Here is a 55597-nt window from a genome sequence, read left to right on the forward strand (position 1 = left end):
AAGACCAAGCTCGGCGCGCACCGGGCAGCGCTGCACCGGCTGTCGCTGCTCGAAACCGCCGCTTCCGAGCTGGCCAACTACGACTCCGAAGTGGAGCTGTTTTCCGCTCTCGGCGTGGCCTAGGCCACGCCGATTGCCGAAGCCTGGGTGCCCCCGCCGGGCGGCTTGGCTGGCGGGCTGAACGGGGGATAGCCGGTGATCACCCCGATCCAGTCGATAAAGGCGTCGGCGTCCTCATTGGCGCCATGCCCGGCATCCCAGTAAAACGCGGTATCGACATCATCGCCCAGCTTTTGCGCGGCGGCAGTGAGATTGCCGACTACGGTAAGGGCGGTGTCGGTATCCTTGGCGCCCACGCGGTACCACCAGAACTTGGCGCGGGTTGGGTTGGCTTCGCGCAGGAACGGCATCGGGTTCATCTGGATGACCTTGCCCGGCATATCGAGCGCGCGTTCGGCATTGGGGTCACCCATCGCCTCGCGGAGGCTAAAGGCGGTGAAGTGGCGCGCCTCGGTTTGATCGATCCCGAACAGGTTGTTTTCGGGGGTGGAGAGATCGAGCGCGTCAAAGGCCGGCACGCCCTTGCGGCGGGCGCCGACATGCTCGAGGAACTCTTCCCAGGTGAAATCAGCCTTGCCGCCCGACCAAGCGATGTTGGGATTGGCGGCGAGGTAGCTTTCCCGGTCCGTAGGCGAGAGACCGGCGAGATAAGCCGTGGCCGCCGGGGCCAAGTAAGTCTGCACCAGGTAATCGCCATAGGTACGCGTGGTGAGCGGCCCGAAATCGCCCAAACCTTGCAGCCCGAGCGAGGCCTGGTAACCCTCGAACAAGCCCGCCAGCGCACTCGACAGCTTGCTGTCCACCAGCGACCCCGAGGGCAGGGGATTTTGACCCCAGTTCCACTCATAGGCCATATCGGCATGTTCAAGATCGGTGATGGGGCACCAGGCGCCTGAGGCAAACATCACGTCGCTCCCCTCGGCGGCCCCCAGTTCCGCCAGCGCATCGGCATAAATGGCGTTATCGCCCGAAGCGCCGAGCAGCGCGGAAAGCGCCCCGCCGGCGCTGACGCCCGAGGACACCATCAATTTGGTGTTGCCCGGCACCCGGCCGGCATTGGCGCTGATATAGCGCGCCGCGGCCTTGAGATCGACAATGGGGGCGGGCGCGACGCCGATGTAATCGCCATTGCTGTTGGTCAGGGTGCGCCCACGCGCGCCCGGCTCCACCACCACATAGCCGGCGGCAAGTGCCAGCTTGGCATTGCTGACGCGTTGGCCGCGGTCGAGCATGGCATTGCCACCGCTTTCCACCTGCGCGCCGCCGGGAGTACCACCCGGAATGCCGCCTGGTGCCGCGCCGGGAGGCAGGCCCATGGGCGGGCTGTCATCGATGCCATTAGCATTGGCCACCGAGGAGGGCATGTAGCCACCCACGCTGTTGGCAAAGAGGATCGGCGCCTGGGACGCATCCACCGCCTGCCCATCAATGCGGATCGGCACCGAGACATTGAGGCATTGATAGGTAACGTCCACGGGCCGGGCCACATAGGGAATGGCCTTGTAGAAATGGTACACCACCTCGCGGTCGCCCGCGGCGGTGGTGATCGTGGTCGTCAGCTCGGTGAACGCCTCGGGATCGAACTGCAGGTTCGCATCCCCCTCCTGCGCCCAGGAGCGGCCGGAAAGGGCCGCCATGCTCACCGCCAGCCCGGCTCCAAGCCCAAGCTTCATCGCCTCTCTGCGCTGCATTTCCTGTCTCCAGCATAGGGTGGTGGAGAAGTAGATTCCTGCTGGGCCTGGCTCGCCAGTTAAGGTTCGGCAATCCAGATTACGATGCAGACAGCTTGGTAAGGCAACGGCGTGGGCGCTAGTTCAGCAGGTGCAGTTCGGCCGCTGCGGCATTGGCCTCGTCCATGGAGGCGTCCAGCGTTGCCTTGAGAATGCGCAGTTCAGCCTTCAAACGCGGCGACAGGTTCAGCCCCTGCCATTCGCTCAGCTTCTGCTGCCATTCGGCAACTTCGACGATCAGCTTGCGCGCGCGCTCCGCGGTTTCGGGATTGGTCTGCACCGCGGCTCGCTCGGCATTTTCGGCCAGCTCAACCAGTTCGACGGTGCTGATGACCCATTCCGGCAAGGCAGTACGAACGGTCTCGATCTGCGAGACGACCTGGTCGTCAGCTGGATAATGCTGCATGGGGAGTGTTCCTGCCGGAAGCGGCACGAATGCGTGCACTACGGGCTTTAGGTTCAACCCTCGGGGACCGCAATGGTTGCCCCTGCGTGACAATACCGCACAATTAGGGAACTTCAGCGGCACTTGCCCGCCACAAAGCTGGCGCGGGCAGGTGCAATCTGATCAAACCATCAGGGAACGGAGGCGACATGCCATTTAGCGACCACAGCCACCCCCTTTGGGAGGTGAACAACCTCAAACGTGCCCTGCATGCCGCGGGCGTCGCTTTGTGGTCCTGGAATGTCACCAGCGACGCCTTCGCCATGGATGAGCAAGCCTTTGTCCTGTGGGGGCTGCCGCCCACCAGCAAGGTGAGCTTTGAGGATCTGTCCTCGCGCATCCATCCGGCAGATCGCGATCGCGTCCGCGCCGCCTTCACCGCGACAAGGGCGATGGTCGGCGCCTATGAAATCGACTTCCGCATCTTGCTGGGCCAGGAGATCCGCTGGGTCTCGGCCCGTGGCCTCGGCAATGACGAAGGCATGCATGGCGACTTCATGTCGGGTGTGTTTCTCGATGTAACCGGGCGCAAGCAGGCCGAGGAGGGCCATGAGTTGCTGGCCGGCGAGATGAGCCACCGGGTCAAGAACCTGCTTGCCATTGCGGCGGGGCTTACGCATCTGACTTCGCGCTCCACCACTACCGTGGCCGATATGGCGCGCGAGCTCACCCAGCGCTTGTCTGCCCTCGGGCGCGCCCATGACGTGGTCCGCCCGCTGCCGGGCAACCAGGGCCGGGCTGCCCTGCTGGGCGATCTGATCGCGGTGCTGCTGGCGCCCTATGACGATTCCGGCGCCTTTAGCGGGCGCATTCGCGTCGCAGTGCCGCGCATGGGCATCGGCGAACAATCCGCCACCACCCTGGCGCTGGTGGTGCATGAGCTGGCCACCAATTCCCTCAAATACGGCGCCCTTTCGGTTGAAGCCGGCATGCTCGACATTTCGGGCAGCTCCACTGACAAGGAAGTCACCCTTGCCTGGACCGAGCGCGGCGGCCCACCCGTCAGCCCGCCCAGCCGCGAAGGCTATGGCAGCCAGCTGATCCGGCGCAGTGTTGCGGGCCAGCTTGGCGGCGCCATTCATATCGACTGGTCCGAGGAAGGCATCATCGTGACCATCACCCTGGACGCCGAACGCCTGGCGAGCTGACCGCCCCACCCGGGGCTCGTCGCCCCGGTTCACCCGTCCGATCTGGCGGCTGGCGGACTAGCGCCTTGCCATGGCCCTAGAAATCAAAGATCTCGCCTAAAAAGCCCTCGCGCTTTTTCTTGGGGCGGTAGCCGCGGTCATCGTCGCTATAACGCTGCTGCTGCTCGCGACGGTCATCATCGCCATAGCGGTGCTGCTGGCCGCGCGGCGCGTCATAGGGCTGCTGCGGCGTTGGCACCACGGGTTGTGGCGCTGCGCGCTCGATGATCTTGTCGAGTTCACCGCGATCAAGCCACACACCCCGGCATTGCGGGCAATAATCGATCTCGATCCCCTGGCGTTCGCTCATCACCAGTTCGGTGTTATCGATGGGGCACTTCATGGGCGTCTCCTGCGCGCTAAACCCCTCAGATGGGGAGCGCGTCCCCGACTTGCCAGAGACTATCTTGCCGAGGAGCGCACGTGTCGCAGCCAAGCCGTCCCCGGACCTGCCGAAATGCTGGAGGCCTCGCCCTGGAGTTGAACCAAGGATGTGAGGAGTTGCAATCCCCCGCGTGTCGCTCCGCCACGAGGCCAGCAACCTGCATAGCAAGCGCCAAATTACGGCCAAGTAAATGCGCAGGGTAAACTAGCGGTTGTTGGCGGGTCCGAGCCTCTCCATCCGGGTGCGCCCGTCCTCCATTGCCCCGGTTCACGCTGCTGGGTAGGACGGGGGTGTCGAACAATTGCAGCGACCCCATTCCTCTTGTTCCCTCAGCACAATAGCGGCGCTGCGGGCTGGCTCCTGGGCGCGACCCAGCCTAGAAAGGCTGCGTGCCGCTCCGCGCGGCGCCCAAGAACAACAAGGAAGAGCCATGACTATCGAACGCAAGCATGTCGGCCCCCGCATGAGCCTGGTTGCCATCCACGGCAATACGGTTTTCCTCGCCGGCATCACCGCCGACAAACGCGGCGGCACTTCGGTCGCCGAGCAGACCACCGAGATCCTCGAGCGCATCGACGCGCTGCTGGCCGATGCCGGCACCAGCAAGGAACAGGTCTACAAGGCCACGATCTGGCTGCGCGACATTGCGGCCTTCGATGAAATGAACGCAGTGTGGGACAAGTGGGTCGTGGCTGGCCACACCCCGGTGCGCGCCACGGTGGAAGCGCGCCTTGCTGCTCCCGACGTGCTGGTGGAAATCCAGGTGGAAGCCGCCAAGGCCTAAGGCGGCCCGTTTTTCAGCTCTCGTGCGCCATCGGGTGCGCGAGAGCCATGCTCCTTAGCGCTCGAACGCGCCAATGAAGCGCTCGCGCGAGCGCTCCAGATGGTGGCGCATCGCCGCTTCCGCAGCCTTGGCATCGCCGGCGGTCAGCGCATCGATGATCCCTTGGTGCTCCTCGAGAGCGTCGCTGGTGGCGCGTGCATGGTAGAACAATCGGAACAGATGCACATGGGTGTGCAGATTGGTCAGCGTTTCATGCACCAGCTCATTGCCGCTGCCCTGGGCGATGGCATCGTGGAAATCGCTATCGAGCCGCGCAAAGCGCCGATAAGCCTCCGCCGGCGGATCCTGTTCGGTTTCGCGCATCTCCTCGGCCAGCTTGTTCAATCCGGCCCGCGCTTCCGCGCTCATCGCCTTGGCCGCGCGTCCCGCGGCGAACGGCTCCAGCAACAAGCGCAATTCATACAGCTGCTCGAGCCGGGCACGATCGAGCTGCTCGGCGGCGCTGTAGCCCACGAGATGGGTCTTGACCACCAGCCCCTGCGCCTCGAGCCGCGATAGTGCCTCGCGGATCGGGGTTTGCGACACGCCCAGTTCACGCGCCATCCGGTCAACCGATACCCGCCCGCCTGGCGGAATCTGGCGCGACATCAGCTGCCCGTAAATGGCGTTGTAAACCTCGTCCCCCAGCCGGGTGGGCCGCTTGAGCGGGGTTGGGGCCTTGCCCATGTCGTCGGTCGAGCTCACATCCGCGTCCTTTGGCTGTGGTGGCGCGGCAAACCCCTAGCACCGAGCGCCCAGGTCTTCAAACCGGCAATAACGCAGCCCGTCCCTGCGCAGGGAACAGGCGTTCGGACGCCGCGTTCTCCCTCGACAACAAGGAGTTAAGTCCATGAGCCAGCACCCAGACGCCAAGCCTGACGAGCCCGACCACAAGCCCGGTAAGGATGCGCCCTCCACCATGCCGCCCGCCGGTCCCCATGCGCGCCCAGACCTGATCGACAACGAAAAAACCCCCGGCACCGGCTCATTGCCCGATCCGCAGGGTAGCGAAGCCGATGTAGGCAGCGACTAGGGGGTGAGCCCCTAGTCTGAACTCACGATATAGTCGTCGGGCACCTGGAACATCGCCTTGAGCACCGTGCGCGGCCCGTCGCTTGGGTAAAGCCCGCTATCATCCTGCACCACATGGTAAAGTTTTGGGTCGCGTAGCGCGCTGGCTTCCACCTGGGTGGTCGCCAATGGCTCGCGCAGGGTAATCGCTGCCGCCTCCGCATGCGAGGCCACCACCCGGGCATCGCCCGAGGAGCGCGCCCGCACCACAACTTCGCCCTGGGGGACGGCGCGACCCCAATTGGGGTCGCCTTCCCTTGCCACCGGCAACAGACGATAAACGTGAAGTTGCACTGTTCGAGCCTCCGGTTCTTGTGCCGAATTAACTGTCCTGGACCCCAGTTGTTCCCTGCGCGGGGGCGAGGTGCAGGTCATAAACGGCACTCCAGGGCTGGAGCGTATCGCCACTCACAGTGCCCTCGACCCAGAGATGGGGATGGGAGAGATCGACCCCGCTGACGGGATCGGAGCCTAGATTGGCGCTCAACACCAGCGTCGAGCCATCGCCCAGGGTCCAACTCACGCGCACCGCCTTGTCGCCCAGGATTTGGTAGCGCCCGGCATAGCCTTGCATGCCGCGAAGCCGGGGCACGATTTCCTCGCGCCGCAACGCCAGCAGGGTTCGATAAAGCGACAAATGGCTGGTGGGCCCGGCCTCGTCGGTCTCTTCCCAATCGAGCTTGCAGGCCCGGAACGTTGCCTCGGCCATCGGGTCGGGCGGCAGCCGGTCGGGCTCGCTGTCCCCGATCATATGGCGCATTTCTTCGCGGCGGCCCTTGCGGATGGCCTCGGCCAGATCCTCGCCCACATCGGTAAAGAACAGGAAGGGGCGCTTGCTGTCCCATTCCTCGCCCATGAACACCATCGGGATCTGGGGCGACAACAGATAGATCGTGGCCAGCACCCGCGTCACCGCTGCCGGCACCAGCTGGCCAATCCGCTCGCCAAAGGGGCGATTGCCGATCTGGTCATGGTTCTGGATAAAGGCGACAAAGGCGGTGCTGGGCAAAAAGGCGCTGGGCTCGCCCTTGGGCTCGCCTTCATGCGGAGTTATCTCGCCCTGATAGGCATAGCCTTCCGCGAGCGAGCGGCCGAGCAGGTCGGTGCGCCCTTCATAATTTTCGTAATACCAGAACTTTTCGCCCGTCGCCGCGACATGGAGGCAATGATGCACGTCGTCATTCCATTGTGCATCATAGAGCCACGGTCCCCCATGCCAGCCGCGCTTGAACCAGCCGGCCTGGTTCTTGGAATTCTCCTGCACCAGATGGATATAGCGCCCGTCGGTGGCGGCCCGGGTCTGCTCGGCCAGGTCCTGCAGCATATGCTTGGGGCCGGTATCCTGGATCGCATGCACCGCATCGAACCGCAGGCCATCGAAGCGATATTCGTTGATCCAGAAGCGGGCATTGGCAAAGACGATGTCGCGCACCGTATGGGCGCCTTCATCATCGTAATTAAGGGCGGCGCCCCAGGGGGTCTTGTGCTTTTCGGTCATCACCGGGGCATAGGCGGGCAGGTAATTCCCCTTGGGCCCGAAATGGTTGTAGATGACGTCGGCAAACATCATCAGGCCGCGTTCATGGGCGGCATCCACCAGGGCCTTGAGATCATCGGGGTGGCCATAGCTGGCATCGGGCGCGAACAGCATCGCCCCGTCATAGCCCCAGTTCCAATCGCCCTTGAATTCGGCCAGCGGCAGCAGCTGGATCGCTGTCACGCCCAGCTCCACCAGATAATCGAGCTTGTCGATTGCCGCCCGGAAGGTGCCTTGCTCGGTGAAGGTGCCGATATGGAGCTGGTAAAAGACGGCTTCTTCCCAAGGGCGGCCGCGCCATCCAAGGTCGCGCCATTCATAGGAAAGCGGATCGAGCACTTCGCTGGGCCCGTCCACATCCTGGGGCTGGTAGCGCGATGCCGGGTCGGGCACTTCGAGCGCGCCGTCGATGGCAAACATGTAGCGTGTGCCGGGGCCCACGCCGGGCACTTCGAGCTCGAACCAGCCGCGCTCGCTCGCCATCATAGGCAGGGTTTTCCCGCCGATCAGCCTGAGCTCGACGCGTTGCGCCTGGGGTGCCCACAGCCGGAAGCGCACGCCCGATCCGGTGATCTGGGTGCCGAACTTCATTTCCTGTTCGCGGCGGATGGTCTTGTGGGCGGGGACGGCCATTTGGTTCATCGGGAATCCTCTTTTGCCAGCAACGTCTGAGGAGCCCAATTGGCTGATGTCACTCACCTAGATTGATCCTCCGCTTCATCGCGCGTTTCGAGCTTGACGGTCAGCACTACCGGACCCTGGCTGCCATCGCGGATCTGCACGGAAAGCTCGGTGGTTTGGGAGTCGCGAAACGCGTCGCGCACCATGTCGGACAGGGTGCGGCGAGCCATGCCCACCGCCACATCCATGTTTTCCAGTTCGAGCCCGGCATCGTCGCGGAACAGGCCGTCGCTGTCGTGAATATCGAAAAAGAAGCGCGGCATCGCGTTTCACCGTGGTTCTTTGCCGGGCAGGCCGGCATGTGTTGGGATCACGGATCAGGCTCCCGTTTGGCTTGCACTAGATATGGGTCAGCTCCTGCCGCGCTTGCGGGCTCGCCCGAGCAGCCAGGCTGCCGGAGCCGAAAAGGCGAGGCTGCTCCAGGGCAGGGGCCGGCGCTCGGCCGGCGGCTTGGGTGGTTTTTCCAGCTTCTTGCGGTCCCACGGCCAGACCCGCCCCACATGGTCGGCCATATGGGCACCGCGTTCGCCCAGCGGCTTTTCGGGGCCGGTGGTGGAGTCGCGCGCGGTCTGGTGCTCCACTTCCGAGTTGAGCTCGGCCCCGAGGATCACGAGGGTCACCGAAATCCACAGCCAGGTCAAAAGCGCGATCAGGGCCCCAAGCGAGCCGTAGGTGCGGTTGTAGTCGCTGAAATTGGTGACATACCAGGAAAAGGCGATAGAGGTCGCTCCGAGCAACACCACGGCCAGAACGGCGCCCGGGGTGATCCAGCGCCATTTGGCTTCCTCGCGGCTGGGTCCCCAGCGATAAATGGCTGCGATGCTCAGCCAGACCACCAGGAGCATCACGGCATAAGAAGCGACCCGCACCACCCATTCAAACCCGCCGGTAGTCGGCAACAGGGCAATAATGGCGGGCAGGATCACCACCGTCGCCAGCACCATGATCGCTGCCACGGCGCCACCCAGGGTGAACAACAGGGCAATCAGTTGGAGCTTGAGGAAAGGGCGGCGCTCCTGCTCGTGATAAGCAATGTTCATTGCCTCGAACATGGCCTTGACGCCAGCGCTCGCGCTCCAAAGCGCAATGGCGGTGGAGATCACAAGGGTAAAACTGAGGGTGCGGCTGCTTTCCGTGGTGAGACGCGTCAGCTGGTCCCGGATGATTTCGAGCCCGCCCGGGGGCACCAGCCCCACCAGCAGATCGACCTGGTTGGCAACATCGGTGGTGCTGTTGAACAGGCCATAGATCGCGACCACGGAGGTCAGCGTCGGCACCAGCGCCAGCAGCATGTAAAAGGTGACGCCGGCGGAGGTGAGCAGGATCCGGTCATTATTGATGGACCGGAACAGGCGGTAGAGAATGTCTTTCCAGCCTGCGGCTGGGATCTCGGTGGGCGCAGCAGCGTCTCGCCCCCGACCTTGTTGACCGGCGTAAAGCGATGACGTGTCTTGCATTCTTCCCCCCAAAGAGGAAGGCGGTTACCCGCCTTCCCTTGTTTTTCTTTCGGTCAGGTCGTCGACTCTCCGGTCGAGCCCTGGCCAGTCGAGGACTGCCCGGTCGAAGAGGTGGTAGCGGTCCCAGCCACGTTGGAAACGCCTTCCTTGGCCTGCTGGTAGATTTCGCCAGCCTTGCCGGTCGCGGTTTCATAAAGCTCGGTCGCCTTTTCGCGGCCCTGCTCATAAACCTGGCTGGCCTGCTCGCCGGCCATGGCCTTGAGCTGGTCGGCACTTTCACCCAACAGCGCGTCTTCCTGCTCGGTATGGGGCAGGGTGGCGGCAAGGGCGGCACCGGCGGCAAAAGCCAGGGCGCCGGCAACCAGGGGCTGCTCACGGAACTGGTCCATCAGCGTGTGGTTGAGCGAGCCCGCCTGGTGGCGGATCGCCGAACCGGCATGACCGGCCTGGCTGCGGATGGCACTGCCGGCATGGCCTGCCTGGCTGCGCAGCCCGCTGGCGGCACTGCCGGCATGGCTCGCACCCGAGCTCAGCGCGTCGCGGGCATCATGGAGCTTGCGACGAGCCTGGCGCCAGGTATGGGAGGCCCAGCCCGTAGCCGCATCGAGCAGATTGCCCGCTTCGTCACGGAAATGCTGCACCTGCTGGCCGCCGGCATCGGCGAAGCCCTTGAAGCGATTGCCCGCCTCATCCATGAAGTGGCCGGCGCGCTGGCCCGTCTTGTCGGTCAGGGCGCGGAACTTCTTGCCGGAATCGTCGGTGAACTCGCTGTAGTTGCGGCCAGCATCGTCGCTGACGCTGCCCAGCCGCTGCATGCTCGAGCCCGAGATCGTGGCGACGGGATAGTCTTCGTCGTCATAGAACTCTTCCTCGATATAAACGCTTTCGGTGTCGTAGTCCGTGGCGCCATAGCCGCGACGCGCATTGATGCTGTCATCCCAGGCATCGTCGCCATAGGCGCGGGTGGTCGTTGTCCGCTCCGATTTGGACGAACCGCCGGGCTTGGCCATCAGCCAGGCCAGGCTCACGCCCAGCAAGGCCACTGGCAGGGGATTGGCGGTCACGCTGCGCTGCAGCGAGCCGATGAACTCGCCACCGCCGCCTTTGGTGTAAGCCATGAACTCGTCGACCAACTGGCCGGGCGAAAGGCGATCGGCGATCTGGTCGATGCGGTTTTCGACCTGGTTGCGCTGCATGTCGATTTCGCGCTGGAGTTCGGCCGAGCTTTTGTTGTCGTCATCGTAAGCCATTAGAGTCTCTCCTTGACCACATCGGCGTCACGGCCAAGCGAAGAGGCCGTGCGCTCCATTTTGAGGTTGCTGGCCTTGAGGGCATTAAGCCCGCGGTTCACCAGCACATAAGCGATGATGCCGACCACCACGGTGACGATGATCGCCCCGATGGAAGTGGCCATGGTCTCGTCCATGCCCTGCGCCTCGAAGAACGCTGCAATCAGCGACACGAGGAACGAGAGGAACACGCCCAGCGCGCCCAGTGCCAGAACGGCACCGGCGAGGAGGAACACGACCCCGCCCATGGTCTGGGAGAACTTTTCCGAGGCCTCGGCCTTGGCCAGCTGGATTTCCTTGTGGAACAGGTTCGAGATGTCGCCGGCAAGGCCGCCGATCAGCTCGGATAGTGGCCGGCTGTCATTGACGTTAGACATTATCCTTCTCCCCATTCTGGGTGGTCGAACCACCCGTGGAACCCGAGCCGTAGCCGCTGCCCGAGCCTAGGCCCGAACCCGAAGTGCTGCCGCCGGTCGAACCATAGGAACTGCCGGTGCCGGGGGTGGAACCATAGCTGGAGCCGGTGCCCGAACCCGTGCCGCCGGTCGAGCCATAGCTGGAGCCGGTGCTGCCGGTCGAACCGGTGCTGCCGGTGGAGCCATAGCCGCTGCTGCCCGTGCCATAACCGCTCGAACCCGTGCCCGAACCGCTGCCGCCGGTGGCAAAACCGCCCGAGCTGGCATAGCTTGAGGAATTGCCGGTATAGCCGGTTTCACCCGAAGTCTGCCCGCCCGTACCGCTGCGGCGGTTGGCGGAAGCCAGCACAAAGCGGCTGGCCACAAAGCCGGCCAGGGCTGCAACGCCCAGGAAGGCCAGCGGCTGGCGGCGGCCGAAGTCCTGGGCCATGCCCACGAGGTCGTCGACATTCTTGTTCTGGACCGTTTCGGATGCGCGATTAAGGCCATTGGCCAGGTCGCGGACATAGCCCGAAATGGTGCTCTGCTGGTCGTTGTCGAGTTCATCGGCAACCCGCGTCACGGCCGAGGCAATGCCGCTGAGCTGGCCCGCGGCCATGTCCTTTTGCTCGCTGGCAAAGGAGCGGGCCTTTTCCGTCGCGGCGCCAAGCTGTTCCTGCGCCTGGCCCTTGAGGTTGCGCACTTCTTCGGCCGCGCGCTGAGCGACCGCGTCAAGTTCGCTCTTGGCGGTTTCCTTGACCGCAGCAAAATCGTGCTTGGCCTGTTCTTGAGCTGCGCTCAGGTCCTGCTTGGCCTGATCGGGGACGATCCCCGCGGCGCCGCCGGTGCTCGATGTCTGGTCTGCTGAGAATTGACTAGGATCTTGGGGGCTCATCGCTCCGACTCCTTTAGGTTCTAGAGAACGTCGCCTTGGCCGCTCCGTGGCCGACGTCAAGTGAGCACACAATGCCGCGAGCGGACGGAAGTTCCCTTAATTGTCTTGAAATTACAGTAGGTTATTGCAACATGCGCAAGCCGGCAGCCCCGCCGCGTGGGCGGCCTGCCGGCTTGATTTTAGTCCCCTGCTAGGGCTCAGGCGGCCTTGGCGTTGGCTTCGCCGGTGGCGAGCGTCGTCAGCTTCTTGTCGGTCGCTTCTTCTTCGCCCAGCGTGGTCTCGAGCAGCTTGGCCGCGTCGGTCATCCCCAGCTGCTGGGCCCAGGTGCGCAGCGTGCCGTAACGGGCCATTTCATAGTGCTCGACGGCCTGTGCCGCCGCGATCAGGCCGGCATCCAGCGCCTGCGTGCCCTTGAACTCGTCCATGATGGACTTGCCTTCCTCGATGATCCCGAGAATGGCGTCGCAGGTCTTGCCGCGCGCGGGCTTACCGAGCAATTCGAAGATCTGCTCGAGGCGTTCGATATGCACGTCGGTTTCATCGCGGTGCTGTTCGAAGCCGGCAGCAAGTTCGGGCGACTGGGCAGCCTTGGCCATCTTAGGCAGAGTTTTTACAATCTGCTTTTCGGCGTAGTAGATGTCCTTGAGCGTATCGAGAAACAAATCGTTAAGATTCTTTTCTTCAGCCATGTTGATTTCCTCGGTTAATTTGCCTTGTGGCGTTCGGGGACTCAATCGGAACGACCCCCAATTGGTTCCCCCCGAGAACACGGGTTTGCGACAACAGACCAAGGGGTATTTTTCGCCCGCCCGATGGAACCGGATGTGCGGCGGCGCCAAGGGGGCGCGCGGTGGGCAGTTGCGACGTCTCAGGCCGGCGCCGCTGCGTCACCCAGGGCACAATGGGTCGGGCTTTGGCTCCAATCGATTTCCACCGTGGAATGGGCAATGCCATAGGCTTCCAACAGCGCCGCCTTGGTGGCGCGGGTAACGGCAGCCGGGTCGGCTCCGGGAGCAAGGGCGATTTCCAGCGTCGCCAAGGGCTTGCTGGAGGTGATGGACCAGACATGGATATGCCGCACCGCCCCCAGCCCCGGCACGGTCTTGGTCAGAAACGGGCCGATCTCCTCCACCACCACATTGCCGGGCGCTCCTTCCATCAGGATCTGCAGCGAATTGCGCAGCAAGCTCCAGGCGCTGCGCAGGATCAGCAGCGAAACAAGGGAGGACAGGATCGGATCGATCGGCATCCAGCCCGTAAGCCAGATCGCGATGGCAGCAACGATCGCCGCGGCAGAACCCAGCATGTCACCCAGCACATGGAGCGCGGCGCCCCGAATATTGACGTGATCCTTATCCCCGCCCTGGAGCGTGCGGAAAACGAGGAGGTTCACCCCCAGCCCGAGGATCGCCACCACCAGCATCGGCCCCGCCAGCACCGGCTGGGGCGACATCACCCGCTGCACCGCCTCAAACAGGATCCAGCCAGCCAGGGCAAACAGGGTTAGTGCATTGACCAGCCCGGCGACCACTTCGAGCCGCATGAAGCCAAAGGTGTGCGTGGCGTCGGAAGCGCGCCGCCCAAAACGGAACGCGGCCCAGGCCAGCAGCAGGGCCGCCGCATCGGTCAGCATGTGGCCGGCGTCGGCGATCAGCGCCAGCGAGCCCGACAGCCATCCTGCCACCACTTCCACCAGCATGAAGCCAGCCGTCAGCGCAAAGCCGATCAGCACCACGCGTTCATTATTGGCCCCGACCTTAGGGGCGTGGCTGTGCCCGCCACGATCATGGCGATGGCCATGATCGTCGTGCCCATGGCTGTGGGAGGCGTGATCATGATCGTGGTGATCGTGGACATGCCCGGCCACAGTTGCGCCCGCACCGGCCGCCGCCCTGGCATCCCCCTCATGGCCATCTGCGTTCATCCACGTCACCTCATCCTCTATCATATGAATAGCTGTTCATATGTCGGATGCAAGACTCACACGCTGCTGTGATCAAGACCCGGCGTCTCCGCCTTGTTCCTCGCCAACATGCTCGATCATATCGGTCAGCATATGGGCGATGTGATCGTCTTCTGCCTCGTAGAACACCTGCTTGTTACGCCGCGTGCCGCGCACGAGGCGCGCCGAGCGCAGCAAGCGCAGATGGTGACTGACGAGAGAAGGCGACACGCCGAGCGTGTGGGCAATGTCCCCGACGGCGATCGGGCCCGCCAGGCAAGCCAGCATTACCCGCAACCGCGTCGGATCGCCCAGGAGACGATAGGTTTCGGCGATGAGGGTGATCTGGCTGTCGTTCGGGGTGATCATGCAACCTCTTGAGGACTCGGGCAGAGCTAAGGCTGTTCTGTGCAGCTTGCCAAGGCCAAAACCGACCCTGGCCCGGCAGGGACGGGCTCAGATGCCCATCCTAGCGGTAACCGGCGGCCTGCAACTCGAACAGTTCGGCATAGCGCCCGCCTAGCGCCACCAGATCCTCGTGCGAGCCGGATTCCAGGATCGCCCCGTTTTCCAGCACGAGGATACGGTCGGCCATGCGCACGGTTGAAAACCGATGCGAGATGATCACCGCGGTTTTGCCGGCGGCAAGGCTCTTGAAGCGCGCAAACACCTCGGCTTCCGCCTTGGCATCGAGCGCGGCGGTGGGTTCATCGAGAATGATGAGTTCGGCATCGCGCATATAGGCGCGGGCAATGGCGATCTTTTGCCATTCCCCGCCAGACAGGTCGCGGCCCTTGTTGAACAGGCGCCCCAGCGGCTGCTCATAGCCAAGGGGCAGCTTGGCGATCACCCCATCGGCGAGGCTTTGCTCGGCCGCGGCCTTGATCCGGTCCATGTCGTCTTGCAACTCGATGCGCCCCACGCCGATATTTTCGCGCGCGGTAAGGCTATAGCGGATGAAGTCCTGGAAGATCACCCCGATATGGGCGTGGATATCTTCGATCAGCATGTCACGCAGATCCACGCCATCGACGGTGATCCGCCCTTCATCGGGGTCGTAGAGCCGGGTCATCAGCTTGACGATCGTGGTCTTGCCCGCGCCGTTTTCGCCCACCAGCGCCAAGGTTTCCCCGGCGGCAAGGGTAAAGCTCAGATTGCGGATCGCCCAGGTATCCGTATCGGGATAGCGGAACCCGACATTCTCGAACTCCACGCCCCGCCGGATCGGCTGGGGAAAGGGTTTGGGATGGGCTGGCGGCACGATGGTGGGCTCGATCTCGAAAAACGAGAACAGATCGTCGAGATAAAGCGACTGGCCGGCAATGCTGGTGAAGCCCAGCAGGATGCGCTGGAACAAGCCATTGAGGCGCAGGAACGAGCCCGAGAGAAAGGCGAGATCGCCGATGGAAAAAGCCCCGGTGATGGTGCGCCAAACGATATAGCCATAGGCGCCGTAATAGGTGAGGGTGGCGATGGCGGCGAACAACGCACCCCAGCCCGCCCGCTGGATGGCGATGCGCCGGTTCTCGACAAAGATGGTCTGCGCGAGGGTGCGGAACCGGTTGATCAGGAAGCCGCCCAAGCCAAACAGCTTGATCTCCTTGGCAGTTTCGGCGCTGGCCCCGACATGGCGGATATATTCCAGCTCGCGCCGCTCGGGAGTGCGCCCGCGCGAGAGGTAATAGGCGAGGGTATTGAACCGCGTTTCGCCCCAGATCGCCGGCACAAAGGACAGGGGCAGCAGCGCAATAAGCCAGGGCGCATACATAAACAGGCCTGCGCCCAGCGTGATGACGGTGATGATATCCTGGGCCTGCCCGAAGATCTGGCTCAGGAGCGCATTGCGGCCCGCGGCCTGCCGCCGTGCTCGCTCCAGCCGGTCCTGGTATTCCGCCGATTCAAAGTGGCGCAGATCGAGCCTGGCGGCATGGGCCATCAACTCGACGCTGACCGTATTGGAGTGCAATTCTCCCAGCACCGAATCCGCCAGGCCGGTCAGGCGCGACAGCAGGTCCGAGCCGATCACCAGCCCCAATTCGATCAGCAGCAGCACCGCGATCGTGTTGAGCGACCCGCTCGCCCACCATTCCGCCAGGGTTGAGCCAGGCGCTGGCGAGCCGGAAAGCCGCACCACTTCATCGATGATCAGCTTGCCCACATAAAGCATGGCGACCGGCTGCACCGCCGCCACTAGCCGCAATCCAATGCTTGCAGCGGTGAGGAACCGGCTGGTCCGCCAGATCTGCGCCAGGAGCCGCCCGAGATGGCGCAGATTGCGCATGCGTTCGCGAAAGCTGGCGGCTTCCTCGGGAACCGGTGGTAGACGGCGGGAAGCAAATTGGCTCATGGCTTCAGCCTAGCGCGAAGGGGACCGCACGAGCAGCGCAGGTCAGCAGTGCTGGCTTGTTTCATCGCCCCCACTGGGCGCACAATAAGGCCGATCTCAGCCATGGTCAGGATAAGCCTGCAGGGAGGATGGGATGCTCAAGCAGAAAGACTCTTCGGCGATTGTTGCAGTCAGCGATATCGCGCGGGCGCAGCATTTCTATGGCACCATTTTGGGGCTGGAGCTCGAAGGGGGTGACGACGATGTGCTGACCTTTCGTACCGGCGGCACCCGGCTTGTCGTCTACCGCTCCGATTATGCCGGCACCAACCAGGCCAATGCCGTGGTCTGGGGCGTCGGCGACGAGCTTGAGGCGATTACCGCCGATCTTGCTGCCAAAGGTGTGGTGTTCGAACATTATCCGGGCATGGAGCTGCGGGGCGACATCCACCATGCCGGCGATTTCGGCATGGTCTGGTTCAAGGACCCCGACGGCAATATCCTGCACCTCAACACTATGTAGCGGTGCAGCCCCTAGGGCAGCTCGCGCAGGAACCGCGCCAGATCGTCGGTGATATGGTGCACATGCGCGCCGGCGCCACGACCGAGTTCCCAGGCTTCCACCTGGTCATGCACGAAGTCCTCGCCGGCCACCACATGCACGGTGGACATCCCCAGCTCATGGGGCGCCAGCAAATTCTTTTCGAGATCGTCGAACATCACCGCCCGGTTGGGATCGATGTCGTGGGCCTTGAGAAAACCCTCATAGGCCTGCCGGTGCGGCTTGGGCACGAAGGTCATGGCGCGGATGTCGTGCACATGCTCGAACAAATCCCCGCCACCCAGTTGGCGCAGCACCGAGCGGGCATGGCTGACATCGCCATTGGTCAGAATGAACTTGCGCCCGGGCAGGGCGCGAATGGCCTCCACCAGTTCGGGATGGGGGGCGACGGGCGAATAATCGATCGCGTGCACAGTATCGAGGAAATGGTCGGGGTCGACCTTGTGGCCATGCATCAGCCCGTTCAGCGTCGTGCCGAAATCGCGGTAATAGGTTTTCTGCAATGCCCGCGCCGCCTCGAAGTCTAGGCGCGTCAGGTCCATCACGTAATTGGTGATGCGGATATCGATTTGCGCAAACAAATTACAGGTGCGCGGATAAAGGGTGTTGTCGAGATCAAACACCCAATCCTGCACATGCGATAGGCTTGCAATCCGCGGCGGCAAAAGCTCGTTCATAAGCCGTTCATAACACGTTCATCTAAATGAATTCACCACTATCGGGGGAAGAAAAAGGCCGGCGAACCGGCCTTTTTGGCACCTTGGGCTTACTCGTTGGCGGTAACCGCCAGCCCCAGCATCGACAGCAATCCCGCGGGGTTTGCCGCTGCAGCCGTCAACACAAGGAGGGTCGTCGGGCTCGCCGGTTGAACAGCAATTTCAAGGCTCTGCGGGTCATCAAGGAACGCAGAAACCGGCCCGGTCACGAGATCGGCCAGCGCCGGAACGCCGGTACCCGCCAGCATCTGCGGCAGGCTGGCCTTGAGGCCTTCAACCAGCTCAGCCCGCTCAACTCCTTGTTTTGCCGAATACAAATCGAGCGCCTTGTCGGCCAGCGATGCGTCGTCATAAGCGATCGAGGCGCCGACCAGGGTCACGCCCTGCAGCAACTCCATGCCCATCATCATCTGGGCGGCCTGGGCTTCCTTGCTCTCGGGATCATAGCCCTGCGCCTCGGTCGCGGCCTGCGCCTTGCCGAGCTTGTCCATCAGCGCCGGCGTGACGCCGAGCAGGTCGAACCGGAGGTCGAGCGCGCCCACATCGTTGAAATCAAACAGGAACTTATCCACCACCAGATGCCCGTCGGCCATGGCCCAGCTCATGGACTGGCTGACATCGCCCTGCACCTGCGTCAGCCCCAGGGCCTCAATGTCAGCGGCGGCTTCGGGGTCGTCGTCCTTCATGGTCGACAGGTCCAGATCAATGTCATTGATCGCCAGCGTCGAGGTCAAATCCACCAGTGGCCCGGTCCCAGGCTCGGGATTGAAGGTCGAAACCGCTTCCATGGAGGCGACACTCGCCACCCGCGCGCCATCACGGGTCACCGTCATCGGCCCCGTCTTGATCGCTCGCACCAGCTGCAACACGGCATCGGCCGAGATCGTCTCGCCGGCCGGCAGGTAGAAGCCCTCGAGCCGCACATCCTTGAGGGTGAGGTGCCCCACCGGATCGGTGGCAAAGTCGGTGTCGATATCTGGAACCGTAACCGTTTCAGCCATATAGGCGCCGTCGGCCAGCTCGGTAACGCCGCTAAATGTAATGTCGGTCGTCACGGTGTAGGGCGCCGGCTCGCCGGCCGTCCCGCCAACGCCGATGCGAACAGCCTTGGCCACGATGGTGTCGCCTTCAAGCGTTGCCTCGCCAAAGCTCAGCTCATAGCCAAGCGGCTCGTAAATGGCCTCCACCCGATCAACAAAGCTCTGCGCATCCAAGGCCATGGCGGGCTGGAGCATGGCCAGGGTGGCCATCCCGGACAGGGCAAAAAGGTGCTTGTTTCTGGTCGGCGTCATGGCGGCTCCGCTTTTTGGAGTGGGGTGAAGGGTGACTATGCTGGCTGTTGGTGGCAACAGCATGACGCCCCGGAGCGCCTGCTGGTTCCGCCGATCTCAGGTTCCAAGGAAAAGTTTATAGGCCGGGTTGCCCGTTTCTTCCCAGAACGGAAAGCCGATGGCGTTCAGATGGGCTTCAAAGGCAGCCCGGGTTTCGGGCGGCACCTGGATGCCCACCAGCACGCGCCCATAATCGGCACCGTGGTTGCGGTAGTGGAACAGCGAAATGTTCCAGGCTTCAGTCAGCCCCTCAAGGAAGCGCAGCAAGGCGCCGGGGCGTTCGGGAAACTGGAAGCGGTAGATCACCTCGTCGGCCAGATTGGCGACGCGCCCGCCGACCATATGGCGCACATGCAGCTTGGCGACCTCGTTGTCGGTCATGTCGATGACCGAGAGGCCCGCATTGGCGAGGAGCGAGAGTATCTCGGCCTTTTCCGCGTCGCCACGGCTGAGCTTGACGCCCACAAAGATGCGCGCGGCTTCGCCATGGGCATAGCGGTAGTTAAATTCGGTGATGGAGCGCTGGCCGATCAGCCGGATGAAATCGCGATAGCTGCCGGGACGCTCGGGAATGGTGACGGCCAGGAGCGCTTCGGCGCGCTCGCCGATCTCGGCACGTTCGGCCACATAGCGCAGGCGGTCGAAATTGACATTGGCGCCCGAATTGATGGCGATGAGCGGGCCCTTGGGGGCGGTGCCCAGCTCGACCTGGCGCCGCAAGCCGGCCAGCGCCAGGGCGCCGGCGGGCTCGGCAATGGCGCGGGTATCATCGAAAATATCCTTGATCGCAGCGCAGATCTCGTCGGCCGAGACCAGCACGATGTCGTCGAGCAGCTCGCGGCAGAGCCGGAAGGTCTCGTCGCCCACTTGGCGCACAGCAACGCCGTCGGCAAACAGCCCCACCTCGTCGAGCGGCACGGGATGGCCAGCGGCAATGGCCGCCTTCATGCTGGCAGCTTCCTCCGGTTCGACCCCGATGACGCGGATATCGGGGCGCAGGAACTTGACGATGGCGGCAATGCCGGCTGCCAGCCCGCCCCCGCCGATTGGGACATAGATGGCGCCGATCGAGCCGGGCTGCTGGCGCATGAGTTCGAGCCCGATCGTGCCCTGCCCGGCGATCACATCGGGATCGTCGAACGGGTGCACGACGACATAGCCATGGGTTGCGGCCAGCTCGGCGGCATGGGCACGCGCGGCATCGAACCCGTCGCCATGCAGCACCACTTCGCCGCCCAGACGGCGCACCGCGCCGATCTTGATGGTAGGGGTGGTGGTGGGCATCACTACAATGGCGCGGATGCCGAGCCGCGTGGCAGACATCGCAACGCCCTGGGCATGGTTGCCCGCCGAGGCGCAGATGACGCCGCGCACGCGCTCGGCGGCGGTGAGCTGGGCGATGCGGTTATGAGCGCCGCGGATCTTGAAGGAAAACACCGGCTGCAGGTCTTCGCGCTTGAGCAGCACATCGGCCCCCAAGCGCGCCGACAGCAGCGGCAAGCGCTCGAGCGGGGTTTCCTGGGCAACTTCATAAACCGCGGAGGTCAAGATCCGGCGGACATAATCCTGCATGGTGCGCTCCGCTAACGATGGCAATGGGGAACTCGACCTCGCCAGCAGCGATGTCAACAGCCGATCAGTGCATGGCTGAAAATCATCGCGGTCCCAATCAAATGATTGATTGGCGCTTTCAGGTGCGCTAGGACCCCGCTCCCCAGAGTTGAGCGCGATGTCCAGCGAACCCCTTCCCAAACGTTGCAGCGGCGATGACCGTCGGCGCGCCGTAGCGCTGGCGGCGCGCGCAATCATTGTTGAGCGCGGGCTGGGGGGCCTGCGTACGCGCGACATTGCCGCTCGCGTGGGTATCAACATCGCGACCCTGCACTATCACGTGCCCAGCAAGGAAGCCCTTGTTGCCCTCGTCGCCGAGAGCTTGCGAGCCGACTTCCGGGCCCAGGCCGAACGCCGGCCCCGTACCGGCAAGAGTGCCCTGGAGCAGCTGCGCCTGGAATTCGACGACTTCCGCGAAACGGTGGAAGAAACGCCCGAACTTATCATCGTGCTGACCGAAATGATGGAGCGCGCCCGGCGCGATCAAGCGATCGCTGCGATCATGGCGCCCATCCACGACTTCTGGCGTAGCCAGTTCGCCGAGATCTTCGAGCTCGGCATCGCCGATAGCTCGTTCCGCGCCGACCTCGACCCGCTGGCTGCTGCCCTCATCACCACCGGCACCCTTGCCGATTACTGGCGTTTATGGACGCCGCTTCGCACCCCGCTCGAGCACATCTTTGCCGAGCTTGAGCGCGCCTTTGGCGCTCCCACCACTGTCCAAGGAAAGCAAGATCATGTCCACAGCTAATCCCGCGTCGGCGGCCATGCCCGACACGGCCGATCCCCGGCGCTGGCCAGCGCTGTTCGTGCTGTTGATCGCCAACTTCATGAATCTGATCGATGTGACCATCGTCAATGTGGCCCTGCCCAGCATGCGCGAGGGGCTGGGGGCGACCGACAGCCAGATCGAATGGGTGGTTGCCGCCTTTGTGCTGGCTTTCGCCCTAGGCCTGCTGCCGTTCGGGCGGCTGGGCGACATTGTGGGCCGCACCCACATGTTCCTGTGGGGCGTCGGCGCCTTTACTGCCGCTTCAGCGCTTTGCGGCATGGCGCCTAATATCGAATTCCTGATCATCGCCCGCGTGATCCAGGGTCTTGCCGGCGCCATGATGACGCCGCAGGTGCTGGCCATCGCGACGGTGACCTTTCCGCCCCATGAACGAGGACAGGCCTTTTCCCTATTCGGCTTGTCGGCGGGCCTCGCTTCGGTGTGCGGACCCATCCTGGGTGGCTTGCTGATTTCCGCCAATCTGTTCGGTCTGGAATGGCAGCCGATTTTTCTCGTCAACATCCCGGTGGGCATTGCCGCCATTGTTGCAGGCTATCTGCTGATCCCCCGATTGCCAGGCCATGCCGGGCTCAAGAATGACTATGTCGGCATCGTGCTGTTCGGCGCCAGCATCGTGCTGCTGGTGTTTCCCATCATCGAAGGACGTGCCTATGGCTGGCCGGCCTGGTGCTTTGCGATGATTGTGGCTGGGGTGGTCGGGCTCGTCCTCTTTACGCTTTGGACGCGTAACCGGGCGCGCCTCGGCGAGCCACAGCTGCTCAACTTCGACCTCATCACCAACAAGGACTTCATGTTTGGTGCCTTGGTGATCACCGTCTTTGCGTCGGGGATTCCGGGCATGTTCATGGTGATTTCGCTGCTGCTGCAATCGGGCTTCGGTTTTACCCCGCTGCAATCGGGGCTGACCAATACGCCCTTTTCGGTGGGCGTGCTGCTGGCCTCGTTTATTGCCGGGCGGCTGGGTTCGCGCCAGCTGCGCAGCCGGCTCGCCGCCTCGGGCATCCTGCTGTCCTCGGGGATCTTGTGGCTCCACTTCATCATTGCGGCCGCCCGCGACAGCATCGATCAATGGAGCTTCCTCGCCCCACTGCTGATTGCGGGCATCGGGCTGGGCCTGGGCTTTTCGTCCCTCTTCCAGCTGGTGCTGCGCTATGTGCCGCCGCGCGATGCGGGGGCCGGATCGGGGGCGCTGCAGGCCTTTCAGCAAGTGGGTGGTGCCTTGGGCATTGCGCTGGTGGGCGAGATGTTCTTTGGCCGGCTGGGGAGCGAACTGGCCGCCGGCAACATGCCCCAGATCGCCTTTGCCGATGCGGCGAGCTTTGCCCTTTGGTACCAGGTGGCCAGTTTCCTCCTCGTGCTGCTGGCGGTGCCGCTGTTCAAGCGTGGCGGCGGGCAGGGGCAGGGCGCTCCAGCCCCGCAAGTGGTGGTGGAACACTAAAAAAAGGCCGCCCCTCGGGGCGGCCTTCGTGTTTTGGGCAGTGACAACGGCCCGGCTTAGCGCACGATCAGCGTGCCGGCCCCATGCTCGGTGAAGAGTTCGACCAGTACCACATGCGGGGTCTTGCCGTTGAGGATCACCACGCCCTCAACGCCATTGTCGAGCGCTTCGAGGCAGGTTTCGACCTTGGGGATCATGCCGCCCGAAATGGTGCCATCGGCGATCAGCGCCTTGGCTTCGCGCACCGACAGTTCCGGGATCAGCTTGCCATTGGCGTCGAGCACCCCCGGCACGTCGGTCAGGAACAGGAGGCGCTTGGCGCCGAGCGAGCCGGCAATGGCCCCGGCAAAGGTGTCTGCATTGATGTTGTAGGTCATGCCATCGCGCCCGGGAGCGACCGGCGCGATCACCGGGATCATCTCGGAGCGGGCGAGGAGGTCAAGGAGGGTGCGGTCCACTTCCACCGGCTCACCGACAAAACCCAGATCGAGCACGCGCTCGATATGGGACCCGGGATCGCGCACCTTTTTTTCGGCCTTGCGGGCAAAGACCATGTTGCCGTCCTTGCCGCAGAGGCCAATCGCCCATTCGCCTTCGGCATTGATGAGGGCAACGATTTCCTTGTTGATGGAGCCGGCCAGCACCATTTCCACGACGTCCATGGTGCGCTGGTCGGTGACGCGCAGGCCACCTTCGAACTTGGATTCGATGCCGAGATTTTTGAGCATGGACGCAATCTGCGGCCCGCCCCCATGCACCACGATCGGATTGACCTTGGATTGCTTGAGCAGCGCGATGTCGCGCGCGAAGGCCTGGCCGAGGGCCTGGTCGCCCATGGCATGGCCACCATACTTGACCACGACGGTCTTGCCTTCATAGCGCTGCATATAGGGCAGCGCCTGAGCCAGGATCCCCGCATCATGGGAGAACCGGTCGACTGTGTTGTTTTCCTGCGTCATGGACAGACCATTTCTCCCCAAAGCGGGCCAAAAGACGGTTGAGGGTCTAGAGCATGACGCGGCAAAGGAAAAGACGCTATCGGCCATTTGCCAACGCCTCGATGCGCTGAGCCCTTGCGGATTTGCCGCCGCCCGCTACAACACAGGTTATGCAGACACCGAGCCCCGAGATCGCCGAGCTGATTTCCCGCTGTGCCTTGCGCGATCGCGCGGCGTTCCGCAGCCTTTACGAGCGCACCAGCGCGAAACTATTCGGCGTCGTGCTGCGTATCTTGAAGGACCGCTCGGAAGCCGAAGAGGCTATCCAGGAGGTGTATGTAAAGATTTGGCAGCGCGCCGATCGCTATGTTCCTGGCCATACCAGCCCGATCAGCTGGCTCGTGGCCGTGGCGCGCAACCATTCGCTCGATATTTTGCGAGCCCGCCGCCCTGTTGCCGACGACATCGACACGGCGCTCGATATTGCGGACGACGCACCCAACCCCGAGCAGGCGACCGCGGATCGCCAGGTCCGCGGGCAGATCGATAGTTGCCTGCAAACCCTCGAGCCCGACCGGGCCGAAGCGGTTCGCGGCGCCTATCTGGATGGCTTTAGCTATGAGGAGCTGGCCCAGCGGCACAGCATCCCGTTGAACACGATGCGAACCTGGCTGCGGCGCAGTTTGCTCAGATTAAGAGAGTGTCTTTCGGCATGAGCATGGGTGATCAGAGCGGCGGAGATGCCAGCGGGCGACGCGCGCTTGTTGCCGAATATGTGCTCGGGCTGCTCGGGCCGGATGAGCATCGTCGCATGGCAGAGATGATCGCCGATGATCGGACACTGCAGGAAGAAGAGCACTTCTGGACCTCCAGCTTCGCCGCTCTGGATGCCGAGTTCGCCGAAGCGCCGGTGCCGGCGCGATTGCTGGCGCGGATCGAGGGGCGCCTGTTCGGCCAGCCAGAGCCAGCCCGGGGCTGGGGCAGTTTCTGGGATAGTCTGGCGTTCTGGCGCGCTGTGGCGGCCGGAGCGGCGGCGATCGCCGTGTTCGCCATCGGCGCGAACCTGCTGCGCCCCGAACTCAGCGCCGAGGCGCTGACGACCCAATTGGTGGCGGCGCTCGAGGCCGAAGGCAGCGATGTTCGCTTCCTTGCCTTTTACGACGGCGCGGGAACGTTGCGGTTGACTGCTCTTTCCGGGGCAACCGCGGCCGACCAGGACCTCGAACTCTGGGCCATCGAGGATGACAGCGTGATCTCCATGGGCGTTGTGCCCATTGGCGAGGCGATCGAGGTCAAGGTTTCTCCCGAAATCCTCGAGCATTGGGGCGAAGGCTCGAGCCTGGCGCTGACGCTAGAGCCCAAGGGTGGCTCGCCCACCGGGGTGGCCACCGGCCCGATCGTGGCGCAGGGCCAGGTCACTCGCATCTAGCAGAGGCCTCTGCTTAGCTCGGGTGGTTCAAGGGCGCGACCTGGTTCGCGCCCTTTTCTACGTCGTCTCTCAAGCAATACGCGCTGCCGGCGTACGAACCCGAGCGGCAAAAAGTTTCAGCGCTTTTCTCGGTTTCGGTGCTGAAATCGCCGAAACTGCCCACGGCAGGCCTCCGTACCTTCCCATGTCCGAGCCAATAACGGGCAAACAATCACGAGGAAGGAACTCTACAATGAAGCTCTCCACACTTGCTGTTACCGCCATGCTCTCGGTTACCGCCTTTGGCGGCGTCGCCTTTGCCCAGGATAATCCTGAGGTCGGCGGCGCAGCCATGTCTGCCGACAAGAACATCGTCGAGAACGCCAGCAATTCAGCTGATCACACCACCCTGGTTGCTGCCGTAAAGGCCGCCGGCCTCGTGGATACGCTTTCGGGCGAGGGCCCGTTCACCGTTCTGGCCCCGACCAACGAAGCCTTCGAGGCGCTGCCTGAAGGGACTGTCGAAAACCTGCTCAAGCCCGAAAACAAGGAAATGCTCGCGACCATCCTTGCCTGCCACGTGATCCCGGCTAAGGCGCTGTCCACTGACATCGTCTCCATGGTCGAGGAAGATGGCGGCGAGCACGAAGTCGAGACCGTTGGCGGTTGCACGCTGACCCTCGCTGCAGCTGATGGCGGCGTGACCGTTACCGACGAAAACGGCACCGTCGCCAATGTCACCATTGCCGATGTGATCCAGTCCAATGGCGTGATCCACGTGATCGACGCCGTGCTGACGCCCAAGTCGGACATGTAATCAGCGAGGGGCGGCCGCACCCGCCCTAAGCTGAGGGGGTTCGCCTTCGGGCGGACCCTCACCAAATCTTGTGATGCGCAGCCTTCAAGCGCTACCTAGACTGCACCATCAGCGCCGCCGCACAGGCGGTTCTGGTTTTTTGAGGAGCATGCCGTGGCCGTTTCCCGTCGAACCATTTTGCTTGGTGGCAGTGCTGTTGCAGCCCTCGGCGCCTTCTCGATGCTGCGCCCCGCCAACAGCAGCGCCGCTGAAGGCGATTTTCCGTTCAAGCTCACCGACGCCGAATGGCAGGCCAAGCTCGAGCCCGCCGCCTATGATGTGCTGCGCCACGAAGGCACCGAGCGCGCTTTCACCTCCCCGCTCAATGACGAGCATCGCACCGGAATTTTCCACTGCGCCGGTTGCGACGAGGCCTTGTTCGACTCCGCCACCAAGTTCGATAGCGGCACCGGCTGGCCCAGCTTTTACACCTTCATCGAAGGGGGTGTCGGCACTTCAGTGGATGCTTCTTTGTTCATGACCCGAACCGAGGTGCACTGCGCCAATTGTGGCGGCCACCAGGGCCATGTGTTCGAGGATGGTCCCGCCCCGACCGGCTTGCGCTATTGCATCAATGGGGTTGCGATGCGGTTTGTCCCCGCCACGGCGTAGCTCGGTCTTGCAGGGGCAACTGCTTGTCCGATAAGGATCGACGGTCCATCCGATCGGCATCCTCATGAAACTCACAATCCTGCAGACCGGCGAAGTCCCCGACGAACTGCGTTCGCGCTTCGGGCCTTATTCATCGATGTTCCGGCGCATGTTCGAGGAAGCCGGCGCCGATTTTAGCTATGATGTGGTGCCTGTGGGAGCAGGTGCCGCTCCGCCCGACCTCGATAGGGTGGAAGCCATCCTGATTACCGGCTCATCGGCCGGGGTGTATGACGATCTGCCCTGGCTCGATCCGCTGCGCGACTTCATCCGCCGGGCCTATGCGCGGAGCACACCCATGGTCGGGGTCTGCTTTGGTCACCAGATCATGGCCGATGCACTGCGCGGCACGGTGCGCAAATCCGAGAAAGGCTGGGGTATCGGGCGTCACCGCTATGATGTTGTGGCCAAACCCGCCTTCATGGGCGCGGCGCCAGCAAGCTTTGCGATCAGCTGTTCGCACCAGGATCAGGTGATCACGGCCCCCGCCGAAGCCCAGATCCTGCTCGCGTCAGCTTTCACGCCCAATGCCGGCCTGATCTACCGCAACGGGGCCGCGCTTAGCCTGCAGCCTCATCCCGAATTCACCGACGACTACGCTTTGGCTTTGGCTGAACTGCGTCAGGGCGTTGCGGCCGACAATGTCGTTGCGGCCGCGCGTGCATCCTTCACCACGCCATCGGACAGCCGGGCAGTGGCGGGCTATATCGCGAGCTTCCTTGCCAGCCGCTGAGCGGGGGCTCAGCTCTCGAGCAGCATGGCGATTTCGGTGCGCAGTTCGCGCAAGCCATCGCCTTTGGCGCTGGAAGTGAGGATCACCTGCGGGTGAGCCGCCGGGCGCTTGGCGATCGCCGCCTGGGTCGCCGCGATGACCTTTTTGAGCTCTTCCGCCGAAGGCTTGTCGGCTTTGGTGAGGATGATCTGGTAGCTGACGGCCGACTTGTCGAGCTCGTTCATCACCGTCAGGTCATTGTCCTTGGGGCCGTGGCGGCCATCAACCAGCACATAAACCCGGCGCAGCGTCGCCCGCCCGGTCAGATACTGGTGAATGAGCTTGGTCCAGGCGCGCACCTTGTCTTCGGGCGCCTTGGCGTAGCCATAGCCCGGCATATCAACGATGCGCAACTCGGCGCTGGTGCTCTCAAAGATGTTGAGCTCCTGCGTCCGTCCGGGCGTGTTGGACGTGCGGGCGAGCCCCGAAGTGCCGCAAAGGGCATTGATCAGCGAGGATTTGCCCACATTCGACCGCCCGGCAAAGGCGATCTCGACCTTGTCCATGGGCGGCAGGTCGGCGATGCGTACGCAGCCTTTCACGAACACAAAGGGGCGCGCGAAGAGCAGGCGTCCTTTTTCGATGATGTCGGGCGAATAGTCTGGTGCGCTCATGGGGTCTCGTCATTCAAAAGGCAGAGCCCGCCGGTGTGGCTCCGGCGGGCTCTAGCATGGATAGTGGTGTTTGGCGATTACGCCTTGGGCGGCTCGGCGGCCTTGGGCTTGCGCTTGAAGCTGTCGAGGATGTTACCTAGGAGGTTCACCTCGGCGCCGTGCCGCTTCATGATGAACCACTGCTGCGTGATCGAGAGCGTATTATTCCAGGCCCAGTAGATCACGAGACCTGCGGGGAAGGTGCCGAGCATGAAGGTGAAGATCACTGGCATCCAGTTGAAGATCATCGCCTGAGTCGGATCTGGCGGCGGCGGATTGAGCTTCATCTGCACCCACATTGTGATGCCCATGATCACGGGCCATACGCCGAGATGCAGGAAGCCACCGATCAGGGGCAGGGCGGTCGGATCCCAGGGGATCAGGCCGAACAGGGTGAAGATATTGGTGGGATCGGGCGCAGCCAGATCGCGGATCCAGCCAAAGAATGGCGCATGCCGCATTTCAAGGCTAATGAAGATAACGGTGTAAAGGGCGAAGAACACCGGGATCTGGATCAGGATCGGCCAGCATCCAGACAGCGGATTGATCTTTTCCTTCTTGTAGAGCTCCATCATCGCCTGTTGCTGGGCGGGACGGTCGTCCTTGAGGCGCTCCTGGATGGCTTTCATCTCTGGCTGCACGCGTCGCATTGCCGCCATGGAGGCATAGGAACGGCTCGCCAGCGGAAAGAAGATCGCCTTGACGATCACGGTCACCGCGAGGACCGCGAGGCCGAAATTGCCCAGAACACCATGCAGGAAGGTCAGCAGGTGGAACATGGGTTTGGTGATGAAGTGCAGCCAGCCCCAGTCGATCAACAGCTCCAGCCGGTCAAAGCCATATTGCTGCTCGTAGGAGGCAATAACGGCTTCTTCCTTGGCGCCGGCAAAGACATAGGTCTCGTGCGTGGCGCTGCCGCCTGGTGGCACTACAACCGGCGTCGTTTCCACGAAACTGGTCTGGTAATCGTCATAGCCGGCATTGTTCTTCCAGGAGAACAGCGCGTTGATGCTGGCCTGCGGGTTGGGCAGCACGGCGGTTGCCCAATACTTGTCCGAAAAGCCGAGCCAGCCCTGCGTGTTGTCGATCTGGCGGCGCTGATCCTTCTGCAGATCGCTATATTTCAGCGAAACGAGATTGTTCGAGCCAAGGACGCCGTGCGGGCCTTCATGCTGGATGAAGAAGTTCTGCACCTTGGGCGTTCCATACCGAACAACCCGCGAATAGGGGAACAGCGACACCTGGGTGGGGCTGAGATTTTCCACGTTCTGGGTGACGGTGAACAGGTAATGCTCGTCCACCGCAAAGGTGCGCCGGAAAATAAGGCCCGCCCCATTGTCAAAGCGCAGCGTGACCGGCGTTTCGGGCGTCAGAACGGTATTGTCGCCTTCGAGCGTCCATACGCTTTGCGCGGTGGGCAGCGGGACATTGGCGCCGCCAGCGGCCACCCAGCCTTGCTCGATGAAGTAAGCATTGGGTGCGCCGGCCGGAGTCAGCAGCGTGATGATGGGTGAATCCGGCTCAACCGTTTCACGATATTGCTTGAGTTCGAGATCGTCGATCCGCGCGCCGGTCAGGTTGATCGAGCCGAGCAGGTCAGGCGTGTCGATCGTGATGCGCTGCGTTGCCGCGACGGCGGTTTCGCGATCGGGATAAGAAGGGTTGCCATCCGCACCAATGGCGCCAGGTGCAACTGATGTGCCCGCTTCGGTGGTCGCGGGTGTCGCGAGCGCCGCTTCGCTCTGGGCCTGTTCCGCCGCGATCTGCGCCTGCTGCTGGGCGCGCTCCAGCTGCGGCCCTGCCACAAAGAACTGCCAGCCGAACAGCACCACCATGCTCAAGATGATGGCGATGATCACGTTGCGGTTGTCTGTCATGGTCGGGGATTCCGGTGGCCACTGCGGCCCGAAGGGTTGCGCTGGTCTGGTGAGCGCTCCTGGTGCACCCGCCCAATGGCGATGCCGAGGTCCTTGACCAGCTTAATGAAAGGCTCGCTGAGCGCTTCGGGCCTGCCGACCATTACATAATCATGGCCGGGCCGAAAAAAAGGCGCGCATTCGGTCGCAGCCGCACGAAGCCTGCGCTTGATGCGGTTGCGCTGGGGCGAGTTGCCCGTTTTTTTGGTAACTGTAAAGCCGATGCCCGCATCCGGATCCGCCGCGGCAATGGCCTGCAGCGAAAAGGCGGAACGCCCGGCGCGATTGCCCCGGGCGGCCCGCAAAAACTGCGAACGCTTACGCAGCCGACGCAAGGAACTTACGGCTTCATCCACGGCCGTCATCCGGCCAGCGGCACTCAGGCCGTGAGCTTCTTGCGACCGTCGCGGCGACGCTTGTTGATGATCGCGCGACCATCCTTGGTTGCCATGCGGGCGCGGAACCCGTGGCGACGGGCACGCACGAGCTTGCTGGGCTGATATGTACGCTTCATAACATCAAACCGCGCCTGCGCCCGGTTCCTCTTATTGGCTCTGCTTGCGCAAGAAAATGGGGGCACAGGTCAAGCGCGGGGCTCGGACGGTGCCGGTTGGTGGCGTCTATAGGCAAAACGGGGCGGCAAGTCAACGCGCCACCACACCCTTGCGCAAGATCGGCTGGGGAGAGCGGAGCGCTGTTGTTTTCAACCGCGGATCGCCCCATAACGCGCTATCTTTACCTTGGCCAGCGGCAATGGCGGAACTGAGCAAACCTGATCTCTGCATCATTGGCGCCGGATCGCTGGGCGTGGAACTGGCGTGTCGCGCCCGCCGCTATGGCGCGAGCGTAGTGCTGGTGGATCGCGGTCACCCCGAGGCGGGCGATGGAGTGGCCCAGACAGCGGCCTTAGCTGCCCTGGCCGGTATCGCTGCGCGCGCCCACAGCTGGCGAACTGGCCCTGCGGTCGGTCTTGCCGGCGATCCGCCCAAGATCAACCACCGCACGGTTAGCGAGCAGGTGAGTCGCGTCGTGGCGGAACTAGCCCCCGAGCGCTCGACCGAGCGTTTGCAGGCGCTTGGCATTGTTATCCGCACCGGTGCCCCGGCATTTGCAGACAAGCAAACGCTGGTTGTCGGCCAGACCACCATCCGGGCCGACCACTTCATTCTTGCAACGGGGGCCACCCCGAAGATTCCGGCGATTCCCGGGCTGGAGGATGTGCCGTTTTTCACCCCCGACACCATTGTCGCCAACACGCGAAAGCTGACCCATCTTGTGGTGATTGGCGGCGATGCCGCAGCACTCGAACTGGCACAGGTCCATGCCCGGCTGGGCTCCCAGGTGACGCTAACCTCGCCCGGGGCGATCCTGTCAGAAGCGGATGCGGAGAGCCGAGCCATTCTCCTGCGCGCCTTGGCGGAAGAGGGGATCGCCTTCCACGAGAATGTGGAAATTACGGTTTTGCCGCGCAAGCTGGGCATCGGGGTGCAGTTCCAGCACTCCGGAGGCGAAACCACCTTGCTGGATGCCTCCCACCTGCTGGTGACCACGGGCCGCATCCCTGATCTCGAAGGGTTGGACCTTGCTAAGGCCGGCATCGCCCGCCCAGACCAGCAGCCAGAGCAGATCAAGGTGAGCGCGGTCGGTCGTACGACCAATAATCGCGTCAGCGCTGTGGGCGGCGCTACCAACGAGAATCATCCCCATGCCGCGCGCCGCGCCGGCGAAGCGCTGTTGGGCCGCCTGCTGCTGGGCAAGAAGACCTCGAATTCAAAGCTTGCTCCCACCCTGGTGATGACATCGCCTGAACTGGCCCAGATCGGCCTCACGGAGCCGCACGACGGTGCATCCGGGCAGCAGATCTTGCGGGCCAACTGGAGCGAGAACCCGAAGGCCCGCGCCTTGGGTGCTGCGCATGGTGCCGCCAAGCTCGTGGTCAACAATAACGGAACCCTTGCCGGTGCGGCGCTGGTCGGGATTGGGGCGGCCGAAATGCTGGCCATTATCGTCCTTGCGATGGAGCGGCGCCTGCATGTGGCCGAGTTGGCGCAATTGGTGCTGCCTCATCCCAGTTTTGCCGAAGTGCTGCGTAGCGCGGCCGAGCAGTTCGAGGGCAAAACTGCATCTGCGCCCGCCACACGGCGCCGTCTCAAGCTGCCGCGCTTGCTGGGCTGAGCGGGGCTTACCAGCGCGCCTCAATTGACTATAATGGCTGGGATGACAGCCGCGCGCAATGTTATGCCGGGCCGGTTCTCCGGCCTGTCCATCAAACTCATTGTCACCATCATCGCCGTGATCCTGACGGTGGAGGTGGTGGTGTATCTGCCGTCCGTCGCCAGCTTCCGCGCCAATTGGCTCAATGACCGCATGCGCGTCGGCATGGTGGCAGCCCGCGTGCTCGATGCCGTGCCCGATGTGCCAGCCCTCCCGCGCAGCCTCACCGATCGGCTTTTGACCTCGGCGGGTGCCAACGCCATTGTGTATCGGCGCGAAGGGCAAAGTCAGATGATCGAGCTGACCGAGCCGATCACGCCCGACCGCGTGGTTACGGCCGATATCCGCGAATCCAATCCCTTTGCCTTGATCATGGGTGCCATGGATACGCTGTTTGCCGGCCCGGGACGGACCCTGCGTATTGTGGGGGAGGGGGATGTCGACGAAAGCCTGCTTGAAGTGCTGATGCCCGAACGCCCATTGCGGCAGGACCTGCTGGATTATTCCCGCGATATTGTGCTGGTGTCCTTCATCATCGCCGCGCTGACTGCCGTGGCTCTTTACCTGATGGTCAGCCGGCTGTTCATCTATCCGGTGCGCCGGCTCACCGCCAATATGCTGGCCTTCCGGCAGGCGCCGGAAAATGCGAGCCTGATCCTGGCCCCGTCCGGCCGCCGCGACGAGATCGGCATTGCCGAGCGGGAACTGGCCGCCATGGAGGCCGATCTGTTCTCGATGCTGCGTCAGCGCCAGCATCTGGCCGATCTCGGGCTCGCCGTCGCCAAGATCAATCATGATTTGCGCAACACCCTGACCTCGGCCCAATTGCTGTCCGACCAGGTGGCCACCCTTGACGATCCCAAGGTGCAGCGCCTCGCGCCCCGCCTCGTGACCACCCTCGACAAGGCAATCGGCTTTGCCCAATCGGTGCTGGATTACGGCCGTGAAAGCGCTGCGCTGCCGGTACTGGCGCCGGTGGCGTTGCGTGCCCTGGTGGAGGACGCAGCCTTTGATGCCCGCCTTGTGGGGCACCCAACGATCAGCTTCCACAATGAAACGCCTCAGGAGCTGCGCCTCAATGTCGACCAAACCCAGCTCGGCCGATTGCTGGTGAATCTGTTGAAGAATGCCCGTGAGGCGCTCGAGGCTGCTGGCGTCAAGGTGGAGTCGCCCCAGGTCAGCGTATCCGCCGGGGAGCGCGACGATGGCCTTGTTATTGCGGTGAGCGACAATGGGCCAGGACTCCCCCCGCGCGCCCGCGACAATTTGTTCGTCGCCTTTGAAGGCTCCGCCCGCGCGGGCGGCACCGGACTTGGTCTGGCAATCGCGCGCGAAATCGCCGAGGCCCATGGCGGGCGGCTGGTGCTGGCCCAACAGGACCAGGGAACCCGCTTCGAGCTGATCTTGCCCTTATCGCTGCGCTTGTCGTGAGGCCCTGTGGATTTTCCCGGCACGGCCTTGCCAACCCCGGATCACCCATGTATGGGTTGCCGCGCTTGCTGCAGAGAGCGGTTCCAACCGCCTCCCACACCAGGCGGCCAGACATGGCCTGCGCGCCCTTAGCTCAGCTGGATAGAGCACCAGACTACGAATCTGGGGGTCAGGAGTTCGAATCTCTTAGGGCGCGCCACTTCTTTTCCATGACTTAGATTATTCCACCCGCCTTTGCCGCAGTGCTCGGCGAGGTCGGTTGTGAGTGCGCCAGCTTTCCCTTGGGAGACGGTTGCCAGCCGGCGGCCGCGCCGGCTGGCAACCAGATGCGTTTACGTCTCCTGCAGGCTTCTTCGGACCGCGAGGCGGGTCATTTTCTCGCTAAGCGTTCGCCGGGGGACCTGGAGGGTTTCGGCAACGGCCGCGACCGAGCCGGCGTGGAGAGACAGTTCGGCCTCGATGACGTGCCGTTCATAGCTCGCGACACGATCGGCCAGGCTCAGGCCCGAAACTGGCACCGCCTTGATGCGCGGATCAAGGATCGCCTGGAGCGAATGGCCCGACGGGTGAAGACCTAGCGCAAAGCGTTCGGCGGCGGCGCGCAACTCGCGCACATTGCCCGGCCAGGAATGCATCACCAGGGCATTGATGTCGGCCGGGTGGAGCGGAGGCACCGGTCGGCCAAAGCGGTGGGCGGCTTGGGCAAGGAAATGGTGGAACAGCATGACGCAATCGTCACCGCGCTCACGCATGGGGGGCAGCTGGAGCGTCGCCATGTTGAGGCGATAAAACAGGTCCGCGCGAAACCGCCCCGCCTCTGACTCGGCGCGCAGATCGACCTTGGACGCGGCAACAATGCGCAGATCGAGCGGGATCTGCCGGTTGGAGCCGAGGCGCTCCACGGTGCGCTCCTGGATCACCCGCAGCACCTTGGCCTGGGCGAGCAGGGGCATGGATTCGATCTCGTCGAGCAGCAGCGTGCCGCCATTGGCGAACTCGAATTTGCCGATACGCTGGCCCTTGGCGCCGGTGAAGGCCCCCCCTTCATGGCCAAACAACTCCGATTCAATGAGCTCGGCCGGGATCGCGGCGCAGTTAACGGCGACGAACGGGCCCTTGGCGCGGGGGGAGAAATCATGCAGGCACCGGGCGACCACTTCCTTGCCCGTGCCGGTTTCCCCCAGCACCACGACGTCGGTGGGAATGGGGGCGAGCTCACGGATGGCATGGCGCAGCTCTTCCATGATCCCTGAGGCGCCGACCAGGCGGGCGGCGAGTTCATTTTCGCCCCCATCGAGGCGCCGCCGCAGCTGGGCGATTTCGCGCTTGAGCGCGGCCTGCGACACGGCGCGATGCAGGCTGGCGACGAGTTCGTCCGGCACATAGGGCTTTTGCAGAAAATCAAAGGCGCCCGCGCGCATGGCTTCAACCGCCATTGGCACGTCGCCATGACCGGTGATGAGGATGACCTCGGTGGGCAGCGCGCGGTCACGAACAGTGCGCAACAGGTTCATGCCCGACAGCCCCGGCATGCGCACATCGGTCAGCACTACATCGGGATGCACATCATCGAGCGCCAGCAGGGCTTCGGCGGCGCTGGTCGCGACCTCCACGGCAAAGCCGGAGAGGCGCAACCATTGCGCAAGGGCCGTGCGCACCATCTCCTCATCGTCAACAATTAGAACCAGGGGATCGCTCATGCGAATAGTTTCTCCGCAACACTGGAGTGGGCAAGGGGAAGGCGGACGGTGAAGGTGGAGCCCTGCTCGGGAGAGCTGCGTACGGTGATGGCGCCCCCCAGATCGCGCACCAGCCCATAGGATATGGCAAGGCCGAGGCCCAGCCCGCGCCCGACTTCCTTGGTGGTGTAGAATGGGTCGAAGACATTGCCCAGATCGGCCGGGGCGATGCCGGTCCCGGTATCGGTGACCACTATCTCGGCGCTGCGCTCATGCCGGTGCACGCCAATTGACAGCACCCGCACCGCGCTATGTTCCATCGCATCGGCGGCGTTGGACAGGAGGTTGATCACAACCTGTTCGAGATGAACGGGATTGCCGGTGGCCGGCAGCGCGGCGCGATGGCGCTGATATTCCACATCAATGCCAAAGGCGCGCAGCTTGTGGTCGACGAGGTCGAGGGCGTTGTTGATGACGCTGCCCAGCTCGGACTGCTGTTCGGTGCGCGTGTCCTTGCGCGCAAAGGTCTTGAGATGGCTCGTGAGGGCCGCGAGGCGATCGACCACCTTGTCCATGGTGACCAGGATCGGGGTGATATCCGTATTGGGCGAGCGGGTAGCGATGAGCTTGGCACTGGCCAAGTGCGTGGTCAGCGCCGCGACGGGTTGGCTGACCTCATGGGCTACCCCCGCAAGCGCCTGGCCAAGGCTGGCGAGCTTGGCCGCCTGCACCAGCCCCGCCTGCGCTTCAGCCTGCGCGCGCTCGGCGTGAATGCGCTCGGCAATCTCGGCGCGCAAAGCTTCATTGGCGACGTGAACGGCTTCCGTGCGTTCGGCCACGCGCTGCTCGAGCTGTTCGTGATCGGCAAGGCGTTGGGCGACGATGCGCTGGCGTTGCCAGAGAAGCGCGAGGATGAGGAGCACGGCCGCGGCGCCCAGCCCGCCCGCAGCCGCGGCAATCCAGGCCGAACGGAACAGCGGGGTCATGGGCGTAAAGGACACCAGCCGCCATTGATGGGTGGGCAGGCGCATCTCATCGACAGTGAATAGGCCCCGGGTTTCGCTGTCCTGGCCGGTGAGATAAGCCAGCTGGGTGCCGCGCGAGGGCCAGATATCGGCGGCGATAGGCGTTTCCACCCAGCCCCCGTCGCCATAGCGGCGCTGGTCGGTGATGCGGGACAGCTCGGCTGGGGAGGGCGCCAGGAGCGGGCGATAGCGCCAGTCCGGCCGCGTCGACAAGATGGCGACAGCGTTGTTATCGACAATGGCGATCAACTCGCCCGAACGCCACCAGGTCGCCTCGATCTCCCCCAGATTGATCTTGGTCACTGCAACGCCCAGCGGCCCGTCCGGGCCATCGATCCGGCGGGCCAGGAAATAGCCGGCAACACCGGTGACCGTGCCCACCGCATAGAATTTGGCGTCGCCATCGAACATCGCTTCTTCGAAATAAGGGCGATAGCCGAGTTTCTCGCCGAGCAAGCTGTCATAGGCCCACCAGTTGGATGCGGCGACCACCTGCCCATCCGTGCTCATGATGAACAATTCGCTCGCGCCGGCCGCATCATTGAGCTTGGACAAAAAGCCATTGGCGCGCTCGCGCAACTCGTCGTTGGCGGGGCTTTGCAGCAGGTCGCGCGCTTCGGCGGCAAGGGCTACCGAGGAGGGAAGATAATGAAAGCGCTCGATGATGGCCTCAAGCGTGCGATCGAAGAGGGCAAGCCGCCGATCCGCTTCATGCCCAGCATTGCGGATCGCGCCGGCCAAGGCGAACTCGAGGCACGCCCAGCCTACCGCGGTCACCAGCACCAATGCGCCCAGTGCTCGCGCCAGCTGCGCGCGGTTGGTGCTGGCCAATGGGGTGAAGAGTTGGGGCATTCGTCTCCCTGGCAGGTTTTTGCCAGATCTTGGTAGAAGCTCGGCAAGTTCTTGCCGGAACTGCTAGCACGCCAAAAGCTCCATGCATATCTGCCTTGCGTATGCCGCTTGGCACGGCGATTGCAAAGCTTCCAGCATCGGGGTGGGCACGATCTGCTGCCCCTTGCTTATCCCCCGGGAGGATCAACAATGAAAAAGACTTTGACTGCCCTTGCCGCTGGCGCTTTCGTTGCCGGCCTCGGCCTTGCCTCCACCGCCTTCGCGCAGGATTACCCGACCAAGCCGATCACGGTCGTGGTGCCGTTCTCGGCCGGCGGGCCGACCGACACGGTTGCGCGCCTTGTTGCCGAAGTGATGAGCGCCGATCTGGGCCAGCAGGTGGTGATTCAAAATGTGGGTGGCGCGGGCGGCACGCTGGGTGCCGGCCAGGTCGCGACCGCGCCCAATGACGGCTACACGCTGCTGTTGCACCATATCGGCATGTCGACGGCGCCCAGCCTCTATCGCAGTCTGCCCTATGACCCGACCACAGATTTCGAGCCGATCGGGCTCATCACTTCGGTGCCGATGACCCTGGTGGCGCGCAAGGATTTCGAGCCCAGCACGCTGTCCGAGCTGCTTGAATACATCAAGGCCAATGGCGAGAACATCACCTATGCCCATGCCGGCATCGGTTCGGCGAGCCAGTTGTGCGGCATGCTGCTGATGAACGCGCTTGATACGCAAATGACCACCGTGCCCTATCAGGGTGCCGGCCCGGCCATGACCGACATCATCGGCGGCCAGATCGACATGATCTGCGACCAGACCACCAATACGACGAGCCAGATCCAGGCCGGCGAAGTGAAGGCCTATGCGGTGACGACGCCAGACCGTTTGAGCAATTTGCCCGACCTGCCGACCACGGCCGAAGGCGGTCTTGAGCTCGAGATCGGCGTTTGGCACGGCCTTTATGCCCCCGCCGGCACCGATGCCGCCATCATCGAAAAGCTCGAAACCGCGCTCCAAGCCGCTTTGGCCAACGAGACCGTGGTGAGCCGCTTTGCCGAACTGGGCACGGTCCCGGTGTCTGCCGATGAAGCCACTCCCGAAGCGCTTGCCGAAACCCTGACCAGCCAGATCGCGCTGTGGAAGGGTGTCATCGAAGCCGCCGGCGTGTTCGCCGAATAACGCGCGCGGGGCCGGATTCGGCCCTTCGTGAGCTGTCCAGTGTCGAGGTCGTGGCGCCATGTGCCGCGGCCTCACCCCCGGGCGTATCGACACTGCACCTGAGCGCAGAAAAAGGAGTGACCGGCTGATGGCGGTCAATGCATCGACTAAGGAGCTCGTTTCGGGCGGGCTATTCGTAGCCTTCGGGACCTACTTCGCCACTGAAGCCCTCCACTATGAAATCGGAACGGCTTTCCGCATGGGCCCCGGCTTCATGCCGCTCATGCTGGGCGGGGTACTGGTAGCGCTGGGCGCTGCCGTCGCCATCAGCGGTTTGGGCAAGCCCGACAAGGAAACACGTTCGCCGCCGTCCTGGCGGGCGATCGTGCTGATTCTCGGCACGATCATCTTTTTTGCCGCAACGATCCGGGGCCTCGGCTTTGTGCCCGTGGTCTTCATTTCTGCGTTCGCCACCGCGATGGCCAGCCGCAACAATTCGCCCGTCTTTGCCGCGATCTTGGCGGTGGGACTGACGGTGATGTGCGCGCTGATCTTTGTGATCGGACTTGGCTTTTCCGTGCCGCTCGTCGGCCCTTGGCTCGGGCGATAGGAGACAGCCATGGATATCATTGCTTCGCTTGGACTTGGCTTTTCCGTCGCGCTCGATCCGATCAACATTTTTTATTGTTTCATCGGCGTCCTGCTGGGCACCCTGGTGGGCGTATTGCCCGGCATCGGGCCTACCGCCACCATCGCCATGCTCCTGCCGATTACCTTTTCGCTCTCGCCGGCTACCGCATTGATCATGCTCGCCGGTATCTATTACGGCGCGCAATATGGCGGCTCGACCACGGCGATCCTGATCAATCTGCCCGGTGAATCCTCCTCGGCCGTAACCGCCATCGACGGTTACCAGATGGCCAAGCAGGGTCGGGCGGGCCCGGCCCTCGCCACCGCGGCGCTGGGCTCGTTTTTCGCCGGGACCGTTGGCACGCTGCTGCTGGCCTTTTTCGCGCCGCCCCTGGCGCGCGCTGCCCTTAATTTCGGGGCGCCTGAATATTTCGCTCTGATCGTGCTGGGGCTTCTGGTCTCCATTGCCCTGGCCCATGGCTCGATCCTCAAGGCGCTCGCCATGATCGTGCTGGGCCTGCTGCTGGGCATGGTTGGGCAGGACATCTATACCGGCCAGCCGCGCTTCACCTTCGGCATCCGCGAGCTTTATTCCGGCTTGAACTTCGTGTCGGTTGCCGTGGGCATCTTCGGCGTCGCCGAAATCCTGCGCAATCTGGAGGTCGAAAAAGGCCGCGAGATCATGGTCAAGGCCGTCAAAAATCTGTGGCTGACCAAGGAAGATTTCCGCCGCTCCACGGGGCCCGTGCTGCGCGGCACGGCACTGGGGTCGGTGCTCGGTATCCTGCCCGGTGGCGGGCATATACTGGCGTCCTTTGCCTCCTATTCCGCTGAAAAGCGGCTGAGCAAGAATCCACAGGAATTCGGACACGGCGCCATCGAAGGCGTGGCCGGGCCGGAATCGGCCAATAATGCTGCGGCCCAAACCAGCTTTATTCCGCTGATGACGCTGGGTATTCCCGCTCATCCCGTGATGGCGCTGATGGTGGGTGCCTTTATTCTTCAGGGCATCACGCCTGGCCCCAACGTCATCAACGACCAGCCGGCGCTGTTCTGGGGTATCATCGCCTCGATGTGGATCGGCAATGTCCTGCTGGTGCTGCTTAACCTGCCGCTGATCGGGCTTTGGGTGAAACTGCTGTCCATTCCTTACCGGGCGCTGTTTCCGGCCATCGTGCTCTTCGCCTGCATCGGGTGTTTCTCGATCAACCAGAACATCTACGACATCTATGCCATCGGGTTCTTCGGCATTGTCGGTTATGTGCTGATCCGGTTCGGTTGCGAGCCGGCGCCGCTGCTGCTGGGCTTTGTGCTGGGGCCGCTGCTCGAAGAGCATCTGCGCCGCGCCATGATCATCTCGCGGGGCGATCCGATGATCTTTGTCACCCGGCCCATCTCGGCAACCCTGCTCGCCCTGGCGGTTCTGGCGGTGGTGATTGCGGTGCTGCCCAATATCCGCAAGAAACGGCAGGAGGTTTTTGTCGAGGAGGACTGAGACCGCTTTTCAAGCTACACCAAACGGGCGAATGTCCGCCGCAGAGCGGCTTCGCCCCATCATTCGGGAGGAATATATGCAACCAACGTCTTTGCTTGTCGCCGCCTTGTCACTCGCCTCAGCCCTGGTCACTCCAGCCTTGGCGCAAGACAATTTCCCCACCAAGTCCATCAACCTCGTTGTGCCCTTTGCACCCGGCGGCTCCACCGATCTGGTGGGGCGCGTTGTTGCCGAAGCCATGAGCCAGCAACTTGGCCAGCAGGTGCTGGTGGTCAACCAGGCCGGTGCCGGGGGCGTGCTCGGCGCCACTGCGGTGGCCGACGCAGCTCCAGACGGCTACACGATCCTGATGGGCACCATCGCCACCCATGCCCTCAGCGCCTCGCTTTACACCACGCCGCCCTTTGATCCGGTGGCCGACTTCACGCCGATCTCCCTGCTGGTGACGGTGCCTAATGTGCTTCTGGTCAATCCTGATTTCCCAGCCAACACTGTCGAGGAGCTGATTGCCGAGCTCAAGAGCAAGCCCGAAGAATATGCCTACGCCTCTTCGGGCAATGGCACGCCCCTCCACCTTTCAGGCGAAGTGTTCAAATCCATGGCCGGGGTGGAGATGGTTCACGTTCCCTATCAGGGTTCGGGCCCTGCACTGGTGGACGCCATCAGCGGCGCCGTGCCCATCATCTTCGACAATCTGCCATCTGCGAGCGAGCACATGAAGGGCGGTACGCTGCGGGCGCTGGCGGTTACGACGCTCGAGCGCTCGCCCAGCTTCCCCGACCTGCCGACCATGGATGAATCTGGAGTTCCCGGTTACGAAACCAACACCTGGAATGCGCTTTTCGCGCCAGCTGGGACGCCGCCCGAAGTGATCGCCAAGCTTAACGAGGCAGCGGTCGCCGCGGTCAAGGATCCCGCTGTGACGGCCCGTTTGGCGGAAGTAGGGGCTGTTGTGGTCGGCTCCACACCCGAGGAACTGGGGGAATATGTGCAGGCCGAAGTGCAGCGCTGGGCGCCAGTGATTGCCGAGGCGGGCGTCAAGATCCAGTAAAGCTTGCCGCGTGAGCCGGACGACCCGCAAACCACGCCCGAAACAAAAGACCGGCGCCAGATCACTTCTGGCGCCGGTCTGTTGATCTTTGCAGCTAGGTTGTGCGGCGCGTTGCCGCCAAGTTGATCAGTGCTTGCGCGGCAGCGGGAAATCGGCGCTGCGGTAAAGCTGAGTGAGTTCATGCTTACGATAAGCCTTGGTGCCCACCTGGAGCAGTGCCCCATGCAGGCTCACGGGTGCAGCTTCCTCAACGGCAAAGCGGATGGCCTGGGCAGCGGTCGGGAACCGCTTGGCCCCCTGTTCGAAGGCAGTCTGGTGATCACGGCCAAGGAAAAGCTCGGCGGGGGCAGTGTAGTCGGTATGTGTCATTCGGTCTCGTTCTAGGAGCCCCACTGGAGCGGGGGCTATGCTAACTCGCTGAGCGCCTGTGGCGCTTTGGGGCGAGTTCCTGCGGGCCAAAAAGAGTTGGGCGCGCGCAGGGTTGATGGTTCGGCAAGGGGAGGGCTGGCTGGCACCAATCCGGCGCCGCCTCGGCGGTCGGTTCACATTGAACCTGGCCGCCAAGCCTGCCCCTCGACGAGTAAGGGCGAACAACGCGCTTCGGTTTCAGCTCTCCGGCAAATCGACCATGATGGTTAGCATCGTGGCGATGGCAGCGCTTCCCAACCCTATCAGGTCGAGCTCAATAACCGCTCGGCCATGAGCCTGCGGTTGATAAACCTGCGCAATAAAACGAAGGAAGCCGCGCCGAAAATCCGCAGCCGCTTGGGCTGGAAACGCGTATGCTGCACAAATAAGCGCTCGCGGTGGGAAAGTAAAGCCCGCGGCAGCTTATCAGGTATCGGCCGGCGAACTTCGGTGACTTCAGGCCAGTTCGCCCCAGTCATTGCGCCAAAGCCGCTCGTCTTCCACCATTACGACGATGCGGTTGAGACCCGTCTTGCGCCGTAGCTCCTCGGCGGCGGCCAGGGCCGCCGGCACCGGCAGGGGAAAGTCGGCGATTACATCCACTGCGGCAACATCGGCCACAGTTCGCCCCAGAGACTCCCGCACGGTCACCACCACTGCGTCCCAGGGCACCCGAGTTTTGGGTAACAGGCGCTCAAGTTTGATCAACACGCAATCCCCGACTGATTTCTAACACGGTAAATAAACGGCTAACCAGTTCGGTTGCATCACAAATGAGCATACATAAGTCATGGCCGTTATTGAACAAACACCGTGGCCGAATCTGCGCGCCCTTGCGCATCGACCACGGCCAGTTCAACAAAGCCAGGTCCATCGGGATGCCAGCTGTTCTGGCGAGCAAAGGCCGAACTCCCGATCGGCGCGCCGTTGGCGAAAAAGGTAAAGGGTGGGGCGCCGTTGCGGATCTTGACCGTCAAGGGGCTGTCGGATCCCCCTGCGAGCCCCAGATCAAGGTCGACCCCGTCGAGGGGAAAAGCAATCTCTGGCCCGCTCTGCTGGGCTACCCTTGTTTCATCAGGATGCCGAAAGCGGCGCAGGGGCTGAGGCAGTTCCGAATTCGCCACGTGCAGCACGCCCGGAGGCGGCTGGCGCAGAGGCACGGCGGGTGCCCCGAGCCGATCAAAACTCTCGAACAGGATCGGCGCAGCACTCCACACACCCGAAAGGCCCGGAACTGGCGCGCCATCGGGGCGGCCAACCCAGACACCGATCACAGTCTGACCATCGAATCCGATCGCCCAGCCATCGCGGTAGCCATAGGAGGTCCCAGTCTTGTAGGCGATACGGCCGGGAGAGCCATTGAGCGGCGGCGGCACGTCACCCAAAATGTCGGCGACATACCAGGCCGCGGTGGCATCCAGCACCGGGGCTGCCAGTGGGGGTTCGTCGGCCTGGGTCAGTGTTTCATGCAAGTGGACCGGGGTGCCGCCGCGGCCAAGCGCAGCATAAACCCCAACCAGACCGCGCAAGGTCAACCCGACGCCGCCCAAGCCCATCGCCAGCCCCGGCGCGGCGCCTTTGGGCAAGAGCGGGTTAGCGCCTGCGCGGCGCAGCCGCGACACCAGCCGCGCAGTGCCTACGGCGTCGAGCACCACCACGGCAGGGATGTTCAGCGACTCCGTCAAAGCCTGGCGGATGCTGACCGTCCCGCGACTATAACCATCGAAATTGACCGGCACATAGCTGCCAAAAGCGGTGGGCCGGTCTTCAATCAGGCTTTCGGGATGGGCGAGCCCCAGTTCGAAGGCCAGCCCATAGATTAGCGGCTTGAGGGTCGAGCCTGGCGAGCGAACCGCCTTGGTCATATCCACAAAGCCGGCGCTGTCCTCGGCAAAAAGGCCCGCCGAGCCCACGGAAGCCACAATGGCACCACTGCTCTGGTCGGCAACGAGGATTGCTACCGAAACGCCGGGTCCCAACTGGGCGGCTCGCACCGCCCCCAGCCGCTCGAGTGCGGCCTGGAGCGGGCGCTTGAGCGTCAGCCGGATTTCGCGTTGGCCGGGCGCTGACACGAGCGCGGCCTGGGCGAGATGGGGCGCCAGCAAAGGGAAGGGATGGCGGGCCGTAGGGATCGGTTCGCTCATGCCTGCTGCCGCATCGTCGGCGGTCAGAATGCCGCGGCTCACCATCCGCTCCAGCACCAGATTGCGGCTGGCCAGCGCCGCCTGCGGGTCGCGATCGGGCCGGCGCGCTTCGGGCGATTGCGGCAGGGCCACCAGCAGGGCAGCTTCTGCGGGGGTGAGGCGGACCGGCTCCTTGCCGAAATAGGCCAGGCTCGCGGCGCGAATGCCCTCAAGATTGCCGCCATAGGGCGCAAGGGTCAGATAAAGGGTAAGGATCTGCTCCTTGCTGAGCGCGCGCTCGAGAGCATCGGCATGCACCATCTGGCGCAGCTTGCCCCAGCCATTGCGCGTCGGCTCTCCCTCCAGTAGCCGCGCGACCTGCATGGAAAGGGTCGAGCCGCCTGAAACGATCCGCCCCCCCGCGCCAACGAACTGCCCCGCTGCGCGCAGCATCGACCACCAGTTGATGCCATGGTGGCTGGCAAAATCGCGGTCTTCATAGGCCAGCAGCATGCGCAGGAATTGCCGGTCGACGGCATCGGAAGTGGTTGGCAAGCGCCAGCGCCCGGCGATGGTGAAGGGGCGCAGCAGCGCGCCGTCGCGGTCCACCACGACGCTCGAGACCGGCATGGTGGCCAGATCGGGCAGGGGCGGCAGAGTGGCGCGGATTTCCTCGATGGTCGCGCGCAGGTAAAGGGCGCCGCCCGATCCCAGCACAACCAGCAACACGAGGCCGATCGCGAGGAGGCGCCGGGCGCCCCACCGCCGACGAAGGGCCGGGCTCATGGCCCGGCCGGGACAACCTCAAGGCTCCCGGCTCCCCCATTGGCGCGCAGTTCTGGCCGGTACATGTCCTCCACCGTAGCCCCAGGCAGGGCGAATTGGCCGGGGGTGACCGCGCGAACGAGATAGGCCGTCGAGAACTCGGGCGCTTCGGACCAGTAGCGGAAGGCGGCGACATATTGATCGGTGCGCGCTTCCACATGGGCGGGGGTGGCGACTTCCAGCCAGGCAAAATCGGCAACGCCTTCACCGCCCGTCAGGCGCGGGTTCTCGATCTCAAAGCCGGCGGGCAGGGGATCGACCACCAGATATTGCCCGGAGCCGAGTGTGGTTGGGGTGACCGTCAGCACGACCACCAATTGCTCGTTCTGGGCAATGGGGGTGGCGGTGGGGTCGACCGGGGTGCCGTCGGGGCGGAAATATTGCCGGTTGAGGCTGAAGCCGTTTTCGCTCGCGGGAGGGGCGACGGCCGGGACCCCCGTCACTGCCACCATTGCTTCGGTGGGCGTGGTGCCGGTGTTGCTCAGCTCGACCGGGCTTTCGCTTAGCTCTTCCTGGCTCCAGCGCCGGTAGATGTCACCGGCGAGGGGCTCGCCCGCAAGGGTGATGCTGCTGGCGCCCGTCTGGTCGGCCAGTGCTGCTGCCGCGAGGAGCGTCCAGGCATCCTCCTGAGTGGAGGTGTATTGGGCGGTGTTGCGCTGCTTGCTGAGGCGAGCGGCGAGAGCGGATGGATCAACTCCGGCGGGGGCGAACTCCGCAACCAGGGTCAGCACAGCGGCGGTGTCGCGCAACTGGCTGCCGTAATCGGGGCGGTAACCGGTACGGTCATCGCCCCCTGCGAGCGCGTCGGTCGCAGCCAAAAACGCAGCAGCTGCGCGGGTTTGATCGCCATAAAGCGCGAGCGCCGCGCCCAATTGCGCCTTGGCCAGGGGCGTCGCGAAAGCGTCGAGGCGGGCTTCCGCGTAGTAGCGCAGATCGCCGATGGCGGCGCGGCCGGCGCGGGCGAGGTCATGCAGGGCATAGGCTATGCCTTCCCCGCCATCGGTGAATTCGCTGGCGTAGGCGACCTGGTTGGCAAGGTTATCCAGCGCCATCTCGAGAGATTGCTCTGGAACTGCAAAGCCTTGCGCCTTGGCGCGCAGCAGGAAGTCGGTGACATAGGCGTCGAGCCAGAGATCGGTGGTGTCATAGGCGCCCCAAAGGCCGAAGGCGCCGCCCGAGTTCTGGTTGGCGAGGAGGCTCCTGATGGCGCCGCGGATGCGCTCATCAAGCTCGGTATCGTTGCCCAGACCGAGCATGGATGCGGTATTGTTGAGGTACAACAAGGGCATGGCCCGGCTCGTGACCTGCTCGGAGCAGCCATAGGGATAGCGGTCGAGCTGGGCGAGGAGCGAGGGGACATCGAGCCGCGCGATGGGGCCGACCGCCAGGGTCAACTCACCGGTGCCGGGCAGCAAGCCATTGAAATCGCCGGCGTCGAGCACAAGGGTGGCGCCGGCTTCGAGCGGCAGGAGGTTGCGCGTGGTGGCGGGATTGCTGGTGGCGCGCACGCCCAGGGTCAGGAGCTTGGTTTGGGTGGTGCCATCGGGGGCGGTGATGGTGAGCTCGAGCGGGAAATCGCCGATTTTCGTGCCCGAAAGCGCGACCTCAAGCGCCACCCGTTCGCCGGTCGCGAGGGTCACATCGGGCTGCGGCAGCTGCGCCACAAGGCCTTCGCCGGTGCTGATGGCCAGGGCGTAAGTTCCTGCTGCGCCTTCGATATTGTTGATTTCGAGCAGGAGGCGCGAGGTGTCGCCGTCCCGGAGGAACCGGGGTGGGCTGAGGGTTGTGACCACGGCGTCGCGGACCACGACATCAGCCTGGGCATGGCCTAGCGCGGTATCGGTCCAGGCCATGGCCATGAGGCGCACGGTGCCGGCAAAATCGGGCAGGTCAAACGTCACTTCGGCCACCCCATCGCCATCAACCTGAACGGTTCCTGAATGAAGCGCGACGAGCACCGAAGTGGGTGGCGGCGTACCCAGCCGGACGCCAGCGCCATCGCCCCCGGATCGCATGGCGCCGGGCAGGCCCTGCATGGGATCGATCAGCTGGCCATAAAGATCGCGGAAGGCGACGCCGAGCTGGCGCTGGCCGAAATACCAGCCATCGGGATCGGGCGTGGCGAAGTTCGTCAGATTGAGGATGCCCAGATCAACGGCGGCGACCGCCACATAGGCGGTGCTGCCCGGCGCGACATTGCCGAGCTTGATGCGCGCGGTCACCGGCTGGCGTGGCAGGGTGACCTCGGGCGCTTCGATGCTGACATCGAGCACGCGATCGCCGGGATCGACATCGGCATAGGCGAGGCCGAGCGCGCGGGCGGGCATGCGCTTTTCGGCGGCGTCGGAGGGGCGATACAGAATGGCGGTGACATAGGCGCCCGGCCCCCAAGCCTCGGTGACGGGGAGCGAGACCGAAGTGCCTTCGGCCGGGACGGGGACGGCCAGCATGTCGATGATGCCCTGATCGACCACCATGACGAGCGCCGTGCCGGCAAATTGCGGCTCAAGGCGCAGCGTTGCGGTGTCGCCGGCGCGATAGGCTGGTTTATCGAGGGCGACCTGGAGCGTGTCGGGCGTGTCCGAGCCCGCTTCGGCATAGTAGTAGCCGGCATAAAAGCCGTAGCTGCTAGCGGTGGCGCCGGGGCCGCGGCTATCGATGTCGAGCTGGTAGCGGCCCGAGGCGACGGGTGCGGCGATGGTGGCGGGTCCATCGACCGGGGTGTCGAGCTCGCCATTGGCGACTTCGCGGCTGGTGCTGATCGCCTCCCACTTCCAGGTGCTGCCGTCGCGATACCATTGGTAGCTGGTTTCGATGCGCGACAGCGTCCATTGCAGGTCCGTGGCGGCGACGGGTTCCCCGTCGGGGCCGACCACGAGAATGTCGAACCGCGCTTCGCTGCCCTCGGGCAGGTCGCCGGTACCAAACAGGGGCTTGATGCCGATGAGGTTGGTCGCGGCACGTACCGGGCGGGTAAGGCTGCGCTCGACGGGGCGACCATTGGTGTCAACGAGCCGGAACAGCAACTGCGCTTCGAGCGGCTTGGTGGTGACGGGCAGCTCGGGGATGGCGAGTTCGGCCGCGGCCGTGCCGTCAATGCCGGTGGTGGCGATGACACCCAGGGGGCGGCGGTCCGTCTCGATGGCATCATCGAGCCGGCCGAACTGGTAGCCGGGAAAAGCCGGGAGCGTGGTGCGCGGGCGCAGCACCAGATCGGCCTCAAGCTTGAGATCGGGCGCGGTGGCGCCATAAAGATAGCGGGCGGCAACATCGATGGCTGCCGTTTCGCCGGGCGCAACGGGGCCCTCGGGGGCGGTGACCTCGAAGGCCAGCCGCTCGGGCTCGAAGTCTTCCACGAGGAAAGCGATGTTGGCCAGCGGCTCGGCCTTGGGATCGGCCAGGAGGCGCAGATGCCAGGAGCCGCGCATGGCTTCGGCCGCCAGGGGCAGGGCCTGGTGATAGCTGCCGCTACCCCCGTCGGACAGCAATTGACGCGAGGCAATGACGCCATCGGGGCGCTCAACCTCAAGGGTCAGCGGCAGGTCCTTGACCGCATCGGCATGGTTATCGCGCAAGAGGGCGGTGAGGAACACGGTTTCACCGGGGCGGTACACACCGCGCTCGGTGGTGGCGAACAGATCGAGCGGACCGGGCGAGGGACGCCCTTCGACGCCTCGGTCGGTCAGATCGAAAGCGGTCTGGGACACATCTAGAAAGGCATAGTCGCCAGCAGCTGTTTCGGCGACGAGCAGCTGGGGCGCGCGGCCACCGGTGCCACGGGCAAGGCCCGGCGCAAAGTCGAAGCGCCCCTGCGCATCGCTGCGACCTTCGCCCAGGATCTCGTTGTTGACGGCAACCAGGCGCAAGCTGGCATCGGCTACCGACTCGGCACTGGTCAGCGAGCGCACAAAGGCATGCACGCCATCTTCACCGGCAATGGTGGTGAGGCCCAGATCGGTGACGATGAACCATTGGGTGGCGATCTCGTCCCAATATTCGCTCTTGCTGTCCTTGACCCTGGCGGTGATCACATAGGCGCCGGGCGCCACCCCGGCCAGAACATCGGCCACGGGGAGGGCGGTCGTGGTCATGGCATTGCGCGCGCCGGTGGCAAGGTCGACCTCGCCTTCCCAGAGCTTTTCGCCATAGTCATTGGCGACGGTTTCGGCGGAATAGCCGGTCAGGGTGCCGCGAAACACATTATTGCGCACGGCGGCGGCAATAGAGCGGTCGCCGATGCGGTAGATCACGGCTTCTGCCGTTTCGGCATTGATCGAGGAGATCGGCAGCCCGCCACCAAGGCCCGCGGGCAGCACATAGGCATTGTTGGCAAAGCCCACAAAGGGCGAGCGGTCGGGCACGTAAACACTCAGCGCCACATCTTTGCGCAGGGTCTCGTTGTCAGCCGAAGGCAAGCCGGCGCGCAGGCGGATCTCGTAACGGCGGCCATGTTCGGCACCATCAAGGCAGATCTGGCTGGTTTCGGTTTCCACCGCCAGCGTGGGGGCGTTTTCGACCATGACGAACGGGGTTAGGTCGGTATCGCCAGCGGGCAGGGGATCGGAAAACACAACGCAAATGCGCGGCGATACGGCTTCCGCATCCACCTCATGCGAGACAACGCGAAAGCCGTGTTCGGCCACGGCCTGTTCGAGACGCTCGGCAGTGGCGGGATCATTCGCAAGGGCAATGCTGGCGCGATAGGTGGCGATGGCTTCGCGCCACATCTCGCGGCGCGCCAAGCCCCTGCCGAGGAGGGACAGGCCATAGGCGCGCTCGGCTTCGCCTTCGGACGCCAGAAAGCCGTTGAGGGCGGCGGAGGTGCCGACCACGCCCAGATCATAGCTGTTGTCGCCCTCGGATTGGCCGGCCACTGCGTCAGCTTGCGTGAGGGCGAGCTCGGCCAGCTCCAGCCAAACGGCGGGGTCATTGCCGTTGATCGCCAGCGCCTGGCGCAGGTTCAACATGGCGGCGGCTGGATTGGCTTCGGCGGCGGCAGCACGCCCCTCCGCCACGAGATCGGCATAGCTGGCATTGGGCGGCGGGGGATCGGTTTGTTCCAGCTCGGCGGCAAAGCGGCGGGCGGCATCGATCAGGTCGGCGGCGGGAAAGGGCAGTTCGGTTTGGCGGGCCGCGGTGATCTCTTCGGGGGAAGCGCCATGGCTGACGCGGCCGGAACTGGCGGCGGCGAAGGGGACCTCATCGGCGCTGCCCGATTTGAGAAAGCACCAGTTCGCTTCGGTGTTGAAGGTGAAGGCGCGGCAAAGATTGTCGTCTTCGCAGGCGGCCTGGCAGGCCCCGATGGTGGTGTTCTGTTGCACGGCATAATCAAAGCCGGGCAGATCGATGCCGGGCAACAGCTCGGTGCGGCTTTGCTGAGCCAGCGCCCCGCTGGCCAGAATGGCAACCAGCGTGGCGCCAAGCACCACGACACTCCGCATCATCAAGCGCATTGGTCCCACCCTCACGCCCCCCGGCGCTGCCACCTTATGTGCACTCCCAGGTGGCGTAAAGCGCCACTGCAGCAAGCTTGCTGGCGCGACTGTGAGTCGATGGCGGGGGAACATCTGGGGAAAGGACACGTTGGTTTTGGGGCAACCCAAAGGAGAACCAACATGGCCAATCCTTCCAGCAATACCGGCAATCGCAGCGGCGGCCAGCAGGGCGCTAAAACCGCCGGCCAGGGCGAGCCCGGCGCCACCCTCGACGAGTTCGACCTTGCCGCCGATATCCAGGGCAAGAACAGCCTGCAAGGCGACAACCAAACCAATGTGGTCAACCAGCGCCAGGCGCAGGCCGGCGCCAAGGGCGAAACCGATGGTTTGATCGAAAGCTTCGAAAAGCTCGACAAGGATGTCCGGGCCGAACGCGACTTGGGCAAGGGCAATCGCAGCGGCGGTAAGCACTAACTTCGATCAGTGGCCAACAGGCCGATCATTCATCCCAGATGTGGGTGATTTGCCCTCCCTCCTCCTTGGGGAGGGGTGGGTTTGGTGACCCGCCGATGGACCTCCACCCTAGCCCTCCCCTCAAGGGGGAGGGGACTGATCGAGTTGGCGGCGGCGCTCGGGTTCTGCGCGGGCGGTCCGCAAAGATTTTGCACAGGCTTTTGGAGGTCGCGGGGCGCAAGGGGGCGCGAAAGCGGCTAGGTTTTGGCCAGAAGGAAAAATCGAAAAGGAGCCGGATACATGCCGATCAAGCGCTATGGGGCGGAGAAAAGCGGTGCGGGCGGGCAGAACCTGCCATTTGCGCGCGCGGTGGAAGCCGGCGGCTTCCTTTATGTCTCGGGCCAGGTCGCGATGAAGGACGGCGAGATCGTTGGCGCCGGCATCGTCGAGCAAACCCATCTGACCATCAAGAACCTGATCGCGATCCTTGAGGAAGCCGGCTACGGGCTCGAACATGTGGTGCGCTGCGGCGTGTGGCTCGATGATCCCCGCGATTTCTGGAGCTTCAACGCCGTTTACAAGAGCTATTTCGGCGAACATCCGCCGGCACGCTCGGCCGTGCAGTCGCACATGATGGTGGATTGCAAGGTCGAGATCGACTGCGTCGCCTTCAAGGATCCCTGAGTGGCACAAACGTTGCTAAGCGCAGCGTTTTTCAACCGTCCGGTGACGCAGGTCGCGGCCGAGCTGATCGGCGCGACCCTGCTCGTCGACGGGGTCGGCGGACGGCTGGTCGAGGTGGAAGCCTATGACGGGGCCGACCCGGCCTCGCATAGCTTTCGGGGCCCGACGCCGCGCAACGCCGCGATGTTCGGGCCGCCCGGCCAATCCTATGTTTACAAGATCTACGGCATCCATTGGTGCCTCAATTTCGTTTGCGAGCCCGGCAGCGCGGTGTTGATCCGCGCGCTCGAGCCCACCACCGGCATCGCGCAGATGCGGGAGCGGCGGGGCGGCCTGCCCGATCGCCAGCTCTGTTCGGGGCCGGGCAAGCTGTGCCAGGCACTGGGGATTGATGGCAGGCACAATGGCCTGCCGCTCGACGAGCCGCCTTTTGCCCTGCTGGCGGCAACTGGTGAGGCGCGCGTCGGCACCGGGCCGCGCATCGGCATCACCAAGGGCGCCGATACGCCCTGGCGCTTTGCCGAACCGGGCTCGCCCTTTTTGAGCCGGCCGCTGCCCTTGGGCTAATCTTGGTGCGCTCGGCGGAACAATCCGGGCGCCCGATCTTTTTCCCTTTATCGACGGCTTGGCAGTGACGGCAGCGCGCGGGTCCTTCCCGTCAGCGCTGGTCCACCTTTGCCGCTCCGCAAGAGGGAGATCCACCATGCCTCAAAGCGACAAATCCGCTTACACCGACAAGCAAAAGCGCAAGGCCGAGCATATCGAGGAAGGCTACGAAAAGCGTGGCCTGCCTGAAGACGAGGCCGAGCGCCGGGCCTGGGCCACCGTCAACAAGCAGGATGGCGGGGGCAAGCAATCCGGCTCCGGCGGCAAGCACTAGTTCCCCACCAAACCCAGAAGGTTCCCCCATGTCCGACGACCAGATCAATCCGCCCCAGCACCAGGACCATCAGCCCGGCCGGGAAACCGAAATGAGCCCGGCACCCGATTTTGCCCCCAAATTCCCTGGCAACGGGCGGCTTGCCGGCAAGGTCGCGATCATCACCGGCGGCGATAGCGGCATTGGCCGGGCTTGCGCGGTGCTGTTTGCCCGCGAAGGGGCCGAGGTCGCGATCGTTTATCTCGAGGAAACCGAGGACGCCAAGATCACCGCCGAGGCGATCAAGGCGGAGGGCAAGAATGTCCTGCTGCTGCGCGGCGATGTGGGCGAAAAGGCCTTTTGCGACAATGTCGTGGGCAAGGTGATCGAGGAATTTGGCAAGATCGACGTCCTCGTCAACAATGCGGCCGAGCAGCATCCGCAGGACGAGATCACCGATATCTCCGAAGAACAGCTGGAAAAGACCTTCCGCACCAATATATTCGGCTACTTCTTCATGACGCAGGCAGCGATGCCGCATCTGCAGTCGGGTGCCTCCATCGTCAACACCACCTCGGTCACCGCTTATCGCGGCTCGCCCGAGTTGCTCGATTATTCCTCGACCAAGGGCGCGATCCTGGCCTTCACCCGCTCCCTTTCGGGCAGCCTTGCCGAAAAGGGCATTCGCGTAAATGCCGTGGCGCCCGGCCCGATCTGGACGCCACTGATCCCCGCCACCTTCCCCGAGGACAAGGTGGCCGAATTCGGCGCCTCCCAGCCGATGAAGCGCCCCGGCCAGCCCAATGAAGTGGCCACCTGCCACCTGTTCCTGGCCTGCGACGAGAGCTCCTACATCTCGGGTCAGGTGCTCCACCCCAATGGCGGCGAGATCGTCGGGGGCTAAGCCGGCGGCAGATTGATCTCTTGAGGGCCCCATGCCACTCCTTGTTGCGCGATGCAGCGGGGGTGAGGCATGGGGCGCAGTGTTTTGGTGCGGCTGGGCGGATTGGCGGCGATCGCCATTGGCGCCGCGGTTTTGTATTTCTTTTTGCTGGTGCCGCTCGGGCAGGCGCAAAGCGGCGCGCCCGAGGTGCACTATCAGCTGCGCGCCTTTGCGCTGGTGCCGCTATGCCTCGTCTTCGGGCTGGTGTTTCTGCTCGGGGGCGAGCGCTTCCAATATCGCACGGCCGACCACAAAAACCTGACTGCTGCAGGCTGGATCGCCTTTGCCGTCGTCGTGGCGCTGACCGCAATGGGCTGGTGGTGGTTCGACAGCCAGTTCACCGCGCTGGGCTATGTCTAGCTGTTGAATCAGCTGTGAGTTGCCCGTCACGCTCAGCTATGCTCGAAGCACGGTGCGGCGGGATTCGCCGCTTCGGAGCCCCTCCATCACATGGCAGCAGCCTTGAGCCAAACCACCTCGCTTGATCTTCGCCCCGATCCCCTGGCGGTGTTGCGCGATGTGTTCGGCCACAAGAGTTTCCGCGGTCAGCAGGAAGAAGTGGTGCGCCATGTCGCCGATGGCGGCGATGCGGTGGTGCTGTTTCCGACGGGCGCGGGCAAATCGGCCTGCTACCAGATCCCCGCGCTCTGCCGGCATGGCGTGGGCATTGTGGTCTCGCCGCTGATTGCCCTGATGCGCGACCAGGTCGAGGCGCTGCGCCAGGCCGGGGTCGCGGCGGCGGCGCTTAATTCCTCGCTTTCGCCCGAAGAGTCCGCCCAGGTGCGCGGGCAGTTGCGTCGGGGCGAGCTGGACTTGCTTTATGTGGCGCCCGAGCGGGTGGCGACGCCGGGCTTCCGCAACATGGTGGATGGGCTCGATATTGCGCTCTTTGCCATCGACGAGGCCCATTGCGTCAGTCAATGGGGCCATGATTTCCGGCCCGAATATCGCGAACTGGCCCAGCTGACTGAACTGTTTCCCGGCGTGCCGCGCATCGCGCTGACAGCGACGGCCGACCCCACCACCCGCGCCGATATCATCGAGCGGCTGGGGCTTGGGGGCGCGCGGGTATTTGAGACCAGTTTCGATCGCCCCAATATCTCCTATTCCATCATCGAGCGCGACAATGCCCGCGCTCAGCTCTTGCGCTTCCTCGAAGGGCACAAGGGCGAAAGCGGCATTGTCTATTGCCTGTCGCGCGCCAAGGTGGAGGACACCGCGCAATGGCTGGAGGGTAAGGGCGTTCGCGCCCTGCCCTATCATGCCGGCATGGATGCCGGCCTTCGCTCCGCCCACCAGGACATCTTCCTGCGCGAGGAGGATGTGTGCCTTGTGGCGACCGTGGCGTTCGGCATGGGCATCGACAAGCCCGATGTGCGCTATGTCGCCCATCTCGATCTCCCCGCCTCGATCGAAGCCTATTACCAGGAAACCGGCCGCGCCGGGCGCGACGGGCAGCCCGCCGACGCCTGGATGAGCTATGGCATGGCCGATGCGGTGCAGCGCCGGCGCATGATCGACGAGGGCGGGGCGCCCGACGAGATCAAGCGCGTCGAACACGCCAAGCTCAATGCGCTCCTGGGCGTCTGCGAAACCGCCGAATGCCGGCGTCAGGCGATCCTCGCCCATTTCGGCGAAGTCTACGAGGGCCCTTGCGGCAATTGCGATACCTGCCGCTCGCCCGTCGCCAGCTGGGACGGCACGGAAGCGGCGATCAAGGCCATGGCCGCGATTTATCGCACCGGGCAGCGCTTCGGTTCGGGGCACATCATCGATGTGCTGCTGGGCAAGCGGACCGAAAAGGTCGAGCGCTTTGGCCACGACAAGCAGGCCGTGTTCGGCCAGGGCCAGGAACATGACAGCCGCACCTGGCAATCGGTGCTGCGGCAGCTGACGGCCTCGGGGCTGGTGCGGGTCGACCATGCCGCCCATGGCGCCTTGACGCTGGGGGAGGGGGCGCGCGCGGTGTTCCGCAAAGAGCGCACCGTCACCCTGCGCCAGGATCGGCCCAAAAAAGCGGCGGAAGTGCGCCGCCAGCTGGCGGGCGCGGTGGAGCTCGACGAGGCCGATATGGGCGTCTTCAATGCCCTGCGCGCCGAACGGCTGCGCATCGCCAAGGCGCAGGGCGTGCCCCCTTATGTGGTGTTCGGCGACGCGACCCTGCGCGCCATGGCGCAAACCCGGCCGGCCAAGTTGCACGATCTGCTCAATATCCCCGGCGTGGGGCAGGCCAAGCTCGAGCGCTATGGCGCGGCGTTCCTGGCCATTCTGGATGGGGCGCGGTGAGCGAACTGGCCTCCCCACCGGTGCGCGCCCGCTTTCCGGTGATCGATATCGCCCGTGGCGTCGCCATCATCGCGATGATCATTTATCACCTGTGCTGGGATCTCGCCTATTTCCGCTTCATCCCCGCCGATGTCGGCTATGATCCGGGCTGGGTGCTGTTTGCCCGCAGCATTTTGTATAGCTTCCT

General features: G+C 63.9%; 54 protein-coding genes, 1 tRNA gene and 1 pseudogene (2 of these 56 cut by a window edge). 27 read left to right on the top strand and 29 right to left on the bottom strand.

The window, feature by feature from the left end; translation table 11 throughout:
* Positions 1-123, top strand: the 3' end of a protein-coding gene (locus HRU92_RS17285; RefSeq protein ID WP_210259534.1) for a J domain-containing protein. The gene continues 483 nt to the left of window position 1, outside the view; 123 of the gene's 606 nt are visible here — the last part of the coding sequence; its start codon lies off the left edge, out of view; its stop codon occupies positions 121-123.
* Here the strand turns inward: HRU92_RS17285 and HRU92_RS17290 are convergent.
* Both HRU92_RS17290 and HRU92_RS17295 read right to left on the bottom strand, forming a co-directional pair.
* On the bottom strand, positions 120-1751 hold the full coding sequence (locus tag HRU92_RS17290; protein WP_210258507.1) for a subtype B tannase: 1632 nt from the start codon (positions 1749-1751) through the stop codon (positions 120-122). The two genes, HRU92_RS17285 and HRU92_RS17290, sit on opposite strands and share 4 nt — an antisense overlap.
* A 118-nt stretch (positions 1752-1869) precedes the next feature.
* Positions 1870-2196 carry a hypothetical protein gene (locus HRU92_RS17295; RefSeq protein ID WP_127751868.1) on the bottom strand — a complete coding sequence of 109 codons (327 nt, stop codon included), beginning with the start codon at positions 2194-2196 and terminating at the stop codon, positions 1870-1872.
* Positions 2197-2384: 188 nt separating this feature from the next.
* Between HRU92_RS17295 and HRU92_RS17300 the strand changes: the two genes are divergently transcribed.
* Positions 2385-3383: a sensor histidine kinase gene (locus HRU92_RS17300; RefSeq protein WP_127751869.1), complete on the top strand. Its 999-nt coding sequence runs from the start codon at positions 2385-2387 to the stop codon at positions 3381-3383.
* 76 nt (positions 3384-3459) lie between these two features.
* Here the strand turns inward: HRU92_RS17300 and HRU92_RS17305 are convergent, their stop codons facing one another.
* Complete coding sequence (locus tag HRU92_RS17305) at positions 3460-3765, bottom strand: zf-TFIIB domain-containing protein (protein WP_127751870.1); 306 nt, start codon at positions 3763-3765, stop codon at positions 3460-3462.
* A gap of 472 nt (positions 3766-4237) precedes the next feature.
* Between HRU92_RS17305 and HRU92_RS17310 the strand changes: the two genes are divergently transcribed.
* The gene (locus HRU92_RS17310; RefSeq protein WP_172122340.1) at positions 4238-4591 is read left to right on the top strand and encodes a RidA family protein; all 354 of its coding nucleotides are present in this window, start codon (positions 4238-4240) and stop codon (positions 4589-4591) included.
* A gap of 54 nt (positions 4592-4645) precedes the next feature.
* Here the strand turns inward: HRU92_RS17310 and HRU92_RS17315 are convergent, their stop codons facing one another.
* The gene (locus tag HRU92_RS17315) at positions 4646-5335 is read right to left on the bottom strand and encodes a GntR family transcriptional regulator (protein ID WP_349236667.1); all 690 of its coding nucleotides are present in this window, start codon (positions 5333-5335) and stop codon (positions 4646-4648) included.
* 145 nt (positions 5336-5480) lie between these two features.
* Here HRU92_RS17315 and HRU92_RS17320 point away from each other — a divergent pair, with 145 nt between their 5' ends.
* The gene (locus HRU92_RS17320; RefSeq protein ID WP_172122341.1) at positions 5481-5663 is read left to right on the top strand and encodes a hypothetical protein; all 183 of its coding nucleotides are present in this window, start codon (positions 5481-5483) and stop codon (positions 5661-5663) included.
* 11 nt (positions 5664-5674) lie between these two features.
* Here HRU92_RS17320 and HRU92_RS17325 read toward each other — a convergent pair whose 3' ends face one another.
* The 11 genes from HRU92_RS17325 to HRU92_RS17375 form a co-directional block, all read right to left on the bottom strand.
* A complete protein-coding gene (locus tag HRU92_RS17325) occupies positions 5675-5995 on the bottom strand; it encodes a hypothetical protein (protein ID WP_127751873.1) in 321 nt (106 codons plus the stop codon).
* Positions 5996-6023: 28 nt separating this feature from the next.
* Positions 6024-7880, bottom strand: a complete 1857-nt coding sequence (treZ, locus tag HRU92_RS17330) for a malto-oligosyltrehalose trehalohydrolase (RefSeq protein WP_172122342.1) — start codon at positions 7878-7880, stop codon at positions 6024-6026.
* Between the two features lie 53 nt (positions 7881-7933).
* Positions 7934-8182 carry a hypothetical protein gene (locus HRU92_RS17335; RefSeq protein WP_172122343.1) on the bottom strand — a complete coding sequence of 83 codons (249 nt, stop codon included), beginning with the start codon at positions 8180-8182 and terminating at the stop codon, positions 7934-7936.
* A gap of 87 nt (positions 8183-8269) precedes the next feature.
* Positions 8270-9376, bottom strand: coding sequence for a YihY/virulence factor BrkB family protein (locus HRU92_RS17340; protein WP_172122344.1), 1107 nt, complete (start codon positions 9374-9376; stop codon positions 8270-8272).
* A 53-nt stretch (positions 9377-9429) separates the two neighbouring features.
* Positions 9430-10626, bottom strand: coding sequence for a DUF3618 domain-containing protein (locus tag HRU92_RS17345; protein WP_172122345.1), 1197 nt, complete (start codon positions 10624-10626; stop codon positions 9430-9432).
* Entirely contained in the window at positions 10626-11042 is a 417-nt protein-coding gene (locus HRU92_RS17350; RefSeq protein ID WP_127751878.1) for a phage holin family protein, read from the bottom strand. The genes HRU92_RS17345 and HRU92_RS17350 overlap by 1 nt, the downstream gene beginning before the upstream one ends.
* A complete protein-coding gene (locus tag HRU92_RS17355; RefSeq protein WP_127751879.1) occupies positions 11035-11955 on the bottom strand; it encodes a hypothetical protein in 921 nt (306 codons plus the stop codon). The genes HRU92_RS17350 and HRU92_RS17355 overlap by 8 nt, the downstream gene beginning before the upstream one ends.
* A gap of 197 nt (positions 11956-12152) precedes the next feature.
* The gene (locus tag HRU92_RS17360; RefSeq protein WP_127751880.1) at positions 12153-12644 is read right to left on the bottom strand and encodes a ferritin-like domain-containing protein; all 492 of its coding nucleotides are present in this window, start codon (positions 12642-12644) and stop codon (positions 12153-12155) included.
* A gap of 179 nt (positions 12645-12823) precedes the next feature.
* Complete coding sequence (locus HRU92_RS17365; protein WP_172122347.1) at positions 12824-13879, bottom strand: cation diffusion facilitator family transporter; 1056 nt, start codon at positions 13877-13879, stop codon at positions 12824-12826.
* Between the two features lie 72 nt (positions 13880-13951).
* Positions 13952-14266 (bottom strand): metalloregulator ArsR/SmtB family transcription factor, encoded by a 315-nt coding sequence (locus HRU92_RS17370; RefSeq protein WP_172122348.1) that lies wholly within the window; start codon positions 14264-14266, stop codon positions 13952-13954.
* A gap of 100 nt (positions 14267-14366) precedes the next feature.
* The gene (locus HRU92_RS17375; RefSeq protein ID WP_172122349.1) at positions 14367-16244 is read right to left on the bottom strand and encodes an ABC transporter ATP-binding protein; all 1878 of its coding nucleotides are present in this window, start codon (positions 16242-16244) and stop codon (positions 14367-14369) included.
* Between the two features lie 133 nt (positions 16245-16377).
* Here HRU92_RS17375 and HRU92_RS17380 point away from each other — a divergent pair, with 133 nt between their 5' ends.
* On the top strand, positions 16378-16746 hold the full coding sequence (locus HRU92_RS17380; protein ID WP_127751884.1) for a VOC family protein: 369 nt from the start codon (positions 16378-16380) through the stop codon (positions 16744-16746).
* A gap of 11 nt (positions 16747-16757) precedes the next feature.
* On the opposite strand, the gene HRU92_RS17385 is transcribed toward HRU92_RS17380, so the two are convergent.
* The 3 genes from HRU92_RS17385 to ilvA form a co-directional block, all read right to left on the bottom strand.
* Positions 16758-17462, bottom strand: a complete 705-nt coding sequence (locus tag HRU92_RS17385; protein ID WP_172122350.1) for a pyrimidine 5'-nucleotidase — start codon at positions 17460-17462, stop codon at positions 16758-16760.
* An 89-nt stretch (positions 17463-17551) separates the two neighbouring features.
* Entirely contained in the window at positions 17552-18793 is a 1242-nt protein-coding gene (locus tag HRU92_RS17390; protein WP_173088786.1) for a hypothetical protein, read from the bottom strand.
* A gap of 96 nt (positions 18794-18889) precedes the next feature.
* On the bottom strand, positions 18890-20404 hold the full coding sequence (gene ilvA / locus HRU92_RS17395) for a threonine ammonia-lyase, biosynthetic (RefSeq protein WP_172122352.1): 1515 nt from the start codon (positions 20402-20404) through the stop codon (positions 18890-18892).
* 157 nt (positions 20405-20561) lie between these two features.
* On the opposite strand from ilvA, the gene HRU92_RS17400 reads away from it, so the two are divergent.
* Together HRU92_RS17400 and HRU92_RS17405 are read left to right on the top strand one after the other, a co-directional pair.
* A complete protein-coding gene (locus HRU92_RS17400; protein ID WP_172122353.1) occupies positions 20562-21194 on the top strand; it encodes a TetR/AcrR family transcriptional regulator in 633 nt (210 codons plus the stop codon).
* Positions 21181-22674 (top strand): DHA2 family efflux MFS transporter permease subunit, encoded by a 1494-nt coding sequence (locus tag HRU92_RS17405; protein ID WP_172122354.1) that lies wholly within the window; start codon positions 21181-21183, stop codon positions 22672-22674. The genes HRU92_RS17400 and HRU92_RS17405 overlap by 14 nt, the downstream gene beginning before the upstream one ends.
* Before the next feature lie 56 nt (positions 22675-22730).
* Here the strand turns inward: HRU92_RS17405 and argB are convergent, their stop codons facing one another.
* The gene (gene argB, locus HRU92_RS17410) at positions 22731-23633 is read right to left on the bottom strand and encodes an acetylglutamate kinase (RefSeq protein WP_127751890.1); all 903 of its coding nucleotides are present in this window, start codon (positions 23631-23633) and stop codon (positions 22731-22733) included.
* Between the two features lie 149 nt (positions 23634-23782).
* Here argB and HRU92_RS17415 point away from each other — a divergent pair, with 149 nt between their 5' ends.
* The 5 genes from HRU92_RS17415 to HRU92_RS17435 all read left to right on the top strand — a co-directional run bounded on the left by HRU92_RS17415 (position 23783) and on the right by HRU92_RS17435 (position 27260).
* Positions 23783-24328, top strand: a complete 546-nt coding sequence (locus HRU92_RS17415) for a sigma-70 family RNA polymerase sigma factor (RefSeq protein ID WP_172122355.1) — start codon at positions 23783-23785, stop codon at positions 24326-24328.
* Positions 24325-25041 carry an anti-sigma factor gene (locus HRU92_RS17420; RefSeq protein ID WP_172122356.1) on the top strand — a complete coding sequence of 239 codons (717 nt, stop codon included), beginning with the start codon at positions 24325-24327 and terminating at the stop codon, positions 25039-25041. The genes HRU92_RS17415 and HRU92_RS17420 overlap by 4 nt, the downstream gene beginning before the upstream one ends.
* A 232-nt stretch (positions 25042-25273) precedes the next feature.
* Positions 25274-25837, top strand: a complete 564-nt coding sequence (locus HRU92_RS17425; RefSeq protein ID WP_173088788.1) for a fasciclin domain-containing protein — start codon at positions 25274-25276, stop codon at positions 25835-25837.
* A 219-nt stretch (positions 25838-26056) separates the two neighbouring features.
* On the top strand, positions 26057-26488 hold the full coding sequence (msrB, locus tag HRU92_RS17430; RefSeq protein ID WP_172124829.1) for a peptide-methionine (R)-S-oxide reductase MsrB: 432 nt from the start codon (positions 26057-26059) through the stop codon (positions 26486-26488).
* A gap of 64 nt (positions 26489-26552) precedes the next feature.
* Positions 26553-27260 carry a type 1 glutamine amidotransferase gene (locus HRU92_RS17435; RefSeq protein WP_172122358.1) on the top strand — a complete coding sequence of 236 codons (708 nt, stop codon included), beginning with the start codon at positions 26553-26555 and terminating at the stop codon, positions 27258-27260.
* 8 nt (positions 27261-27268) lie between these two features.
* On the opposite strand, the gene yihA is transcribed toward HRU92_RS17435, so the two are convergent.
* The 4 genes from yihA to rpmH all read right to left on the bottom strand — a co-directional run bounded on the left by yihA (position 27269) and on the right by rpmH (position 30382).
* Entirely contained in the window at positions 27269-27913 is a 645-nt protein-coding gene (gene yihA, locus HRU92_RS17440) for a ribosome biogenesis GTP-binding protein YihA/YsxC (RefSeq protein WP_172122359.1), read from the bottom strand.
* Positions 27914-27990: 77 nt separating this feature from the next.
* Positions 27991-29829: a membrane protein insertase YidC gene (yidC, locus tag HRU92_RS17445; protein WP_173088790.1), complete on the bottom strand. Its 1839-nt coding sequence runs from the start codon at positions 29827-29829 to the stop codon at positions 27991-27993.
* Positions 29826-30224, bottom strand: a complete 399-nt coding sequence (gene rnpA / locus HRU92_RS17450; protein WP_349236668.1) for a ribonuclease P protein component — start codon at positions 30222-30224, stop codon at positions 29826-29828. The genes yidC and rnpA overlap by 4 nt, the downstream gene beginning before the upstream one ends.
* 23 nt (positions 30225-30247) lie before the next feature.
* Complete coding sequence (gene rpmH / locus HRU92_RS17455; protein ID WP_127751898.1) at positions 30248-30382, bottom strand: 50S ribosomal protein L34; 135 nt, start codon at positions 30380-30382, stop codon at positions 30248-30250.
* A 239-nt stretch (positions 30383-30621) separates the two neighbouring features.
* On the opposite strand from rpmH, the gene HRU92_RS17460 reads away from it, so the two are divergent.
* From HRU92_RS17460 to HRU92_RS17470, 3 genes are all read left to right on the top strand, one after another.
* The gene (locus HRU92_RS17460; protein ID WP_172122361.1) at positions 30622-32043 is read left to right on the top strand and encodes an NAD(P)/FAD-dependent oxidoreductase; all 1422 of its coding nucleotides are present in this window, start codon (positions 30622-30624) and stop codon (positions 32041-32043) included.
* Positions 32044-32076: 33 nt separating this feature from the next.
* Positions 32077-33513, top strand: coding sequence for a HAMP domain-containing sensor histidine kinase (locus HRU92_RS17465; protein ID WP_172122362.1), 1437 nt, complete (start codon positions 32077-32079; stop codon positions 33511-33513).
* A gap of 122 nt (positions 33514-33635) precedes the next feature.
* A tRNA-Arg gene (locus HRU92_RS17470) sits at positions 33636-33712 on the top strand.
* Positions 33713-33845: 133 nt separating this feature from the next.
* Here HRU92_RS17470 and HRU92_RS17475 read toward each other — a convergent pair.
* Both HRU92_RS17475 and HRU92_RS17480 read right to left on the bottom strand, forming a co-directional pair.
* Positions 33846-35213 carry a sigma-54 dependent transcriptional regulator gene (locus HRU92_RS17475; protein ID WP_172122363.1) on the bottom strand — a complete coding sequence of 456 codons (1368 nt, stop codon included), beginning with the start codon at positions 35211-35213 and terminating at the stop codon, positions 33846-33848.
* The gene (locus HRU92_RS17480) at positions 35210-37069 is read right to left on the bottom strand and encodes an ATP-binding protein (RefSeq protein ID WP_127751934.1); all 1860 of its coding nucleotides are present in this window, start codon (positions 37067-37069) and stop codon (positions 35210-35212) included. The genes HRU92_RS17475 and HRU92_RS17480 overlap by 4 nt, the downstream gene beginning before the upstream one ends.
* Positions 37070-37258: 189 nt before the next feature.
* On the opposite strand from HRU92_RS17480, the gene HRU92_RS17485 reads away from it, so the two are divergent.
* The 4 genes from HRU92_RS17485 (at position 37259) to HRU92_RS17500 (ending at position 41394) form a co-directional block, all read left to right on the top strand.
* On the top strand, positions 37259-38239 hold the full coding sequence (locus HRU92_RS17485; RefSeq protein WP_172122365.1) for a tripartite tricarboxylate transporter substrate-binding protein: 981 nt from the start codon (positions 37259-37261) through the stop codon (positions 38237-38239).
* Positions 38240-38366: 127 nt separating this feature from the next.
* The gene (locus HRU92_RS17490; protein ID WP_172122366.1) at positions 38367-38828 is read left to right on the top strand and encodes a tripartite tricarboxylate transporter TctB family protein; all 462 of its coding nucleotides are present in this window, start codon (positions 38367-38369) and stop codon (positions 38826-38828) included.
* Positions 38829-38837: 9 nt separating this feature from the next.
* The gene (locus HRU92_RS17495) at positions 38838-40343 is read left to right on the top strand and encodes a tripartite tricarboxylate transporter permease (RefSeq protein ID WP_172122367.1); all 1506 of its coding nucleotides are present in this window, start codon (positions 38838-38840) and stop codon (positions 40341-40343) included.
* Between the two features lie 76 nt (positions 40344-40419).
* Positions 40420-41394, top strand: coding sequence for a tripartite tricarboxylate transporter substrate binding protein (locus HRU92_RS17500; protein ID WP_172122368.1), 975 nt, complete (start codon positions 40420-40422; stop codon positions 41392-41394).
* Positions 41395-41520: 126 nt separating this feature from the next.
* Here HRU92_RS17500 and HRU92_RS17505 read toward each other — a convergent pair whose 3' ends face one another.
* The 4 genes from HRU92_RS17505 to HRU92_RS17520 all read right to left on the bottom strand — a co-directional run bounded on the left by HRU92_RS17505 (position 41521) and on the right by HRU92_RS17520 (position 50194).
* Positions 41521-41763: a hypothetical protein gene (locus HRU92_RS17505; protein WP_172122369.1), complete on the bottom strand. Its 243-nt coding sequence runs from the start codon at positions 41761-41763 to the stop codon at positions 41521-41523.
* Positions 41764-42258: 495 nt separating this feature from the next.
* Entirely contained in the window at positions 42259-42510 is a 252-nt protein-coding gene (locus tag HRU92_RS17510) for a hypothetical protein (RefSeq protein ID WP_164854712.1), read from the bottom strand.
* A gap of 89 nt (positions 42511-42599) precedes the next feature.
* The gene (gene pbpC / locus HRU92_RS17515; protein WP_173088792.1) at positions 42600-44711 is read right to left on the bottom strand and encodes a penicillin-binding protein 1C; all 2112 of its coding nucleotides are present in this window, start codon (positions 44709-44711) and stop codon (positions 42600-42602) included.
* The gene (locus HRU92_RS17520) at positions 44708-50194 is read right to left on the bottom strand and encodes an alpha-2-macroglobulin family protein (RefSeq protein ID WP_248307239.1); all 5487 of its coding nucleotides are present in this window, start codon (positions 50192-50194) and stop codon (positions 44708-44710) included. Before HRU92_RS17520 ends, pbpC begins: the two co-directional genes overlap by 4 nt.
* A gap of 171 nt (positions 50195-50365) precedes the next feature.
* Between HRU92_RS17520 and HRU92_RS17525 the strand changes: the two genes are divergently transcribed.
* From HRU92_RS17525 to HRU92_RS17560, 8 genes and pseudogenes are all read left to right on the top strand, one after another.
* Positions 50366-50659 (top strand): hypothetical protein, encoded by a 294-nt coding sequence (locus HRU92_RS17525; RefSeq protein ID WP_127751943.1) that lies wholly within the window; start codon positions 50366-50368, stop codon positions 50657-50659.
* Positions 50660-50938: 279 nt separating this feature from the next.
* Positions 50939-51322 (top strand): RidA family protein, encoded by a 384-nt coding sequence (locus HRU92_RS17530; RefSeq protein ID WP_172122372.1) that lies wholly within the window; start codon positions 50939-50941, stop codon positions 51320-51322.
* Positions 51323-51889: a DNA-3-methyladenine glycosylase gene (locus HRU92_RS17535; RefSeq protein WP_349236669.1), complete on the top strand. Its 567-nt coding sequence runs from the start codon at positions 51323-51325 to the stop codon at positions 51887-51889. It begins immediately after the preceding gene.
* Between the two features lie 136 nt (positions 51890-52025).
* Positions 52026-52190: pseudogene (locus HRU92_RS17540) on the top strand (plasmid stabilization protein); the annotation flags it as partial.
* 40 nt (positions 52191-52230) lie between these two features.
* Positions 52231-53085 (top strand): SDR family oxidoreductase, encoded by an 855-nt coding sequence (locus HRU92_RS17545; RefSeq protein WP_172122374.1) that lies wholly within the window; start codon positions 52231-52233, stop codon positions 53083-53085.
* A 69-nt stretch (positions 53086-53154) separates the two neighbouring features.
* A complete protein-coding gene (locus tag HRU92_RS17550) occupies positions 53155-53484 on the top strand; it encodes a hypothetical protein (protein WP_172122375.1) in 330 nt (109 codons plus the stop codon).
* A 90-nt stretch (positions 53485-53574) separates the two neighbouring features.
* Entirely contained in the window at positions 53575-55410 is a 1836-nt protein-coding gene (recQ, locus tag HRU92_RS17555; RefSeq protein WP_172122376.1) for a DNA helicase RecQ, read from the top strand.
* Positions 55407-55597 carry the beginning of a heparan-alpha-glucosaminide N-acetyltransferase gene (locus HRU92_RS17560; protein ID WP_172122377.1) on the top strand. 796 nt of this gene lie beyond the right edge of the window, so only the first 191 of its 987 coding nucleotides appear in the window; it begins with the start codon at positions 55407-55409; its stop codon lies beyond the right edge, outside the window. Before recQ ends, HRU92_RS17560 begins: the two co-directional genes overlap by 4 nt.

The sequence above is a fragment of the Devosia sp. 1635 genome (genome assembly GCF_013185955.1).
GTDB lineage: Bacteria > Pseudomonadota > Alphaproteobacteria > Rhizobiales > Devosiaceae > Devosia.

What these genes read in the sequence shown, in the direction of transcription:
- HRU92_RS17290 (WP_210258507.1), bottom strand. Translation starts at nt 1,751, where the DNA reads ATGCAGCGCAGAGAGGCGATGAAGCTTGGGCTTGGAGCCGGGCTGGCG.
- HRU92_RS17295 (WP_127751868.1), bottom strand. Translation starts at nt 2,196, where the DNA reads ATGCAGCATTATCCAGCTGACGACCAGGTCGTCTCGCAGATCGAGACC.
- HRU92_RS17300 (WP_127751869.1), top strand. Translation starts at nt 2,385, where the DNA reads ATGCCATTTAGCGACCACAGCCACCCCCTTTGGGAGGTGAACAACCTC.
- HRU92_RS17305 (WP_127751870.1), bottom strand. Translation starts at nt 3,765, where the DNA reads ATGAAGTGCCCCATCGATAACACCGAACTGGTGATGAGCGAACGCCAG.
- HRU92_RS17310 (WP_172122340.1), top strand. Translation starts at nt 4,238, where the DNA reads ATGACTATCGAACGCAAGCATGTCGGCCCCCGCATGAGCCTGGTTGCC.
- HRU92_RS17320 (WP_172122341.1), top strand. Translation starts at nt 5,481, where the DNA reads ATGAGCCAGCACCCAGACGCCAAGCCTGACGAGCCCGACCACAAGCCC.
- treZ (WP_172122342.1), bottom strand. Translation starts at nt 7,880, where the DNA reads ATGAACCAAATGGCCGTCCCCGCCCACAAGACCATCCGCCGCGAACAG.
- HRU92_RS17335 (WP_172122343.1), bottom strand. Translation starts at nt 8,182, where the DNA reads ATGCCGCGCTTCTTTTTCGATATTCACGACAGCGACGGCCTGTTCCGC.
- HRU92_RS17340 (WP_172122344.1), bottom strand. Translation starts at nt 9,376, where the DNA reads ATGCAAGACACGTCATCGCTTTACGCCGGTCAACAAGGTCGGGGGCGA.
- HRU92_RS17345 (WP_172122345.1), bottom strand. Translation starts at nt 10,626, where the DNA reads ATGGCTTACGATGACGACAACAAAAGCTCGGCCGAACTCCAGCGCGAA.
- HRU92_RS17350 (WP_127751878.1), bottom strand. Translation starts at nt 11,042, where the DNA reads ATGTCTAACGTCAATGACAGCCGGCCACTATCCGAGCTGATCGGCGGC.
- HRU92_RS17355 (WP_127751879.1), bottom strand. Translation starts at nt 11,955, where the DNA reads ATGAGCCCCCAAGATCCTAGTCAATTCTCAGCAGACCAGACATCGAGC.
- HRU92_RS17360 (WP_127751880.1), bottom strand. Translation starts at nt 12,644, where the DNA reads ATGGCTGAAGAAAAGAATCTTAACGATTTGTTTCTCGATACGCTCAAG.
- HRU92_RS17365 (WP_172122347.1), bottom strand. Translation starts at nt 13,879, where the DNA reads ATGAACGCAGATGGCCATGAGGGGGATGCCAGGGCGGCGGCCGGTGCG.
- HRU92_RS17370 (WP_172122348.1), bottom strand. Translation starts at nt 14,266, where the DNA reads ATGATCACCCCGAACGACAGCCAGATCACCCTCATCGCCGAAACCTAT.
- HRU92_RS17375 (WP_172122349.1), bottom strand. Translation starts at nt 16,244, where the DNA reads ATGAGCCAATTTGCTTCCCGCCGTCTACCACCGGTTCCCGAGGAAGCC.
- HRU92_RS17380 (WP_127751884.1), top strand. Translation starts at nt 16,378, where the DNA reads ATGCTCAAGCAGAAAGACTCTTCGGCGATTGTTGCAGTCAGCGATATC.
- HRU92_RS17385 (WP_172122350.1), bottom strand. Translation starts at nt 17,462, where the DNA reads ATGAACGAGCTTTTGCCGCCGCGGATTGCAAGCCTATCGCATGTGCAG.
- HRU92_RS17390 (WP_173088786.1), bottom strand. Translation starts at nt 18,793, where the DNA reads ATGACGCCGACCAGAAACAAGCACCTTTTTGCCCTGTCCGGGATGGCC.
- ilvA (WP_172122352.1), bottom strand. Translation starts at nt 20,404, where the DNA reads ATGCAGGATTATGTCCGCCGGATCTTGACCTCCGCGGTTTATGAAGTT.
- HRU92_RS17400 (WP_172122353.1), top strand. Translation starts at nt 20,562, where the DNA reads ATGTCCAGCGAACCCCTTCCCAAACGTTGCAGCGGCGATGACCGTCGG.
- HRU92_RS17405 (WP_172122354.1), top strand. Translation starts at nt 21,181, where the DNA reads ATGTCCACAGCTAATCCCGCGTCGGCGGCCATGCCCGACACGGCCGAT.
- argB (WP_127751890.1), bottom strand. Translation starts at nt 23,633, where the DNA reads ATGACGCAGGAAAACAACACAGTCGACCGGTTCTCCCATGATGCGGGG.
- HRU92_RS17415 (WP_172122355.1), top strand. Translation starts at nt 23,783, where the DNA reads ATGCAGACACCGAGCCCCGAGATCGCCGAGCTGATTTCCCGCTGTGCC.
- HRU92_RS17420 (WP_172122356.1), top strand. Translation starts at nt 24,325, where the DNA reads ATGAGCATGGGTGATCAGAGCGGCGGAGATGCCAGCGGGCGACGCGCG.
- HRU92_RS17425 (WP_173088788.1), top strand. Translation starts at nt 25,274, where the DNA reads ATGAAGCTCTCCACACTTGCTGTTACCGCCATGCTCTCGGTTACCGCC.
- msrB (WP_172124829.1), top strand. Translation starts at nt 26,057, where the DNA reads ATGCTGCGCCCCGCCAACAGCAGCGCCGCTGAAGGCGATTTTCCGTTC.
- HRU92_RS17435 (WP_172122358.1), top strand. Translation starts at nt 26,553, where the DNA reads ATGAAACTCACAATCCTGCAGACCGGCGAAGTCCCCGACGAACTGCGT.
- yihA (WP_172122359.1), bottom strand. Translation starts at nt 27,913, where the DNA reads ATGAGCGCACCAGACTATTCGCCCGACATCATCGAAAAAGGACGCCTG.
- yidC (WP_173088790.1), bottom strand. Translation starts at nt 29,829, where the DNA reads ATGACAGACAACCGCAACGTGATCATCGCCATCATCTTGAGCATGGTG.
- rpmH (WP_127751898.1), bottom strand. Translation starts at nt 30,382, where the DNA reads ATGAAGCGTACATATCAGCCCAGCAAGCTCGTGCGTGCCCGTCGCCAC.
- HRU92_RS17460 (WP_172122361.1), top strand. Translation starts at nt 30,622, where the DNA reads ATGGCGGAACTGAGCAAACCTGATCTCTGCATCATTGGCGCCGGATCG.
- HRU92_RS17465 (WP_172122362.1), top strand. Translation starts at nt 32,077, where the DNA reads ATGGCTGGGATGACAGCCGCGCGCAATGTTATGCCGGGCCGGTTCTCC.
- HRU92_RS17475 (WP_172122363.1), bottom strand. Translation starts at nt 35,213, where the DNA reads ATGAGCGATCCCCTGGTTCTAATTGTTGACGATGAGGAGATGGTGCGC.
- HRU92_RS17480 (WP_127751934.1), bottom strand. Translation starts at nt 37,069, where the DNA reads ATGCCCCAACTCTTCACCCCATTGGCCAGCACCAACCGCGCGCAGCTG.
- HRU92_RS17485 (WP_172122365.1), top strand. Translation starts at nt 37,259, where the DNA reads ATGAAAAAGACTTTGACTGCCCTTGCCGCTGGCGCTTTCGTTGCCGGC.
- HRU92_RS17490 (WP_172122366.1), top strand. Translation starts at nt 38,367, where the DNA reads ATGGCGGTCAATGCATCGACTAAGGAGCTCGTTTCGGGCGGGCTATTC.
- HRU92_RS17495 (WP_172122367.1), top strand. Translation starts at nt 38,838, where the DNA reads ATGGATATCATTGCTTCGCTTGGACTTGGCTTTTCCGTCGCGCTCGAT.
- HRU92_RS17500 (WP_172122368.1), top strand. Translation starts at nt 40,420, where the DNA reads ATGCAACCAACGTCTTTGCTTGTCGCCGCCTTGTCACTCGCCTCAGCC.
- HRU92_RS17505 (WP_172122369.1), bottom strand. Translation starts at nt 41,763, where the DNA reads ATGACACATACCGACTACACTGCCCCCGCCGAGCTTTTCCTTGGCCGT.
- pbpC (WP_173088792.1), bottom strand. Translation starts at nt 44,711, where the DNA reads ATGAGCCCGGCCCTTCGTCGGCGGTGGGGCGCCCGGCGCCTCCTCGCG.
- HRU92_RS17520 (WP_248307239.1), bottom strand. Translation starts at nt 50,194, where the DNA reads ATGATGCGGAGTGTCGTGGTGCTTGGCGCCACGCTGGTTGCCATTCTG.
- HRU92_RS17525 (WP_127751943.1), top strand. Translation starts at nt 50,366, where the DNA reads ATGGCCAATCCTTCCAGCAATACCGGCAATCGCAGCGGCGGCCAGCAG.
- HRU92_RS17530 (WP_172122372.1), top strand. Translation starts at nt 50,939, where the DNA reads ATGCCGATCAAGCGCTATGGGGCGGAGAAAAGCGGTGCGGGCGGGCAG.
- HRU92_RS17545 (WP_172122374.1), top strand. Translation starts at nt 52,231, where the DNA reads ATGTCCGACGACCAGATCAATCCGCCCCAGCACCAGGACCATCAGCCC.
- HRU92_RS17550 (WP_172122375.1), top strand. Translation starts at nt 53,155, where the DNA reads ATGGGGCGCAGTGTTTTGGTGCGGCTGGGCGGATTGGCGGCGATCGCC.
- recQ (WP_172122376.1), top strand. Translation starts at nt 53,575, where the DNA reads ATGGCAGCAGCCTTGAGCCAAACCACCTCGCTTGATCTTCGCCCCGAT.